Below are 56,004 nucleotides of genomic sequence, written 5' to 3'. Positions count from 1 at the left end.
CGGCGGCCAACGCGAGCGAGGGGGCCGCCGGCCTGATCGCCGCACTCACCCTTCGTACTCCGGCTGGCGAACGGAGCATCGTCACCGACGACTCCTGGAAGTCGACGGACACCGAGCCGGCGGACAACTGGCGTGGCCCAGACTTCGACGACAGCGGCTGGCCGGCTGCGAAGGAGGCGGCCGCATGGGGCGCCGCGCCTTGGGGCGAGGTCGTGCCGGCGCTGTTCGCCGCCAACCAGTTGCGCCACGCGTTCACGCTGCCGCGCAAGAAGATCGCACGGGCACGGCTGTACGCCACTGCCCTCGGCCTGTACGAGGCGCATCTCAACGGCCGCCGGGTGGGCCGCGATCAGCTGGCTCCCGGCTGGACCGACTACCGCGAGCGCGTCCAGTACCAGACGTACGACGTCACCTCGCTTCTGCGGCCCGGCGCGAATGCCATCGGCGCCTATCTGGCGCCGGGGTGGTACGCGGGCAACGTCGGCATGTTCGGACCCCATCAGTACGGCGAACACCCGTCTCTGCTCGCCCAGTTGGAGGTCGAGTTCACAGACGGGACGAGTCGGCGCGTCACGTCGGGCACGGATTGGCGGGCCGCCGCCGGGCCCATCGTCTCCGCCGATCTGCTCAGCGGGGAGACGTACGACGCACGCAAGGAGACCCCCGGCTGGACCTCGGCCGGCTTCGACGACCGGACGTGGGCCGAGGTCCGTGGCGCGGACGGTGACGCCCCTGGTCTGATCGTCGCGCAGGTGGACGGCCCGGTCCGGGTGGCGAAGGAGCTTCCCGCCAGGAAGGTGACCGAGCCCGCGCCGGGCGTCTTCGTCTTCGACCTGGGCCAGAACATGGTGGGCTCGGTGCGGCTGCGCGTCTCGGGCGAGGCGGGAACGAGCGTGCGTCTGCGGCATGCCGAGGTCCTCAACCCGGACGGCACCCTCTACACCGCGAATCTGCGCACCGCCGCTGCCACCGACACCTACGTGCTGAAGGGCGGTGGCACCGAGACGTACGAGCCGCGCTTCACCTTCCACGGCTTCCGCTACGTCGAGGTGACCGGCCTCCCCTCCGCTCCCCCGGCCGGCGCACTGACCGGCCGCGTCATGCACACGTCCGCCCCGTTCACCTTCGACTTCGAGACCGACGTCCCGATGCTCAACAAGCTGCACAGCAACATCACGTGGGGCCAGCGCGGCAACTTCGTCTCCGTCCCGACGGACACCCCCGCACGCGACGAACGTCTGGGGTGGACGGGCGACATCAACGTCTTCGCGCCGACCGCCGCGTACACGATGGAGTCGGCCCGCTTCCTCACCAAGTGGCTCGTCGACCTCCGGGACGCCCAGACCGCCGAAGGCGCCTTCACGGACGTGGCACCCATCGTCGGCAACGTGGGCAACGGCGCGGCCGGCTGGGGCGACGCCGGCGTCACCGTTCCCTGGTCGCTGTACCAGGCGTACGGGGACCGGCAGGTCCTCGAGGACGCCTGGCCGTCCATCCGGGCCTGGCTGACGTTCCTCGAGAAGAACAGCGACGGCCTGCTGCGGCCGGACGGCGGGTACGGCGACTGGCTGAACGTCTCCGACGAGACACCGAAGGACGTCATCGCCACCGCGTACTTCGCGCACAGTGCCGATCTCGCGGCCCGGACGGCCACGGAGCTGGGCGATGACCCAGCCCCCTACCTCGACCTCTTCACACGCGTGACCGAGGCGTTCCGGGCCGCGTACGTCACCGACGAGGGAAGGGTGAAGGGCGACACACAGACGGCGTACGTCCTCGCCCTGTCGATGGACCTGCTGCCGGAGGCGCTGCGGAAGGCGGCGGCCGACCGGCTCGTCGCGCTCATCGAGGCGAAGGACTGGCATCTCTCGACCGGCTTCCTCGGGACGCCCAGGCTGCTGCCGGTTCTCACCGCGACCGGGCACACCGATGTCGCCTACCGTCTGCTTCAGCAGCGCTCCTTCCCCAGCTGGGGATATCAGATCGACAAGGGCTCCACCACCATGTGGGAGCGCTGGGATTCCATCCGTCCGGACGGCAGCTTCCAGACCCCGGACATGAACTCCTTCAACCACTACGCCTACGGATCGGTCGGTGAGTGGATGTACACGAACATCGCCGGTATCTCGGCGGGCCGGCCCGGATTCCGTGAGATCGTCATCCGCCCCCGCCCCGGCGGCGACGTCACGTCGGCCCGTGCCACGTTCGCATCGGTCTACGGTCCCGTCTCCACGCGGTGGAAGGTGCGGTCCGGCGGAATCGATCTGACGTGCACCGTGCCGCCCAACACGACCGCCGAGGTGTGGGTGCCCGCGGACACCCCGGACGCGGTCACCCACACGTCCGCCACGTTCCTGCGCGAGGAGGAGGGCTGTGCGGTCTACCGGGTCGGGTCCGGGAGTCACCGCTTCACCGCGTAGGACGCCCACTCACATATGAGCCGTCATAGGGTAGTTGCCCCATACAGCGCACAGAGGGAGTCAGACGTATGCCCATCCCACTCGGTCTCGGCCTTCCGCAGATGAAGCAGTACGACCTCGGCCGCGATGTGGCCGATGTGGCGCGGGCCGCGGAGGGAGCCGGGTACGGGAGTCTGTGGGTGTTCGAGCGAGTGCTGTTTCCCGAGCCGGCGACCCAGGGGCTGTACGGGATTCCCGGGCTGGCCTGGCCCGATCAGTACCGCAGCGTGGCCGACCCGTTGGTCACCCTGACGCTCGCCGCTGCAGCCACCGACCGTGCCCGGCTCGGGACCAGTGTGCTCGTCGCACCGCTGCACGTTCCCTTCCAGCTGGCCCGTTCGCTCGCCTCGCTCGACGCGGCCAGCGGTGGACGGGTGATCGCGGGGCTGGGAACGGGCTGGTCCCTGGACGAGTACGCGGCCGCTTCCGTCGCACCCTTCGAGAAGCGCGGCGCAGTCCTGGACGAGCTGCTCGACGTGTGCGCGGCCGTCTGGGGGGCCGACCCGGTCTCGTACGAGGGAGATCTGACCACGATCACCCCGTCCGAGGTGGGGCCCAAGCCGGCCCGCCCCATCCCGGTCTTCCTGCCGGCGAACAGCCCCCGGGCCACACGCCGGCTGGTCGACCGGGCGGATGGCTGGATGCCCGTCGCCATGGGCGCGTCGCAGCTGTCCGAGCAGTGGCAGCGCGTGCAGGACGTCGCCGCCGAGCGCGGGCGTGAACGGCCGGTCGGTGTCTGTGCCCGCGCCAACGCGCGGTACAGCGCCAAGCCGGTCGAGGGCCGGGAGCGACAGCCGTTCCACGGCAGCGTGGCGCAGATCGTCGAGGACCTGGTGGCACATGCCGCAACCGGCGTTCCCGAGATCATGCTGGATCTTCAGAGCACCACGCGTGATGCCACCGAACTCATCGATGTGGCGAGCGAGGTGTACGAGGCCGCGCGGGCTGCCGGCGTCTGAGCGGATTCCGCCCGGGGTGGGGATCGCCGTCCCGGGCGGAGCCGCGGCGTGGCCGGTGTGCGGTGCCGGAGACTCCGGGAACGTGTGCGGCCGCTGTCACACCCGCGGGCTCTCCGGTGTCAGACTCGTGACACCCGCCGACGGAGGACTGTGACCGATGGACGACCGCACATCGCTGGCCGAACGGTTCGAGCGGGACCGGCACCATCTGAAGGCCGTGGCCTACCGGATGCTGGGTTCGGCGAGCGAGGCCGACGACGCTCTCCAGGAAGCCTGGCTGCGTGCCGCCCGGGCCGACACCGGCGATGTGGAGAACCTCACCGGGTGGCTGACCACCGTGGTGGGCCGGGTCTGTCTCAATATGCTCCGCACCCGTCACACGCGTCGTGAGGACCCGCTCGACGCGTACGACCGGGCCGGTGGGGGCGAGGAGGGCGACGATCCCGAGCAGGAGGCGTTGGTCGCCGACTCGGTGGGGCTGGCGCTGCTGGTGGTCCTCGACTCCCTGTCGCCCGCGGAGCGCCTGGCCTTCGTGCTGCACGACATGTTCGCCGTGCCCTTCGACGAGATCGCTCCGATGCTCGACCGTTCACCGACCGCGGCCCGGCAGCTGGCGAGCCGGGCCCGCCGCCGGGTCAGGGGGCGCACGGCCCTGCGGGAAGCGGATCCGGCGCGACACCGGCAGGTTGTCGAAGCCTTCCTTGCCGCTTCCCGCGGTGGGAACTTCGACGCTCTGGTGGCTCTTCTCCATCCGGATGTGGTGCTTCACGCCGATCCGTCGGTCGTGCCCACCCCCGAACCCGTCGTCGTCCGTGGCGCCCACACCGTGGCGAAGGGTGCGATGGCGGCCACGGGACGGGCGCTGTTCACCGGGGTCGCGCTGGTCGACGGTGCCGTGGCGCTCGTGATGGCGCCGCAGGGCCGCCTGCGGCTGGTGCTCGGATTCACGGTCCTCGACGGACTGATCACAAAGATCGACGTCGTGGCCGACCCGGACCGGATCCGGGAGCTCGAAGTGGCTGTCCTGGACGGCTGATACGGGCGTACGGCGGGAGGACTGGTGGAGAACGAGGCTCCGGAGGCGTCGGAAACACACCCGTAGCGCCCTGCCGCCGCCCGTTGGGGCGCCGTTCACCCTGGGCGCGGTACAGCTGCTCACTGCTCGCCTCGCAGCCCCTCAGACACTCGCACCGGGACACCTCAAACCCTGCCTGACCTGGCCTTTCACACTGTTCAACTCTATCGTTCCGGTATCGGGAAAGGAGGTCCGGATGGACCGGAGCATACGGAGTGTGGACGACGTACTGAGGCTGCTCGACGGCCTGTTCGCGCCTGAGGCCGACCGCTGGACGTCGGGCGGGGCATCGTGGTGGGACGACTTCTACGCCGACCGTTCGAAGCCAGTGCCGTTCTTCGTGCCGAAGCCCGACGAGAACCTCGACTCGCTGCTCGAACGGGGTCTGATCGAGCCGGGCCGTGCGCTCGATCTGGGCTGCGGCCCGGGTCGCAACGCCATCCATCTGGCGTCCAGGGGATTCGAGGTGGACGCCGTGGATCTGTCCCCCGCCGCTGTCCACTGGGCCGAGAGCCGGGCGGCGGAGGCAGGCGTGCAGGTCCGCTTCCGCTGTGGGGACGCCTTCGACCTCCTCGCCGGCGAGCCGGAACAGCCGTACGACCTGATCTACGATTCGGGCTGCTTCCACCATCTGCCGCCGCACCGGCGCGTCAGCTACCTCGCCCTGGTGGAGCGCGCGTTGGCACCGGGCGGGCAGCTCGCCCTCACCTGCTTCGCCGCGGGCGGTACCGGTTCGGAGCTGAGCGACGCGGACTTCTACACCCGGCCCGCCGGACTGCACGGCGGGCTCGCCTACACGCCGGAGTCCTTGCGGTGGATCTTCTGCGACCTCACCGAGATCGAACTGCGCCGCATGCGGGACGAACCGTCCGACTCGCCGCTCTTCGGCGAGTCCTTCCTGTGGACGGCTCTCTTCCGCCGGAAGGTGGCCGAGCAGCCGCCGGTGTCCGGGTTCCCCGGGTGAGGATGCCCCGTGCGGACGGCACGCGGCCGGCTCGAACCAGCCACTGATGCGGCGCTCCGCGGTGGTCGCAGAGCGCCGGCCGTCAGCTCTGGAGCGCGGCGAGTTCGCGGACTGTCGCCATGTCGCTGAACGGGATCAGCTGTTCGCCGACGATCTGGTACGGCTCGCTGCCCTTGCCCGCCACCAGCACGATGTCGTCCGGTCCGGCGGCCTCCAGTGCGAAGGCGATGGCGGAGCGCCTGTCCGCGTGGCGTTCGAACCTGGTCCCGGTGCTCTCCAGACCGGGGGCCACCTGGTCCATGATCGCTTCGGGGTCCTCGTTCCTGGGGTTGTCCGACGTCAGGACGCACAGGTCGGAGTGGGTCCCGGCGATCTCGCCCATCTGGGCGCGCTTGGTGACATCCCGGTCTCCTCCGCAGCCGAAGACGGTGACGACCCGTCCCCGCGAGAAGTCCCGCACGGCGCTGAGGACCTTGTCGAGGGAGTCCGGGGAGTGGGCGTAGTCCACGATGACCGCGGTGCCGCGCGGCGTCTCGAATCGCTCGAGCCGGCCCGGGACCGGGGGCATCCGCTCGAGCGCCGCCACCAGTCCCGCGAGTTCGTGGCCCAGGAGGTGGCAGGCCGCCACGGAGGCGAGCGCGTTGGACACGGAGAACCGTCCGGGCACCGGGATCGCCGCGGGGTACTTGCTCCCCTTGTGGTGGAGGGTGAAGCGGGTGCCGAAGGCGTTCATGCTCAGGTCCGTGGCCCGGTAGTCGGCCTCGGTATCGATGCCGTACGTGGTGACCATGCCCGGCATCGTCGGGGCGATGGCGGCGCCCACGGGGTCGTCCGCGTTGACGACGGCGCTCCGGCACAGCCCCTGGAAGAGGCGGAGCTTGGCGTCGCGGTAGTTCTCCATGGTGCCGTGGTCGTCCAGGTGGTCCTGGGTGAGGTTGGTGAAGATGCCCACGTCGAGGAAGGCGCAGTCCACGCGGTGGTTCAGCAGACCCATGGAGGTGGCTTCCAGGACCACGGTGCCGACCTCGTGGTCGCGCATGTGGCCCAGGAGGTACTGGAAGTCCGGCGACTCCGGTGTGGTCAGGACGGAGCGCGGCATCGGGATGAGTTCGTCACCGATGCGGCTGCCGGCGGTGCCGATCACTCCGACTCTCGCACCCTCGGCGATCCTGAGCACGGACTCGACCATGTACGAGACCGATGTCTTCCCGTTGGTGCCGGTGACGGCCACCATGTCCATGCTCCGGCCGGGTTCGCCGTGGTAACGGGAGGTGACGACCGCGGCCGCCGTGCGGGTGTCCGCAACGCGCACCACGCACGCACCGGCGGCCGATGCCCGCACCGCCGCGAGGATGTCCGGTGCCGCGCTGTCCACCAGCACGGCCACGGCACCCCGCGCCAGGGCGGGGCCGACGGCCTCCGGGCCGCCCTCGCAGTGGCCGGGCACGGCGATGTACAGCGAACCCGGTGTCACGCGATGGGCGTCGAAGCAGGCTCCGGCGGTGATCGGGGTCTCCGGATCACCGAGGAGGACCTCGTGATCGTGCCCGGCCAGCAACTCCCTCAGTTTCATGCAGGGTCCTCTCGAAGGTGCGGCTCGCCCGCCGCCGGCCGTCGCCGTGGGATTGCCTACGGCGCGCCGCGGGAGCTGCGCATGGTGGGTGCTGCCGTGTGCGCAGCGAAGGCGGTGGAAGAGCTCCGGTGCCGGAGCGGAGAGCACGGCCGGAAGCGGAATGACGTCGCGGTACGGCCGGCTGCGGTGGGTCCTGGTCAGCCGTGACCGTGCAGGGCGCGGCAGCGCGCCTGGGGGGCGGCGGGGCCAAGCAGTTGAGGCGCCTGTCGCAGGCACTCCCTCACCGCTTCTGTGTGACCCATAAGTGGAGTGTACGTCCCGGGGAGCGCCGTGGATCCCGTTCGTCGTCCCGGCCGGGAGCGGGGTGGTGCCGGTGGGGGTGCGAGGGTGCGGGGCCCGGGCCGTGCGGGGTCGCGCGCCGGCTGCGGGGCCACCGGGCGGCGGACGGCATGCGAAGGGCCTGCCGCGCGGAGGCAATGCTGCCCTCCGCGCGACAGGCCCTCGGGACCGGCCGGAGTGATCAGGCCGTGTGGAGCGTGAGCCCGAAGCGGTTCAGGATCTCGTTGATCGGCTGGTGCCAGGTCTCGCCACCCGAGGTGCAGTCGCCCCAGCCGCCCGAGGTGACGCCCTGCGCCTGGTCGCCGCTGATGAACGAGCCGCCCGAGTCGCCCGGCTCCGCGCACACGCTGGTCTTGGTCATCTCGTAGACGGCGCCCTGGCTGTAGTTCACCGTCTCGTTGGTGGCCAGTACGTTGCCGCAGTGCCAGTGCGAGGTGGATCCGGAGCGGCATATCGAGGCGCCGATGGGAGCCGCGGCGGAGCCGCGTACGAGCTGGTCGGAGACGGTGCCCCAGCCGAGGACCACGGGCTCGGTCCACCAGCCGTTGCCCACGCTGACCCAGGCGTAGTCGTCGCCGGGGAAGGACGAGCCCTGGAAGTTGCCGATGGCGGAGCCGTCCCAGCCGCTGACGGCCGCGCCCGCCTGTCCGCAGTGTCCGGCGGTGACGAAGCCGCCGTTCACGGAGAAGCCGATGGAGCACCGTACGTTCCCCGTGTAGTACGGGTCGCCGCCCACGGTGCCTGCGGCGAAGGTCTGCGGCGCCTGGGCGGTCTGCTCGACGACGACCGGCCCGGCCGCGCGGGCCCGCTCGACGAACTTCTGGACATCGTTGTCAGACCGTGCGGAGGAGACGACGTTCACGACGACCTTGTTCGCCTTCGGGTCGACGTGCCAGCTGCTGACCCCGGCCGGTGCGTCGAACGTGTCGAGGCGTGCCTTGACCGCGTCGAGCCGCTGCGCGGTGTTGCTCACCAGGCGGACGTCCGCGCCGGTGGCCCGTACGGCCGCTTCCTGCTTCTCGCTGGTGACGGCCACGGTGAGACCGCCGGTCGACGGGTCGAACCAGGAGCCGCCGTACGCCGCTCCGGCGGCGGTCCTCGCCTTTCCCTGTATCGCGGTCGCCGTCTTCTCCGCTGACAGCCTCGCCCTGGCCTGGCTCTCCGTCAGCCCGAAGTCCTTCTGCATGGCGGACATCAGTCCGGCGGACGCCGGGGGTGTGTCGCTGACGGTGCGGGTGCCGGTGGCGGGGGTGTCGGCGGCGGAGGCGGAGGGGAATCCTGCGCCCGCCCATGCTCCGACGAGGAGCACGGCGGACAGAGCGGTCCGCAAAGCTGTGATGCGTCTCAAGGCATTGGCCCTTCTGGTGTTCCGGCGAAGTGGGGGAGGAACAGCAGGCGTCCGAGACGTCTCGTCTGAGAGCGCTCTCAGAGTGTGCCGTTCCGGACTGTAGCCCAGAGTTGTTTGCAGGTCCATGCCAATGCATGGGTGACCCGACAGCTCTCCGCTGAGTAGCCGTACTCATCCCGTCGATCCGAACTCGCCCTACTGTCGGCCGGGATGAACAGCGGTTGGCGGCGGCGGGCACCACCCGCGCCGGCGGGGGGCGAGGAGAGCGGACATGGACGGATCGTCGGGAAGACGCGGACTCGGAGCCGGCCTGACCGGCATGCTCATGTGCACGGTCGCGCTCATGCTCGGCGGCTGCGGGGTGTTGAGCACGAAGGAGGACCGCGGCTTCGCCGAGAAGCTTGCCGACGAGCACTACCCCGGCGTCCTCGAAGTGATCGAGGTGCACAAACTGTTCCCGCAGGCAGGTGGCTCGGAGGTCGTCTACTCGGTGGCCGGCGACGCCGATGCGGTGGTCCGGATCCGGGTCGACGCCAAAGCCGGAACGTGCAATACGCACCCCTGCCGGAAGGTTCTCGACGACGCCGTGGCGCGGGGGCGCACCGAGGCGGACCGGCTGCGGCTCCTGATCCGTACTTTCGAGAGCTGCGGCCACGAGGTGATCGGGGTGGAGCCCTCGACCGGGGCACCGTGGGTCGTGGCCTCACCGACCAACGCCACGGTGACCCGCGTGCTCCAGGACCTGGGCTCCTGCGTCCGGCGCTGGGCGGACGCGGACGCACGCTACGGAGGGACAGCGAACGCTCGCGGGGCCTCGGTGAACATCGCCTCCCCCGCGGTCGCCGAACACCGCCCGGCAGGCAGGAACTCGCACCCGACAGCGATGCGGCTGAGCGAGCGGAGTCTGCTGGCCGCCCTGCAGTCACGGCCTTACTACGCCGCGGGCTACCCGGCATCGCGGGGGCGCGTCGACACCACGGGCAGCGCCCGGATCGTGCAGCCCTTCGAAACGCGGCAGAGGTTCGCGGCGACCGTCCAGCGCGCGGTGAAGGAGCAGCTCAGCGCCACGTACCCGAACGTCCAGGTGAGTGGGTACGACGGGGTGTGGCGGCTGGAACCGGGGACCGTCGACCGGCTCACCGGGTACGTGCTCTACTGCGAGCGGTCGGACGGGGAGAAGAGATGCCTGGGTGACCGGGCCGTGCTGGTGACGACGGATGTACGGGGCAGGCCGGTGGGCGAGTTCCGGCCGGTGGGCAAGGTGCGCGAGGGACGGGGGCCTCTGCGGCTGCCGCCCCTCTGAGGAGCGCCGGCCCTTACGGGGACGGCGACCCGAGTTGGGGCAGCCCCCGGCGTGTGGCGTCAGGGCCGCAGGGGCCGGTATTCGAAGCTGCGCCACAGCTCCCGGATCTCCGCGCTGTCCGCCCAGTGGCCGGGGGCCGGGGCCCTGGTGGATTCCGCCGTTTCCCAGGTACGGACAGGGCCACCGGAGGGGCCGAGTGCCTCCCACCCCGGGTCGCCGGTGGCCGCGAATCCGGCCCAGGCCGCGGTCATCCGACCGGACAGCTGATGGTCCGGGGCTGTCGGCGCGCCGCCGATCAGGAACCGGACGCTCTCCTCGTCGAGGTTCCCGAAGGCGAACGGGACGTCCGCGCAGTGCCAGGCGTAGGCCACCGGCCGCGGCGCGCCCCGCTGCCGGGCGAAGCGTGACAGGAAGGTGCGGCCGCCGGCCCGTGCGTGGGCTTCGGCGAGCCGGCTGCTGTACTCGCCGAACATCAGGTCCCCGTACAGGGCGAGGTGGACGTCGCCGACGGGGGCGTCGGGCAGAAGCCCCCGGTAGCCCCTGGTCAGTGCGTCCGGGAGTTGGAAGTCCCTTGCGAAACAGTCGAGTTGTTCCTGCGTGGTGACCTTCGCGCAGCTGCCGACGGCATCCAGCAACCAGTACTCCTGGGTGGTGTGGCAGACGAGGAGGTCGATGGCGGACGCGTTGCCGTCGGCCGGTCCGGAGAGCGGGTCGGCGCGCAGCCACGCGCCGTCGGCCACCGGGCCGTAGATGACCGGATCCCAGTGGTGACGTCCGGATTCGGGGTTCTGCCGGTACTGGGCCACTACCGCGTCGGACGCCCGCACGAGGGCCTGTGGCGAGGCGCGCTCCAGTCCGGTGCGCGTCGCGGGGACAGCCGCCTCCTTGGCCACCTTCTCCATGAGGTGCCCGGCGAGCTCCGGCGAGTAGCAGGGTCCGACCGCACTGTGCGCGATCGCCCGCCGGAACAGTCCCCGCGCGCCGTCCATCGTCATCAGACAGGCCACCGATGTGGCCCCGGACGACTGCCCGGCCAAGGTGACGTTCCCCGGGTCGCCACCGAAGGCGGCGATGTTCTCGCGCACCCACCTCAGGGCGGCGATCTGGTCGAGCAGCCCCCGGTTGGGCGGGCAGGGGTCCTCTCCGTCAGCCGGGATGTGACCGAAGCCCTCGAATCCGAGACGGTAGTTGAGGGTGACCACGACCAGGCCCGCGTGGGCGAGCGCGGTGCCGTCGAAGTCCGGCTGAGCGCCCGATCCGAAGGTGTAGGCGCCGCCGTGGATCCATACGAACACCGGCAGCGGGGCACCGGGGGCCGGGGCGGGGGTCCAGACGTTGAGGCTGAGGACGTCCTCGTCGCCGGGCGACCAGCTCGGTGCGCCGGGCAGCTGCGCGGACTGCGGCGCCACAGGGCCGAAGTCCACGCAGTCGCGGATGCCCGCCCAGGGCACGCGGACGCGTGGTGCCCGGAACCGGTCCGCGCCGAACGGCGGCTCGGCATAGGGGATTCCGAGGACGGCGGCGACACCTCGCTGCGGGGCGCGTCCCCGCACCCGCCCGCACGTCGTGTCGAAGACACTCGTCATCATCGCTCTGCCGTCCTTCGCGCCCCGCCCCGGCCGGGCGTGGTGATCACCATGGCAGAGGCCACTGCCGCGGGGCGAACGAAATAGCCGTCGCTCCGAGGACGACGGACCCCCAGGGGCAGTGCGGGTTACGAGCCCACCTTGCGTTTGTTGTAGACGTCGAAGCCGACGGCGGCGAGCAGCACGAATCCCTTGATGACCTGCTGGTAGTCGGTGCCGATACCCACGAGTGACATGCCGTTGTTCAGGACGCCGAGCACGAGGCCTCCGATGACGGCGCCGAAGACCGTACCGACACCGCCGCTCATGGAGGCTCCGCCGATGAACGCGGCGGCGATGGCCTCCAGTTCGAAGTTGGTGCCGGCCTGGGGCACGCCGGCACCGAGGCGGGCCGCGTAGACGGCGCCGGCGAGCGCGGCGAGTACGCCCATGTTCACGAACACGAAGAACGTGACGCGCTGGTCCTTCACCCCGGACAGTTTCGCCGCGGCGCGGTTGCCGCCCAGCGCGTACACATGGCGGCCGATCACCGCGTTGCGCATCACGTAGCCGAACCCGATCAGCAGCACGGCGAGCAGCAGGAGCACGACGGGGACACCGCGGTAGCTGGCAAGGGTCATGGTGAACGCGAGTACGGCCGCCGCCATGGCACCGCACTTGACGAGGAAGAGGTTCCGGGGCAGGACATCCAGCTCGTAGCGCTTCTGGCGGCGCCGGTCGCGGACCTCCTGGAGCAGGGCGAACGCCAGCAGGGCGAGCCCGAGGAGCAGGGTGAGGTTGTGGTAGTTGGTGTGCGGTCCGACCTCGGGGAGGTATCCGGTGGAGATCTTCTGGAAACCGTCGGGGATCGGGCCGAGCGAGCGGCTCCCCAGCAGGATCTGCGTACCGCCGCGGAAGAGGAGCATTCCGGCCAGGGTCACGATGAACGAGGGAATGCCGACGTAAGCGATCCAGAAGCCCTGCCAGGCACCCGCGACCGCGCCGAGGAGGAGTCCGAGGACGAGGGCGAGTACCCAGGGCACATCGTGCTCGACCATCATGACGGCGCAGGCGGCGGAGACGAAGGCGGCCAATGAGCCGACCGACAGGTCGATGTGCCCGGCGATGATGACGATCATCATGCCGATGGCGAGGACCAGGATGTAGCTGTTCTGGAGGACGAGGTTGGTGACGTTGTTCGGCTTGAGCAGGACGCCGTCGGTCCATATCCCGAAGAGCACGACGATCAGCCCGAGGGCGATGAGCATCCCGTACTGGCGCATGTTGCGGCGGGCCGCGTCCAGGAGGACCGTGCCGGTCGTCGTGACGGCGGCGGGGGCCGCCTTGCCGGTGCGCGGCGGGGTGCTGGTGGGGGTCTGGGCCATTTCCTGCTACCTCTTGTCGCTGGTCATATGGCGCATGAGGGCCTCCTGGGTGGCCTGCGCGCGCGGGAGTTCGCCGGTGAGCCGGCCGGCCGACATGGTGTAGATCCGGTCGCACATGCCGAGGAGTTCGGGGAGCTCGGAGGAGATGAGGACGACGGCCCGGCCCTGGGCGGCGAGCCGGTCGATCACGGTGTAGATCTCGTACTTCGCACCGACGTCGATCCCCCGGGTCGGTTCGTCGAGGATGAGGACGTCCGGACCGGCGAAGATCCATTTGCTTAGGACGACCTTCTGCTGGTTGCCGCCGGAGAGCCGGCCGGCCTGCTCGAAGACGGTGGGGGCCTTGATGTTCATGGAGGTGCGGTACGACTCGGCTACACGGGTCTCCTCGTGCTCGTCGACGATTCCCCGCCGCGAGACGTTGCCCAGGGCGGCGAGGCTGATGTTGCGGCCGATGGTGTCGATGAGGTTGAGGCCGTACTGCTTGCGGTCCTCGGTGACGTAGGCGATCTTGTGACGGACCGCTTCGGAGACGGTGCGGGTCCGGATCTCCTGGCCGTCCTTGAGGACCGTGCCGCTGATGTTGGTGCCGTAGCTGCGGCCGAAGACGCTCATGGCGAGCTCGGTGCGGCCGGCTCCCATCAGTCCGGCGATGCCGACGATCTCGCCCCGCCGGGCTTGTACGGAGACGCGGTCGACGACCTTGCGGTGCTGGTCGATCGAGTGATGGACCGTCCAGTCGCGGATCTCCAGGGCGGGGTGGGCTCCCGGGTCCCCCTCGTACGGGGTGCGCTCGGGGAAGCGGTTGTCCAGCTCACGGCCGACCATGCCCCGGATGATGCGGGACTCCGTGGTGGATTCGGCGTGCACGTCGAGCGTTTCGACGGTCCGGCCGTCGCGCAGGACGGTGACGGAGTCGGCGACCGCGGCGATCTCGCCGAGCTTGTGCGAGATGATGATCGACGAGATGCCCTGGCTCTTCAGTTGTCTGATGAGGGCGATGAGCTGGGCGCTGTCCTCGTCGTTCAGGGCCGCGGTCGGCTCGTCGAGGATGAGCAGCTCGACCTTCTTGGACAGCGCCTTGGCTATTTCGACGAGCTGCTGCTTTCCGACTCCGATGTCCGCGACCCTGGTCTGCGGGTTCTCGCGCAGACCTACCCGGTCGAGCAGGGCGGCGGCGTGGCGCAGGGTCTCGTTCCAGCTGATGAAGCCACGCGGTGCGTGTTCGTTGCCGAGGAAGATGTTCTCCGCGATGGAGAGGTACGGCACCAGGGCGAGTTCCTGGTGGATGATCACGATGCCGCGCGCCTCGCTGGCCCGGATGTCCTTGAACGCGCAGTCCTCGCCCCGGAACCGGATCTCGCCCGCGTAGCTGCCGTGCGGATGCACCCCGCTGAGTACCTTCATCAGGGTGGACTTCCCGGCGCCGTTCTCGCCGCAGACGGCGTGTACCTCGCCCTGGGCGACGGTCAGGGAGACGTCGGAGAGCGCTTTGACGCCGGGGAACGTCTTGACGATGGACCGCATCTCCAGGATCGGTGCGGGTACGGTCGCCTGTTCCGCCGTCGGGACCGTCATCGGAGGTCGCTCTCCTTGATGTAGCCGGAGTCGACCAGCTTCGCGCGGTAGTTGGTCTTGTCGACGCTCACCGGGTCGAGCAGGAAGGACGGCACGACCTTCTTCTCGTTGTTGTACGTCGTGGTGTCGTTGACCTCAGGCTTCTTGTCGTTGAGGACGGCGTCGGCCATCTGGACCGCCTGCTTGGCCAGCGCACGGGTGTCCTTGTAGACGGTCTGCGTCTGCTGCCCCGCGATGATCGATTTCACCGACGCGACCTCGGCGTCCTGGCCGGTGACGACGGGGTACGGCTTGGCGCCGGTCCCGTATCCGTCCGACTTGAGGGACGAGATGACACCGATCGAGATGCCGTCATAGGGGGAGAGCACCGCGTCGACCTTCGCGGAGGAGTAGGCGCTGGTCAGCAGGTCGTCCATGCGCTTCTGGGCGGTCCCGCCGTCCCAGCGCAGCGTGGTGATCTGGTCGAGCTTCGTCTGCTTGCTTCGGACGACCAGCTGCTTCTTGTCGATGTACGGCTCGAGCGCCTTCCACGCGCCCTGGAAGAAGTAGCGCGTGTTGTTGTCGTCGGGGGACCCGGCGAAGAGCTCGATGTTGAACGGGCCCTTCTTGTCGCCGGACTTCAGCCCGAGCTTGTCGAGGATGTAGCCGGCCTGGAGCTCGCCGACCTTCTCGTTGTCGAAGGAGGCGTAGTAGTCGACGTCAGGGGTGCCGAGTATGAGCCGGTCGTACGAGATGACCTTGATGCCCTGCTCCCCCGCCTGGTGAAGTACGTCGCTGAGCGCGCGGCCGTCGATGGCGGCGACGACGAGGACGTCCACACCCTTGGTGATCATGTTCTCGATCTGGGAGACCTGCTGGTCGACGTCGTCCTCGCCGTACTGCAGATTCGTCTTGTAGCCGAGCTTCTTGAATTCGGCGGCCATGTTCTTGCCGTCGGCTATCCACCGTTCGGACGATTTGGTCGGCATGGCGATCCCGATGGTGGAGCCCTTGCCCCCTGTCTTCTTCTCCTTGCTGCCGCCGTCACCGCTCTGTCCGCAGGCGGCGAGGGTGACCGAAAGGGCCAGCGCGGTGAGGACCGTGACGGTCCGTGCGGCACGCGGGACGGTCGTGGTGGGTGAGGTGCGCATGTCGATCCTCCGGGTGCGAGGGAGACGGCTGGGCGGGCCGGGCCCCTCATGCTTGTTCGGTATATCGGACGCGGTTCGGATAACGGAGCATTCGAACGCGCTCAGGAGGCACCCACCCGCGGCCATCTCCTCGTACCGCCAAGGTGGTTGCGTCCAGCGCGCCCGACAGAGCGTTGTTCGATATTTCGTCGGTCGTTCGAAATGCTGGCGTGACCGTAGTGAGAGGTCGGGACGGGTGTCAATGGTTCGGACAGGCGTGGTCGCCGCGGGCCCGGCCGGGGGGCGACTTTCGGCCGCCCGGCAGGCCCCCGGAGGAGGGCCGTCCGGGACCGATCGGGCGGGTCACCGGGGTGCCCCGCGGGGTCTCGGTCAGCGGGCCTGGCTGATCGCGGTGCGGAGCATCGCCACGGTGGTGGCGGCAGCCGCGCGTTCGGCGTCGTCGTTCGTCGCGCGCACTCGCTCCTCCAGCAGAACCACCGCGGCCTGGAGCACACCCACGCGTACCGGAACACTCTGCATCGCCGTCAGGACCGCCGCTGCCTGCTCGGCCGGCGTCGCGGTGGCGGCCTGCGGAATGAGGGTGGAGATTCCGCGCCCGAGCGCGCGGTCACGAGGCGGCTGAGCCGCGGCTGTGGTCACCGCAGAAGTCTGCCGCACCGGACGGGCGGAATGGGTCAGCGACCTGGCCGCTGCGCCGCGCCGTCGTCCCGGACATGGTCGTACACGCGCCTCAACAGGTCGGTCAGCTGCGTGCGTTCCGCGCCGGTCAGGGGCGCGAGCAGATCGTCCTGGACGGTGAGCACCTCGGCGTGGAGCCGGTCCAGGAGCGCGCGGCCGGCAGGGCTGACGGTCACGGTGACCCGTCGCCGGTCGGCGGTGTCACGCGCCCGCTCCGCAAGCCTCGCCCCGGCCAGGTCGTCCACGATCTTCACGATGTCACTGCGGTCGACCGAGAGCCGGTCCGCCAGCTCCCGTTGCGCGTGGGGGCCGAAGTCGACGAGTGCCGCCAGCACGCCCATGTGCCAGAGCCGCAGTCCGCGCGCGGTCAGCTGCTCGGCGAGCCGGCCGCGGGCCACCTTGCCGGTCCTGGACATCAGGTAGGTCGTGAGTTCCAGGAGGCTGGGCGGGGTCTCGTTCCTGTTCATCACGAATATCGTAGGGCTGGACCAATGATGGGTGCGCACCTACTGGTGGAGCCGCTACGGACGCACCGGACCCGGTCCGCCGGATGAGTCCTCATCCCGGCGTGCTGCCGAGGTCGAAGACGAGGCGTCCCGACACCTCTCCCTTCAGGACCTCGCCGATCGCGGCATTGATGTCCGCCAGGTCCCGGCTCTCGCGGACCACCCTGGTGCGGCCGAGCCCGTGCAGCCGGAAGACCTCGGCCAGGTCCTCGCGGGTCCCGACGATCGAGCCGATGACCTTGGTGCCGTTCAGCACCGTGTCGAAGACGGGTAGTTCCAGCTTCCCCTCCGCCGGAAGTGCCACAAGGACGAGCGTGCCGCCCCGGCGCAGCGCGCCGTAGGCCGCGCCGAACGACTCGTTGCTCACCGCGAGCGAGATCGCCGCGTCGGCGCCGCCCAGGCGCCGGGTCTCCTCGGCCACGTCCTGGACGCGGGCGTCGATGACGTGGTCGGCGCCCAGCTCCCGGGCGAGAGCCAGCTTCTCGTCGGTGATGTCCACGGCGATGGTCTCGGCCCCGAAGATCCGCGCGTACTGGAGGGCGAGATGCCCCAGGCCGCCGATGCCGGAGACGAGGGCACGGGTGCCCGGACGCGCGCCGGAGAGTTTCACCGCCTTGTACGTGGTGACCCCCGCGCAGGTCAGGGGCGCCGCGTCCAGCGGGTGGATGCCGTCGGGTACCGGGACCACGTAGGTGCCGTGGGCGAGGGCGTACTCGGCATGGCTGCCGTCGGCCGAGTAGCCGCTGTTCCGCTGCCCGAGACAGAGCGTCTCCCAGCCGGAGACGCAGTGGTCGCAGTGGCCGCAGGCCTCCCCGAGCCAGGGGATGGCGACCCGGTCCCCCAGGGCGAGATGGGTGACCTGGTCGCCCACCGCCTCGACGATTCCGATGCCCTCGTGGCCGGGGACGAAGGGCGGACTCGGTTTGACCGGCCAGTCCCCCCGGGCCGCGTGGATGTCGGTGTGGCACAGCCCCGAGGCCTCCATGCGTACCAGGACCTGGTGCCCGGCCGGGGTGGGTACCGGCCTGTCCTCCACGACGAGAGGTTCGGTGAAGCTGCGGACGACGGCGGCTCTCATGGGTGCTCCTCCGCTTCGGTGCGGTGTGCCCGGCCCGCCGCGCGAAACGCGCCCGTCGGCCACACAAGCCTCGAAACAGAGTATTTCGGATGGCTGGTTCTCGCTTCTCCTCACCCGGGGCGGGCTGCCGCCCCCCGCGTGCTCGCTATCCCCGTGCCCAGGTGTGCATCGCGGACCGTGAGGCGAAGTTCGCGACGTCCTTGTCGAGGGGATGGTCGGTGTGCTGGTGAATGCGCCAGGACGCCTGGATCCGGGGTTTGCCGGCGGTGACGTAGTCCGCGATCCACAGGCCGTCCCCGGCGTACGACGTGGTGTCGTGATTCAGCCAGAAGTAACGGTTGCAGTAGAGCAGGACCCTGTGGTGCGGCCGCAGCCGTTTGACCTCGCGGATGAACCGGTCCTTCTCGGCGTTGCTCGCCCGGGTGCCCTCACCGTTCTGCTCCCAGTCGACGGCGAGCAGCTCCCCCGCCTTCTCCGGCGCCTTGCTCAGGAAGTACTCCGCTTGCGCCGTGATGTTCCCGGGCCACAGGAAATGGTAGAAGCCGACCACGCATTCCGCGTCCCTGGCACGTTTCGTCTGTTCGGCCAGATGCGGATTGACGTACGAGCGGCCCTCGGTGGCCTTGATGAGGACGAAGTCCAGTCCGTCCGTGTCGAAGGACGACTGATGGGAGCTGACATCGACGCCATGGAGCATGGGCACCGCCTTCAAATGGTCTGCGTGATTCCACTTTCTCCCCGTTAAGTGCCCCCGCCGTGCGGGTCCCATCCGTCGAAGTGGCAGAGGAATCGTTTCGCCGTCACCCGGAATAGGTCCGGGCAGGGACGAGTTGGTGAACCGGCAGGACCCATTCACGTACCGCAGGCACCATCGGAAGGTCGGATCCATGAAGATCGGCATCATCGGGGCAGGGAACATCGGCGGTAATCTCACCCGGCGCCTGGCCGCACTGGGCCATGAGGTCTCCGTCGCCAACTCTCGCGGTCCCGAGACGCTCGCCGCACTGGCCGAGGAGACCGGCGCCACCGCCGTCACCGCGGCGGAGGCCGCCCGGGACGCCAGTGTCGTGGTCGTCACCGTCCCGCTGAAGGCCGTTCCGGCACTGCCCGCCGGCTTCCTCGACGCCGCCGCGCAGGACGTCGCGGTGATCGACACCGGAAACTACTACCCGCAGCGTGACGGCCGCATCGCCGCCATCGAGGACGGTCTGCCCGAGAGCCGCTGGACGGAGCAGCAGATCGGCCATCCCGTCATCAAGGCCTTCAACGGTACGTACGCGCAGGACATCATCACCCACGGCAGCCCCAGTGGGACCGCGGACCGCCAGGCTCTCCCGGTGGCCGGTGACGACGCGGCCGCCAAGCGGACGGTCCGGGAACTGATCGACGAGCTGGGATTCGACACCGTCGACGCAGGCGGGCTCGACACCTCGTGGCGCCAGCAGCCGGGGACGCCGGTCTACGGCAACCGGGGTGACGCGGCCGCCATCGAGAAGGCGCTGGAGTCGGCGTCCCCCGAGCGGACCTCGGAGTGGCGGGCCTGAGGCCCCGAGCGGTGACGTCCCGGCCCGGCGCCCGGGCCGGGACATCCGGCGCCTCACTCGTCGAAAGCCGTGCTGCGGCTGAGCTTCTCCCAGGTCAGCACCTCGGTGCGGGAGGCGTCGAGACTGGCGACGACCGCATCCGTCGCGTCGTTGCCGAGCGGCAGCCGCAGTGGGGTGTCGTCAGCGGCGAGTGCGGTCAGGATCGCCGCCGCCGCCTTGTCCGGGTCGCCCTCCTGCTTGCCGTCCGAGCCGGGAAGATTGGCGCGCACCGGGCCGACGGTCTCCTCGTAGGCGGGGAGCGGAGCGGACTGGTGCAGGGCGCCGCTCCCGGCGAACCCGGTGCGGAACGATCCGGGCTCGACGATCAGCACCTTGATCCCGTGCGGGGCCACCTCGGCGGCGAGCGCCTCGGACAGTCCCTCCAGGGCGAACTTCGTCGCCGAGTAGGCGCCGACGCCGGGGAAGGTGAAGCGGCCGCCCATGCTGCTCATCTGTACCACGGCGCCTGAGCCGTTGCGGCGCATGTGCGGCAGCACGGCGCGCACCAGCGCCGCGGGCCCGAAGAAGTGCAGGTCCATCAGATCGCGCAGCTCGCGGTCGCTGGTCTCCTCGACGGCACCGATCAGTCCCATGCCGGCGTTGTTGACCACCACATCGATCCGTCCGTGCCAGAGCACGGTGTCCGCGACGACGTCCGCGATGCGCGCGGAGTCGGTGACGTCCAACTGGACCGCGAAGGCACGGTCGGGGTGTGCGGCGACGAGATCGCCGAGCGCCTCCGGCCTGCGGGCCGTGGCGACGACCGTGTCTCCCGCGGCGAGCGCGGCCGTGGCGATGGCACGGCCGAATCCGGAGGAGGCCCCGGTGATCAGCCAGACGCGGCCCGCCGTCCCGTCCTGGGCCGCGGTGCGGTGTCCGGCGCTCGCGCCGTGCTCGGCATTCATGGGTAACTCCGGCCTATCGATGGGCTGTTGTGATGACTCCGTTATGCCATCCGACTCCGTGCACGGTCCAAGACAAAGGCTCTTCCGATCGATAAAGGCGCCTTATGATCGCTGGATGGAGCTGCGCCAGCTGCACTACCTGACCGTGATAGCCGAGGAAGAGAACCTGGGACGGGCCGCCCGTCGGCTGTTCGTCAGCCAGCCGGCCCTCTCCTACGCACTCAAGAGTCTGGAGACGGAGCTCGGGGTACGGCTCTTCGACCGCCATGCCGGTGGTGTGTCGGCCACGGCGGCGGGACGTGACGTGATCGCCGAGGCGGTGCTGACGGTGCGCCAGTCCGAGCGGGTCCCGGCGGCGGCCGCGCGGCACACGCGCGGCGAGACGGGTGTGCTGAGGGTGGGTTTCGAGGCGAGCGGCGCCGGTGAACTCACCACGCGCGCCCGCGCGGAATTCGCCCGGCGCCACCCGGGGGTACGGGTGACGCCCAAGCGGTACGACTGGGGCCAGGAGGCCGGGGCGCTGCGCGACGGCCTGGCCGATGTGGCCTTCGTCTGGCTGCCGAACGACCTGGGCGGCCTGCGCAGCGAGCTGGTGCACACCGAGCCGCGTGTCGTGGGGCTGCCCTGCGGGCACGCGTTGGCGGGCCGTTCGGGCATCTCGGTGCTCGAAGTGGGCGACGAGCCGCTGCTGTGGACGCGCAGCGCGCCTCGCGAGTGGGTGGACTGGTGGGCGGTCAACCCCAGGCCGGACGGTTCGAGTCCGAACTGGGGCCCGACCAACGACAACGTCGAGGAGATGCTGGAGCAGGTGGCGGAGGGCTCCTCCGTCTGCTTCGCCCCCCTGAGCATGGCCCGGTACTACGCGCGGCCGGACCTCTCCTGGGTCCCGCTGACCGATGTGGAACCGTTGCGGGTGGTGCTCGCCTGGGCGGAGGGCATGGACACCGCGCTGGTGCGGGGGTTCGTGGAGGTCGTACGGGAACTCGCCGCGGCGGCGGAGCCGCCTACCGGCTGACCGGCTGCCGCTCCTCGCCGTCGGGACGGGCCGGCAGGCTGTCCATGAAGGAGCTGACCGAGAACACCGCCCGCCCCGGTCCCGGCGGACCGTAGCCGGGGGGCGAACTGAGCCCGTACTCCTCCATGGTCGCGCGGTAGGCGTCCAGCAGCCGGATGTGGTACTCCAGCGGCGCGCCGTCCGGGTTGGTCTTCCCCAGCGGGGTGGTGGGTTCGGGGCACCAGGTGGTGAACCGGGGCGTGATGCCGTGCGACATGAAGAACCGCAGGCCCTCGGTGGTGGAGTCGATGGCTTCCTTCACCGTGGTGAAGCCGAAGGGCTCGGCCATCTCCACCCCGGCCACGAAGTTCGGGATCACGTTGCGGGCGCCGAAGACGTCGGCGGAGTCCAGGATGCGGCGGTGCCATTCGTCGCGGCCCACGTAGCGCTCCTTGCCGGGGCAGTACAGCTCGAACAGCCTGGGGTCCCACACCTCGTAGTTGGGGTGGTAGATCTGGACACCGTAGTCGTGGAAGCGCTGCACGTCGGCCTTGGGCAGGGCCTGGGCGACGACCTTGCCGATCCAGCGGCCGGGGAAGCGCTCCTCGATGGCCTTCGCGTACTGGCCGTAGAAGTCGGCCTCGTCCCGTCCGCCGATGTGCGAGGTGATGGCGCCGCCGGTGAGGGTGTAGGCCGTGGACGTCTTCGCGGTGTCGTAGCGGTCGATGATGGCCAGCGCCTCAAGGACCTCCTCGACCGGCTTCACCCCGGTGTACGGGCGGCCCGCCGCCTTGTGCTGGCGCCAGTTGTGGTTGATGTCGCAGTACTGGCACTCCTCCTTCGCGCCGAAGTACTGGCAGACGCGGAAGACCGTCAGGTAGACGAGGTAGCCCCACTGGATGGTGGGCGCGACCTCCATCACCGACTTGCCGTTGTCCAGGGTGTGCCGGTAGTAGTCCGGCATCGGGGGAAGTCCGACGTCGGAGATCCGCCTGCCGTCGAGGTACAGCCCGAGCACACCGTCGGCGTCGGCCGCGACCCGGTAGGGGGACGACGGGTTCACCCGCACGGAGACGACGGTGCGCCGCAGCTCGTACGGTCCGCCGGTGAGCACGATCTCCTCCGGCGGACGGCGCAGGGCGGCCGCTCCCAGCTCGGGGAGGGTGCCGTGGTCGAAGGAGAAGATGAAGTACGACTTCGGCTTGACGTCACCGTCCTCGTTGTCGCTGAGCGCGGATTCGTCGAAGGCGAGTCCGCCGCGCAGCAGGTCCTCCTTGATGACCGCTTCCCGCGGGACGTGCGGGAACTGCTCCATGAGCCGTTCGATCAGGCGGGTGCGGCTCGCGTCGGTGCTGCCGGGCTCGGTACGGCTGGGGTCTGTGCGGCTGGGCATGTGCGGGGCTCCTCGGTCCGGTTGTCGTAGGTGTTCCGGATGCCAACCTGTGCAACGAACCACGGACGCTAAGCGTTCTCGATCCCGCACGCCGGATGCCGGGGCGCGGCTTCGGGCCGGCGGGCGCCCCACGCCGCGGGCTATGTGACCGGTGAGTAGGGTATGGGCCCGGGGTCCCGTCGGCCGTGCGGTCGGTCCGACGTCCCGTTGCCTTTCGAAGCCGGCCGCGGATCGGAGTGCTCATGCCCCGCACCATGTCCGTGTCGGACAGCGTTGTGGTTCCCGCTGAACCGTCGGCCGTGTACGCGCAGGTCAGCGACGTGACGGCGATGGGCCGGTGGAGTCCGGAGAACCGCGGCGCGAGGGTCGTCGGAGAGCGCGGGGACGCCCACGTCGGCATGGTCTTCGAGGGCCGCAACAAGCGCGGGAGGATGCGCTGGACGACCCGGTGCACGGTGATCGCCGCCGACCCGGGCGAACGGTTCGCCTTCCGGGTGCACGCGATCGGTGCCAAGAGGCCACGGCTGCCCGGCGCGATCGCCACGTGGGAGTACCGCTTCGAGGCCGCGGAGGGTGGCACGAAGGTCACCGAGACCTGGACCGACGACCGCCGCGCCTGGCCGGATTTCCTGGCCAACGCCTTCGACCGGGCGGCCACCCGGGGGCACACCTTCGCCGACTTCCAGCGCGGCAACATCCGCACCACGCTCCAGCGGCTCAAGGCGGCTCTGGGAACTCCGCCGGACAAGGGCGGGGACGAGCCCGGGGCGTGAGCGTGCGCCGGCCTCAACCCGCCCAGTGCGCCGGGCGGCTGAGGGACGGAGGAATCCGGGTGGCACCGTTCCCGCGGGCGGCGTTCAGCTGTGACTGCGTCAGGAAGAGCGCTCCGGTCAGATCCGCGCCGGACAGCTCCGCGTCCCGGAAGTCGGCGCCGATGACGTCGGCGAGCCGGAGATCGGCGCCGCCGAGGTCCGCCGCGATGAGGTAGGAGCCCCGCAGATCGGCTCCGCGCAGATCCGCTCCCTTGAGGCGCGCCCCGATGAGGTCGGCGCCGCGGTGGCTGCGCTTCTTCCTGCGGGGCGCCGCGGCGCGTACGAGTTCGCTGGTGCGCGACAGCAGGGCGGCGACCTCGTCCCTGTGTGCCGCGACGTCCAGGTGCGCCAGGGCGTCCGCGTCGAGGTGGGTGAGGCGTTCGGTCGCGTCGAGGGTGCGGCCGATCTCGCCGTGCAGGGGCCGGGCCTGTTCCAGCGCGGCCGCCTCCGTCAGGTACCAGAGCAGCTCGTGGAGCCGGCGCATGACCGGGAAGACCTCGAACATCTGCTGAGCGCTCTCGGGGGCGCCGCGCCAGTCCTGACCGCCGAAGGTCTCCCCGGAGACCTTCTGTCCGGCACCGAAGCAGTCGTACACGGTGCAGCCCGGAAAGCCCTCGGTACGCAGCCGGGTGTGGATGCCGCAGCGGAAGTCGTCCTGGAGGTTGCGGCAGGGTTTGCCGGCGTCCTTGTTGATCGCGAAGTCCGCGGACCGGGTCAGGGTCAGCGCGACACAGCACAGCCCGAAACAGTTCCCGCAGTCGGCGCGCAGGGCGGCACGGCCGGTGCTGTCCGCGCGGTCGGTGCCTGGGGCTCGGTCGTTTTCGGGCACAGTGCCTGGATCCTCCGGTGTGCGGGGTTCATGAACGGTCGAGCCTACCGAGCTTCGCGACGCGCCCGGTCCACGCGGCATCCGCGCGAAGGGGCACATCCGGGCCGGACGCGGTGAACGCCGACCCCTCCCCCTCGGGGCATCCGCTCCGCGCGCGACAATGGTGCGTACTACATCTTTATGGGAGGTGGCCACCATCGTGGCGAACGCACCAGTGGACGGCATCCCGGCCCGCCGGGTACTGACCGATCCGGCGGGCCTGGCCCGCTACCAGCACGACGAGGCCGAGTGGGCTCCGTACGGGATGCCGCTGGCCGTGGTGCGCCCGCAGAGCACCGACGAGGTGCGGGACGTGGTGCGCCACTGTCTGGCCCACCGCGTTCCGCTGGTGCCGCGCGGCGCGGGGACCGGTCTGTCCGGCGGCGCGAATGCCGTGGACGGGGCGATCGTCCTGTCCTTCGAGGACATGGACCGGATCGTCGCCATCGACGCCGCCGAGCGGCTGGCCGTGGTCCAGCCCGGTGTGGTCAACGACGACCTCCGGGCCGCCTGTGCGGAGCAGGGACTCTGGTATCCGCCGGATCCGGCCAGTTCACCGTGGTCCACCATCGGCGGGAACGTCGCGACCAACGCGGGGGGCATGTGCTGCGTCAAGTACGGCGTGACCCGCGACTACGTACTGGGCCTGGAAGTGGTCAACGGGCTCGGCGAGGTCGTTTCGCTGGGCCGCCGTACCGCAAAGGGCGTGGCCGGGTACGACCTGGCCGGGCTGATGGTGGGCTCGGAGGGCACCCTCGGGGTGATCACGGAGATCACCGTCCGGCTGCGTCCGGCACGTCTCCAGGAGCGCACGGTGGCCGGCTACTTCTCGTCGGTGGTCTCGGCCGGTGAGGCGGTGAGTGCCGTGACCGCCTCCGGTGTCATCCCGTCCGCGCTCGAACTGGTCGACCGCCACTGCCTCGCCGCTGTCGACGCCTGGAAGAAGATGGGACTGTCCGCGGACGCGGACGTGGTGCTGCTGGGGCGGGTCGACACCCCGGGGGCCGAGGGCGACGCCGAGGCCGAGCTGATCCGGGACTGCTTCGAACAGGCCGGCGCGACCTGGGCCGCGGTCTCCACGGACCAGCAGGAGGCCGATGCCCTGTTCCAGGCCCGGCGGCTGGCCTATCCGGCGCTGGAACGGCTCGGCCCGGTCCTGACCGAGGACGTCTGCGTGCCACGGACCGCGGTACCGGAGATGCTGGCCCGCATCGAGCGGACGGCGGCCCGGCACGACATCCTGGTCGCCAACATCGCCCACGCGGGGGACGGCAACCTGCACCCCCTGATCATCACGCCGCCCGGCGACGAGGCGGCGCGCGCCCGCGCCCAGTCGGCCTTCGAGGACATCCTGGACGACGCGATCGCGCTCGGCGGAACGGTCACGGGCGAGCACGGGGTCGGGCTGCTGAAGATGCGCGGTATGGACAAGGAGCTGGGAACCGCCGTGCTCGGTATGCACCACGCGGTGAAGGCGGCGCTCGATCCGCACGGCATCCTGAACCCGGGCAAGGTGCTCGGGGCCGGCGCCTGACCGGGCCCCGGTCTCCCGGGCCCGGTTGTCAGTGGGACGGCGCACACTGACGGTCGGGGCGTACGGGCGAGAGGGGACGCGGATGTTCGCCGAGGAGGAGACCGGCTTCGAACCGGCAACCGGGGACGGACCGTCACCCCCCGGTCCGGCGGAGAGCCGTGCGGCGGCGGTGCGGACCGCGTTCGCCGGGATGCTGCAGATTCGACGGCTCGCCAACACCGGGCGCCCCGCGCCGGAGGCAGTACCGGCCGCGTGGGAAGTGCACAGGCCGGTACGGGCCGTCGCGCTCGCGCTGGAGGCATCGGGGCTCTCCGCCTCCGCCGTCGACGCGTCGGGGCGGCGTACGGCGACGGGATACCGGGTGGAGCCCGCCACACCGCCGGGAAACGTACGCGTCGAATGGCTGGGGCCGCCCGGCAGCGGGGCAGCACACGAGGAGGACGGCGAACTGGCCCGGTGCGCGGCGGTGCTCGAAAAGGCGGGCTGGACCGCGCTGCTGTATCGCGGGCCACGCCGGCGCCGGTTCCTTGAGGTCGAACCGCCGGCCGGTTCCCCTCGGCCGGACGGCCGACAGTGACCGCGTTCCGAGCCGTCACCGAAGGGCGCTGTCAGACCCATGAGGGATGCTTGTGGGTCCGACACCTCTGACCTGGAGATGCTGAGATGCGCGATGACGAACTCGCCGCGGCGCAGGCGTACGTCCGTTTACTGGAGGCCACCCGGGCCGCTCTCTCCGATCCGGACGACGCTCCTGTCTACATGCCGTTGCTCGCGGCACCGATCGAGGAGGCCGACGGCGCGCTGCGTCGGGCCGGGCTCTCGGGCAACGAGTCCCGCTTCTTCGACCTCGTCCGCTCGCTCCAGCCGAGCATGTCGGGCAGCGGGCGCTGAGCCGTGCCACTTCGGCAGGGTGCGCGGCCGGTCCGCGCATACCTCGGGTCCGGGGCCGCCGGGTGTGGCTCCGGGCCGGTGCGACTCCGGCCCTTGACGGGTTCCACCCGTGCCGGGGATCATGTCCGAGGCGTGGCCTACGCCTCACCTCCCCCGGCCGTCCCCAGCTCGGCCTGCCACGGAGGCAAAGGGACTTCCTGTCTCAGGTCGCTGTCGTGGTCCGATCGTCTCGGGTGTGGTCGCTGGGGGGCTCGCGCCCGTGGCGTGGAAGGCCAGATGACAGCCCACAGGAATCTCAAGCGCCGGGTGCGCGCCCGTGCCGCCAAGACCGGCCAGTCCTATTCGACTGCCCTCCGGCATTTCCGTTCGACTCGTCGAGGAGACGTCATGCCGGAAGACGACTACGTACGTTTGGCCGTGGCTCAGACCACGGTCCGTGAGAACCCCCGCAGCAGTGCCGAGCTGAGGGACAGCGGTGCCGAGGTGCGAGGTCTGATGCGCGAGGCCGCGGCGGCCGGCGCGAGGGTGGTGCAGTTCCCCGAGGGCGCCACCTGCTCCCCGCACAAGCGGCTGCTGTCCGTCGACGGTCCGGACGAGGTCGGCCCCGCCGACTGGAGCAGGTTCCGGTGGGACGTGCTCCAGGAGGAGCTGAACCTAACGGCCCGTCTGGCCCGGGAGCTGCGGCTGTGGACCGTGCTCGGTTCGGTCCACCGGCTCACCGCCCCCAACCGCCCGCACAACAGCCTGTACGTGATCTCCGACCGCGGCGAGGCGGCGACCCGCTACGACGAGCGCATGCTGTCGCACACGAAGATCTCGTACCTGTACGCACCGGGTTCCGCGCCGGTCACCTTCGAGGTCGACGGCATCCGGTTCGGCTGCGCACTCGGCATGGAGGCGCACTTCCCGGAACTGTTCGGCGCCTACGAACGGCTCGACGTCGACTGCGTGTTGTTCTCGACCACCGGAGGGGCCTCGGGAGGCGGTACGGGCTTCGCCACGGAGATGCGGGCGCACGCGGCGACGAACCGGTACTGGGCCGGTTTCGCCGTGCCCGCCCAGGCCGGTGGCGAGGCACCGGCCGGAGTCATCGGCCCGGACGGCGAATGGGCGGCCCGCTGCCCGGGCGACGGAAGGCCTTCGCTGACCTTCGCCGACGTCGGCCCGCAGGACCCCACGAGCGCCCTGGCCAGGCCATGGCGGCGCAAGGCACGGGCCGGCCTCTACGACGGGCACCTGGTCGAGGACGCCCGCAGCGACAACCGCACCGCCTTCTGAGCGGCCGGACCGCGGCCGTCGCGGCCGCCTGACCCGGCCCGGCCTGTCCGAGGAGCCATCGGACAGGCCGGGTCCGTCTTCGGCCGGGTCGCCCCGATCCGTGGTGAATTGATTCAAACCTTGAAGTAGAGAAGCCAGCTGCTTGACTAGTCGTTGCCGCCAAACCTAGCGTACGTTCCAGATGAAACGATTCACATCGTCCTGACGGCCACGGTCGCCGGTGACTCTGCTTACGAGGTGTTCATGTCTGATGTGTCGGCCGTCAAGGCAGCTCTCAAGTCTCAGGTGATCGAGACTCCTTCGTGGGGTTACGGAAATTCCGGGACGCGTTTCAAGGTGTTCGCCCAGCCGGGGGTGCCGCGCGACCCGTTCGAGAAGATGCAGGACGCCGCGCAGGTCCACACCTTCACCGGGGTCGCACCGAAGGTGTCGCTGCACATTCCCTGGGACAAGGTGGCCGACTACGCCGCCCTGACCCGGCACGCCGAGGGCCTCGGGCTGCGGATCGGCGCGATCAACTCCAATGTCTTCCAGGACGACGACTTCAAACTGGGATCGGTCACCCACCCCGACGCGTCGGTTCGGCGCAAGGCCATCGATCATCTGCTGGAGTGCGTCGACGTGATGGACGAGACCGGTTCGCCCGATCTCAAGCTGTGGTTCTCCGACGGCACGAACTACCCCGGGCAGGACGACATCGTCGCCCGTCAGGACCGGCTGGCCGAAGCACTGGCGGAGGTGTACGGGCGGCTGGGCGACGACCAGCGGATGCTGCTGGAGTACAAGCTCTTCGAGCCGGCGTTCTACACCACGGACGTGCCCGACTGGGGGACGGCGTACGCGCACTGCCTGAAGCTCGGCCCGAAGGCCCAGGTGGTCGTGGACACCGGTCACCACGCTCCCGGCACGAACATCGAGTTCATCGTGGCGCTCCTGCTGCGGGAGGGAAAGCTCGGCGCGTTCGACTTCAACTCCCGCTTCTACGCCGACGACGACCTGATGGCCGGCGCCGCCGATCCCTTCCAGCTGTTCCGGATCATGCACGAGGTGGTCAGGAACGGCGGCCTCAGGTCCGAGACCAACGTCAACTTCATGCTCGACCAGTGCCACAACATCGAGGCGAAGATCCCCGCCGTCATCCGCTCGGTCGCCAATGTCCAGGAAGCGACCGCCAAGGCGCTGCTGGTGGACGGCGACGCGCTGGGCGACGCGCAGAGGTCCGGCGACGTGCTCGCCTCGAACGCCGTCCTGATGGACGCGTACAACACCGATGTACGGCCGCTGCTCGCCGAGGTGCGTGAGGAACAGGGGCTCGCCCGCGACCCGTTCGCCGCCTACCTCGCATCCGGCAACCAGGAACGCATCGCCGCCTCCCGGGTCGGTGGCACGCAGGCCGGCTGGGGCGCCTGACCCGTCCGGTCCGCATCGTCAACGCCCGTCCGTCCCCACGTCGTCAACGCACCTCTCACCCCGAAGGAACCCTTATGACGTCCGCGACGCACGCCGAAGTCGCTGCGCTCCTGGAGCGCGCACACCGGCTCGGCTCCGATCCCCGCAACACCAACTACGCCGGTGGCAATACGTCGGTGAAGGCCGTCGGAACCGATCCGGTGACCGGTGGCGGGACCGAGCTGCTCTGGGTCAAGGGCTCCGGGGGCGACCTCGGGACGCTGACGGAGGCGGGGCTCGCGGTGCTCCGGCTGGACCGCGTCCGCGCCCTCAAGGAGGTGTACCCGGGCGTCGAACGCGAGGACGAGATGGTGGCGGCCTTCGACTTCTGCCTGCACGGCAAGGGCGGCGCCGCACCCTCCATCGACACCGCCATGCACGCCCTGGTCGAGGCGGCGCACGTCGACCATCTGCATCCCGATTCGGGAATCGCCCTGGCGTGCGCGGCCGACGGCGAGAAGCTGACCGCCGAGTGCTTCGGCGACAAGGTGGCGTGGGTGGGCTGGCGCCGGCCGGGGTTCCAGCTCGGCTTGGACATCGCGGCGGTGAAGGAGGCCAACCCGGGGGCGGTCGGCGTGATCCTGGGCGGTCACGGGATCACCGCCTGGGGCGAGACGTCCGAGGAGTGCGAACGGAACGCACTGTGGATGATCCGGACCGCGGAGACCTTCCTCCAGGAGCACGGCAGGGCCGAGCCCTTCGGTCCTGTCCTGCCCGACCGGGTGGCGCTGCCCGCGGAACAGCGCCGCGAACGGGCCGCGGAGCTCGCCCCGCTGATCCGCGCCCTGGCCTCCACGGACCGGCCCCAGGTGGGGCACTTCACCGACTCCGGGCCGGTGCTCGACTTCCTGTCCCGCGCCGAGCATCCGCGCCTGGCCGCGCTGGGCACCTCGTGCCCGGACCACTTCCTCCGGACGAAGGTGAGCCCGCTGGTCCTCGACCTTCCCGCGGACGCGCCGGTGGCCGAGGCGGGGGCCCGGCTGAAGGAGTTGCACGAGGAGTACCGCGAGTCGTACCGCGCCTACTACGAACGGCACGCGGCTCCCGGCTCCCCCGCCATGCGTGGCGCGGATCCGGCGATCGTGCTGGTGCCCGGGGTCGGCATGTTCTCCTTCGGGAAGGACAAGCAGACCGCCCGCGTCGCCGGGGAGTTCTATCTGAACGCCATCAACGTCATGCGGGGCGCGGAGGCCGTCTCGTCCTACGCGCCGATCGAGGAGTCCGAGAAGTTCCGGATCGAGTACTGGGAACTGGAGGAGGCCAAGCTGCGCCGGATGCCGAAGGCGAAGCCACTGGCCACCCGGGTGGCGCTGGTGACTGGTGCGGGCTCGGGCATCGGAAAGGCCATCGCGCACCGGCTGGCCGCCGAGGGCGCGTGCGTGGTCGTCGCGGACCTGAACGCGGAGAACGCCGCAGCGGTCGCCGAGGACCTCGGCGGCCCCGACCGTGCGGTCGCGGTGACGGTCGACGTGACCAGCGAGGAACAGATCGTCGAGGCGTTCAGGGCCGCGGTGCTCGCCTTCGGCGGGGTGGACCTCGTCGTCAACAACGCGGGGATCTCCATCTCCAAGCCCCTGCTGGAGACGACGGCCCGCGACTGGGACCTGCAGCACGACATCATGGCGCGCGGTTCGTTCCTCGTGTCGCGGGAGGCCGCCCGGGTCATGCGGGCGCAGGGAATCGGCGGCGACATCATCTACATCGCCTCCAAGAACGCCGTGTTCGCGGGTCCGAACAACATCGCGTACTCGGCGACCAAGGCCGACCAGGCCCATCAGGTGCGGTTGCTTGCGGCGGAGCTCGGTGAGCACGGGATCCGGGTCAACGGCATCAACCCGGACGGCGTGGTGCGGGGTTCGGGGATCTTCGCGGCGGGCTGGGGCGCCCAGCGGGCGGCGACGTACGGCATCGAGGAGGAGAAGCTCGGCGAGTTCTACGCCCAGCGAACCCTGCTCAAGCGCGAGGTGCTGCCCGAGCACGTCGCCAACGCGGTGTTCGCACTGACGGGTGGCGAACTCACGCACACCACCGGCCTGCACATTCCCGTCGACGCCGGTGTGGCAGCGGCCTTCCTGCGATGAACCGGACACGATCGCCATGGCAGTGAACCCATACGACAACGCGGCGGGCGACGCCGTCTTCGCCGCCGTGGACCTCGGTGCCACCAGCGGCCGGGTGATGACGGGCAGGGTCGGCCCCGGCACGCTGGTGCTGACCGAGGCACACCGCTTCGCGAACAGACCGGTGCGACTGCCGGACGGTCTCCACTGGGACGTGCCGGCCCTGTACCTGGGGGTGCTGGACGGGCTCCGGGCGGCCGGACGCAGTGGCCCGGTCACCTCGATCGGCATCGACACCTGGGCGGTGGACTACGGTCTGCTGGATGCCGACGGTTCGCTGCTCGGGGTGCCGTTCCACTACCGGGACGGGCGCAACAACGGGATGTCGGAACGGCTTCCGGACGGCTGCGGCGCCGCGGAGCTGTACGCGGTCACCGGCTTGCAGCACCTGCCGTTCAACACGGTGTTCCAGTTGCTCGCGCACCGTGCCACAGCCCAGTGGGAGATGGCTCGGACGCTGTTGCTGATGCCCGATCTGCTGGTGCACTGGCTGACGGGGTCGGTGGGCGCGGAGGTCACGAACGCGTCGACGACCGGTCTGTTCGACGCGCGCGGCGGTGACTGGTCGGACGACCTGATCGGGCGGCTGGGGCTGGCGCGTTCCCTGTTCCCTCCGCTGCGTGAGCCGGGCGATCCGGCGGGCACTCTGCTGGCGCACGTCGCCGGTGCAACCGGTCTGCCGGCCGGGACCCCGGTGACGACCGTCGCCTCGCACGACACCGCTTCGGCGGTCGTGGCGGTGCCGGCGACCGAGCCGGACTTCGCCTACGTCTCCTGTGGCACCTGGTCGCTGGCCGGTCTGGAGCTGGACGCACCGGTGCTGTCCGAGGAGTCCCGGGCGGCGAACTTCACCAACGAGCGCGGGGTCGACGGCACGGTCCGGTACCTCCGCAACATCATGGGCATGTGGCTGTTGGAGGAGTGCCGCCGGGTGTGGGACCGCGAGGGCCCGGCGGTGGGTCTGGATCAACTGCTGGCCGACGCCGCCGCGGCCGAACCGTTCGCCGCCGTCATCGACCCCGACGACGAGGCGTTCCTCGCGCCGGACGACATGCCGGCCCGGATCGACGCGTACCTGCTGCGTACCGGTCAGACGCCGCCGGGGACGCGCGGAGGGTATGTGCGGTGCGTGCTGGAGAGCCTTGCGCTGGCCCATCGCAGGACGCTGCGGCGGGCCGCGGAGCTGGCGGGCCGCTCGCCGACACGGATCCACCTGGTGGGCGGCGGCTCGCGCAACGAACTGCTGTGCCGGTGGACGGCCGACGCGAGTGGACTGCCGGTGACGGCCGGACCTGCCGAGGCCACGGCCCTCGGGAACATCCTGCTGCAGGCCCGCGCCCACGGCCTGGTGGGTGACCTCGCCGGACTGCGCCGGCTGGTCGCCCGTACGCAGGAGTTGCGGCACTACGAACCGCGGGGAGACGGGCGGGACTGGGACCGGGCGGAGGCCCGGATCAGCCCGAGGCCGGCCCCGGCGGATGTCTGACCGGGATCCGGGCCGAACGGGTACGGGGACGGGGCCGGTATCGGACCCGTCCCGTACCGGCGGGCCGGACCGGAAATCCATTGCGAGGAAAGGAAATCCTGATGTCTGACGACCGCGCGGCCCAACCCGGCAGTCCTCTTGTGCGGACACCGCGCCGCCGTACCCGGATCGGTCTGGTCTCGGGCGGGCTCGGCGCGTACTGGCCGCAGTTCCCCGGGCTTCTCGAACAGTTGCAGGAGTCCGCGCGGTTCGTGACAGCACGGTTCGAGGAGATGGGCTGCGAGGTGGTCGATGCGGGTTTCGTCTCCGATCCGCAGGAGTCGGCCAGGGCGGCGGAGCGGTTGCGCCGGGCCGACTGCGATCTGGTGGTGACGTTCCTGACGACGTATCTCACCGCCTCGATGGTGCTGCCGGTCGCCCAGCGCACCCACACACCGGTGCTGGTGATCGACCTCCAGCCGACCGAGGCGATGGACCACCCGAACACCGGCACGGGCGACTGGCTGGCGTACTGCGGTCAGTGCCCGCTGCCGGAGGTCGCCAACGTGTTCCGGCGCAGCGGCATCCCGTTCCGCTCGGTCTCCGGCCATCTGCGTGACGAGAACGCCTGGGCGCGGATCGGGCGCTGGATCTCGGCCGCCGGGGTGCGCGGAGCCCTGCGTCACGGCCGGCACGGGCTGATGGGGCACCTGTACCCGGGCATGCTCGACGTCTCCACCGACATGACGCTGGTCTCCACCCAGCTCGGCGGTCACGTCGAGGTGCTGGAGTTCGACGACCTGCGGGTCAGGGTCGCGGACGTGACGGACGGCGAGACGGCCGAACGGGTCGCGCTGGCCCGCGAGGTCTTCACGCTGGACGGCTCCGTCGACGAGGACGACCTCGCCTGGGCGGCGCGTGTCTCGGTCGGTCTCGACCGGCTGGTGACGGATTTCGAACTGGACAGCCTGGCCTACTACCACCGCGGGCTGGAGGGCGAGATCCACGAGCGGCTCGGCGCCGGAATGATCCTCGGCGCCTCGCTGCTGACGGCCCGTGGCGTGCCGATGGCCGGTGAGTACGAGCTGCGCACCAGCCTCGCGATGCTGATCGCCGACACCATGGGGGCAGGGGGTTCGTTCACCGAGTTGCAGGCGCTCAACTTCCGCGACCGGGTCGTGGAGATGGGCCACGACGGTCCCGCGCACCTGGCGATCAGCGCGAAGGACCCGCTGCTGCGCGGTCTGGGTGTGTACCACGGCAAGCGCGGCTGGGGAGTCAGCGTCGAGTTCGACGTCACCCACGGGCCCGTCACCACTTTCGGTGTCGGTCAGGAGGCCGACGGCTCGTTCGTCCTCATCGCGTCCGAGGGCGAGGTCGTGCCGGGCCCCCTGCTGGAGATCGGGAACACCACCTCCCGGGTCGACTTCGGCTTCGATCCCGGCGAGTGGACCGATGCCTGGTCCGCCACGGGCATCGGCCACCACTGGACGCTGTGCACCGGTCACCGCGCCAAGGACTTCCGGGCCGCGGCGGACCTTCTGGGTCTGCCGTTCCGCACGGTGACCGGGCCCGGCGCGCTCTGACGCGAGCGGCGTCTCAGGGAGCCGCCGGGGTGCCGGGGGCGAGGCCGAGTTCGCTGTCGCCGAGGGGTACGAAGAACCGCTCCACCTCGGCGGCCGTGACCTCGGCGAGCCCGGCCGGGTTCCACCGCGGATTCCGGTCCTTGTCGATGATCTGGGCGCGTACGCCCTCGACCAGGTCGGGCCGGGTGAAGGCGGTGGACGAGACTCGGTACTCCTGGTCGAGCACGGCTTCCAGGCCGTCGAGGCGGCGGGCCCTGCGGACGGATTCGAGCGTGACCTTGAGCGAGGTGGGCGACTTCGCCAGGATCGTCGCCGCGGCCTCCTTCGCCGCGGGCACACCGCAGCCGATCAGGCGTTCGATGATCTCCTCGACGGTGGCGGCGCTGTAGCAGGAGTCGATCCAGTCGCGGTGCTCTGCCAGCTCGCCGCCGGGGGCCGCGGTGGCGTACCGCTCGACCGTGGCGCCGACTTCCTCGGGCGTTGCGCCGGCCCCCAGGTCGGCGGTCAGGCCGGAGAGTTCCCGCGCCGGCACGAAGTAGTCGGCGAGAGCGCACAGCAGCGCGTCCGCGGCGCCGACCGCCTGCCCGGTGAGCGCCAGGTGTGTGCCGAGCTCACCGGGGGCCCTGCTCAGCAGGTAGGTGCCGCCCACGTCCGGGACGAACCCGATGCCTGTCTCGGGCATCGCGATGCGCGAGCGCTCGGTGACGATCCGGACGGAGCCGTGGGCGGAGACGCCGACACCGCCGCCCATCACGATGCCGTCCATGATCGCGACGTACGGCTTGGGGAACCGGGCGATCCGGGCGTTGAGCCGGTACTCGTCCCGCCAGAAGTCCAGCGCGGCCGGGCTGCCGGCCAGGGCGTCGTCACGGACGGCGCGGATGTCGCCGCCCGCGCACAGTCCCCGCTCCCCCGCCCCGGTGAGCAGCACGGCGACGACGGAGTCGTCGTGTTCCGCCGCGTCGAGCGCCTCGCCCACGCGCAGCACCATGGTGTGGTTCAGGGCGTTCAGGGCCCGGGGCCGGTTGAGGGTGATGTGACGGACGCGTCCCTCGGTGTGCAGCAGGACGGGATCCTCGTGGTTCATGCGTGCGCTCCGGTCAGCCCTGTGCCGTGCCGCCCGCCGGTCACGGACGGCCTTCCGGTGCCATTGTGCGCGGCGGGCCCGTGGCCCGGGCATCAGGGGTGTCCCGCACGCCCCACGGGGACGGGAGCACCGTGCGGGACGGTTTCCGCTGTGGCAGCCTCACCGAACCGGCCAGACAATTGGGTCACGCTATACGGCAGCCCCGCCGGACGATCTTCGGAGCAGGAATGACCGATCACGACCGGCCACCGATCATCCCCTCCCGGCCCAGTCCGCCGGCCGGGAAGGCCGGCGGCGGCGAGACCGGGACCGCGGAACGGCTCGCCATGAACCGGACCGGCAGTTTCGAGTGGGATCTCGATGCCCGGACACTGGACATCGACGAGGCCGGCCTGCTGGTCTTCGGCCTGGACCCGGCCGATTTCGACTCACGGCCGGAGTCCCTGGCGGAGCGGCTGGAGCCCTCGGAGCGGATCCGTCTCAATGAGGCGATCGACGAGGCGGTCAAGGGCGGGCGCAGCTCGTACAACGTCCATATCCGGGTCCCGCTCGACAAGGGCGGTGATCAGTGGACCCATATCCAGGCGCGCATCCTGCGCAGTGCGGACGGACGGGCGCACCGGGTGATCGGGGTGGTGCGGGACGCGACGGCGGAAGTCACCCATTCGGCCTTCGTGCTGGAACTGGAAAAGCGGCGGCAGCGCCAGACCGACATAGTTGAACGCACAACGAGCGCCCTGTCGCGGGCGGTGACCGTGGACGACGTGACGGCCGCGCTGACGGGGCCGGGCGGACTGGCTCGGCTGGGCGCCGACGGACTCGCGCTCGGGCTGCTGGACAACTCCACCCTCAACGTCATCGCGCTGAGCGGCGAGTCCCTGGAGGTCATCGACGAGCTGGGACAGGGACGGCTCGACCGGAGCTTCCCGCTGGCCGACACCGTGCTCAGCGGCCGGCCCCGCTTCGTGAGCTCGCTCGGCGCGCTCACCCGGCGCTACCCGGTGCTGGAACCGTATGTGGGACAGCTGAAGTTCCAGGCCGCGGCCTATCTCCCGCTGGTCGCCCAGGCGCGGTCGCTGGGCGGGCTGGCGCTCTTCTACCGCGAGCGGACCGCCTTCAACCCCGACGAGCGCAATCTGTGCCTGGGGCTGGCGGCCATCGTCGCCCAGTCCCTCCAGCGGGCCACGCTCTTCGACGAGGAGCGGGAATTCGCCACCGGGCTCCAGTCCACGATGCTGCCCCGCCGGATCCATGACATCGAGGGCGGGGAGATCGCCGTCCGCTACCACGCGGCCTGGAGTGGCCGTCAGGTCGGCGGGGACTGGTACGACGTGATCGCACTGCCCAAGGACCGTTTCGGCATCGTGGTGGGCGACGTACAGGGCCACGACACGCACGCGGCGGCGATCATGGGTCAGCTGCGGATCGCGCTGCGCGCGTACGCCGGTGAGGGGCATCCGCCGTCGACGGTACTGGCCCGGGCGTCGCGGTTCCTCGCCGAACTCGACACGGACCGGTTCGCCACCTGCACGTACGCCCAGGTCGATCTCGGCACCGGAACCGTGCGGGTGGTGCGGGCCGGACACTTCGGGCCGCTGATCCGCCACATGGACGGCCGGGTCGGCAGCCCGCGGGTACGCGGAGGCATGCCGTTGGGAATCTCCACCGCCTTCGGTGACGAGGAGTTCCCCGAGACCCGGCTCGACCTCGTTCCGGGCGAGACGCTGGTCCTGTACACCGACGGGCTGGTCGAGGAGCCGGGCACCGACATCGACGCGGGGATACGCACGCTCATCCATGAGGTGAGCGCGGGCCCGGCCGGGGCCGAGGCGCTCGCCGATCATCTGTCGGACCGGCTGTGGGAGCGCTGGGGTTCGGGTGACGACGTCGCGTTGCTCGTGCTGCGCCGCAGCCCCGACCCCGGCTCGCCCCGCGCGCCCCGGCTCCATCAGTACATCCACCAGGCCGACCCCGAAGGGCTCTCCGAAGCGCGGACGATCGTCCGGCAGGCCCTCACGGACTGGGACATGGCCGAACTCGCGGACGACGCCGAGCTGGTGACCGGGGAGCTCCTGGTGAACGTGCTGCTGCACACGGAGGGCGGAGCGGTGCTCACGCTGGAGGTGCTGCCCGAGCCGGTGCGGCGGGTGCGGTTGTCGGTCCAGGACCGGTCGAGCGCATGGCCCAGGCGCCGGACACCGGGCGAGACGGCCACCTCGGGACGGGGACTGCTGCTCCTGGACGCCGTCGCCACCCGGTGGGGCATCGAGCCGCGCGGAGAGGGAAAGGCCGTCTGGTGCGAGATCGGCCCGGCCGCGCCGCCCACTTCCGCGCCGGTGCGCAGGGGCGCCAGGGATGAAGTGGGCCCCCCGGACGGGACGATCGGACCCGGTGGGCCGGGCGACGTCTCCGGACAGCGTTGAGGGGCGTGCCACCTCGCCGTACGCGACGCGACACGCCCCTCTGCCGGACTCCCGGCGCTCAACGCGCCCGGACCGCCGGACTACGTCAGTGCTGAGCGGTGCGACGCTTGCGCACGGACCACATGATGCCGCCGCCGGCCAGCAGCACGGCAACAGCCGCGCCACCGATGACGGGGGTGGCGGACGACGAACCGGTCTCGGCCAGATCCGGCGAGCTGGGGCTCGGCGTGACTGCGGCGGGCGCAGACGACGAAGCGGTCTCGCTCGGCGTGTCGGTCGGGGCCGGGGTCGGCGCCTCTGTGGACGGCGTCTCCGACGGCTTCGTCTCGGACGGCGTGGGGGTGGGCGTGGGCGTGTTGCCCTCGCACACCGGAGCCTGCTTGGTGTCGTCCTTCGAGTACTGGTCGCCGTCGCCGGCCTTGACGATCAGATGCACCGTCAGAGGCTTGTCGTGCTCGGGCAGGTCGATCTTCTTGTCGAGCCCCGTGCCGAAGGTCTCCGTCGGCAGCAGGTCCTTGCCGTCAACGGTGACGGTCACCTGGTTGGTGACCTTGCCGTTGTACGCGGACAGGTGAAGGCTGACTTCGGTACAGGTCACGTCCCAGGTGGGGGTGTGAGCTGCGGCCGGGCCGGCGGTGAGGACCGCGCCGGTCAGACCGACGACCGCAGCGGCAGCGAGGGTCCCCGCGGCGCGCAGCGATCTCCTGGGTATGGTCATGGATTGTTCCTCCGCAAATGTTTCATCGCCCGAATGGCGGTGGGGCGCACAGTACTGCCCCCGCCCCCCGCATGTGCACCCGCCCCACACACCATTCGACGTCACAACTGGCAGCACATCGTCGCTGCTTGGGACATGCCGGACACCATCGGCCGGTGCGGGGCGGCCCGGTTGTGGCGTGAAGTGAGCGCACGGCGCCGCACCGTATCGGTCACCCCCCGCCCGGCAGGAGGGGCCGGTACATGATGTGCAGTCCGACGAAGCCCTGCTCGGGGTGGTCGAATCCCTCGGGCACCGTTCCCAGGACTTCGAAGCCGAGTGAGCGGTAGAGACCCACCGCGGCCTTGTTCGTCTCCACGACCGCGTTGAACTGCATGGCCCGGAACCCGGCCGCGCGGGCCCAGTCGATCGTGTGCGCGCACAGAGCCCGTCCCACGCCACGTCCGGAATGCCGGGGGTCGACCATGTAGCTCGCACTCGCGATGTGCGAACCGTTACCCATCTGGTTGCTGTTCATCTTCGCCGTACCGAGAACCGTCCCGTCGTCGGCGACCGCGACGACCGTGCGATTCGGCGCCTTCAGCAGCCACCACTCCTGGGCCTCGTCCTTCCCCAGGCCGGTGGGGTAGGTGAAGGTCTCACCTGCGGCGACGATTTCGTGGAAGAACGGCCATATGGCCGCCCAGTCCCCTGTGGTCGCTTCCCTGATCATCATGGTGCGAAGACTGCCCCTTCCGACCGCCGGTCGCGAAATCCTCATGTCCTGCCCGTGGCACGTCCCCGAGGCCGCCGGCTCCCGCCGCTCCCCCTGCGCAGCCGAAGCCGGGTCAGCAGACCGGCGGCGCCTCCCCGCACAACTGGTTCGGCCGGCCCGGCCGCCTCGGCCACCTCGGCGGGCTCCGCCCATTCGGTCCGCCCCGCCGGCTCGGCCGGGACAGGCGGTCGGCCAACTGCCGCGCGTTCAGGCCATCGTTCATCCCCCGGGCGGGGCGCCTGACGGAGCTCCCGGGCGCTGTCCAGCTCCATGATGAGGTTGACCCGTCGCCAGAGGATCTCGTCCGGATCATCTGCCAGCATCAGGCGCCCCATCTCCTCCCGCGCGGCCGACGACCCCCTCTGCCCGAAGACCGGTTCGGGCCTGACTCTGGCGAAGTGGGCGCGCTCGTACGGATCGTCGACCACCTCCGCCAGTTGGGCCGCGTCGAGCGCCTCGGCCGCGATCGCCGCCCGCGCCCACGGATCCCCGGCGAGGCTCAGCAGCCTTTCGATCCTCCGCGAGCGCCAGTTGCGCGGGCGGCAGTCCGTGCCGGAGTCCAGCCTCTCGCGCATCCAGGCCGGGCTCCTCCCGACCAGCAGTTCGGGCGAGCGGGCGGCGAGCGCGCACACCTCCTGAGCGAGATAGAGCCACACCACGGCCCGGTAGCGATTGAGATAGAACGCGACCGGTGTGACGCACCCCGCCCTGGCCAGCCGTGTGAAGCGGACCGGACTGATTCCGAGCAGCCGCGCACCCTCCGCCGTCCCTACCGTGCGCACTCGCTCGCGCAAGGTCTGCGGAAAACCGTCCTCCGACCGGAGCCGGTCGATCTCCTCCTGGCGGACCCTGGGCCGCCCTCCGCCGCGCTGCGCCACCACCCGGACGATTCCCAGGTGCACCGCCAGCTCGAACTCCCCTCTTTTCAAGACAAGTTCCGCGGCTGCCCGGCCCACCGCGACCGTGTGAGTGCCGTCGTTGCTTACCGCATCCGTCACCGGCATGACGATTCTCCCCCGTGAGACCCGAATACTCTCCGTGACCACGGTAGCCCGGGCGGCACGGCCGCGGCCCGGCCTGTGGATAACTCCCGGGCCGGGCCGCAGTGCTGGGCGACGTGCTTCTCAGATCCGGTTGACTCCGGGGCTCCCGTCCTGACGCGCCGCCACCCCAAGGTGTTCGCCGACCTTGTTGACCAGCAGCGTCATCTCGTACGCCACCTGCCCCACGTCCGCCTCGGCCTCGCTGAGCACACACAGGCAGCTGCCATCCCCGGCGGCCGTCACGAAGAGCAGCGCCTCGTCGAACTCGACCATGGTCTGGCGGGCTTTTCCGGCACGGAAGTGCCGTCCCGAGCCACGGGCGAGGCTGTGCAGCCCGGAGGAGACCGCCGCCAGGTGTTCGGCGTCCTCGCGCGCCAGTCCGGTGCTCGCTCCGGTCACCAGACCGTCGTTCGACAGCACCAGGGCGTGCCGTATGTGCTCCACCCGACTGGTGAGATCGTCGAGCAGCCAGTCCAGTCCCCTGTCCAGCGCCATTCTGTTCCTCCCCGCTCATGCGTTCCCCGTGCCCCACTTACGCGTAAGCCTTGCGCACCGGTCACCTACGGGCAAGCGCCCCTCCACGGTTCGGACAGGGCTCGATCAGTACATGGGCGCTCAGCCCATCGAGTCGAGCAGCCGGGCCGTGTGCATCCGGCCCGCGTACTCGACCATGCGGATCAGGACTTCCTTGCCGGAATCCCGGTCGCGGGCGTCGCAGAGGACCACGGGCGTTCCCGGGTCGAGATCGAGGGCGTCCGCGACCTCGATCTCGCCGTGCGATCGCGCTCCGGCGAAGCAGTTGACCGCGACGACGAAGGGAATCCGCCGGTCCTCGAAGTAGTCGACGGCCGGGAAACAGTCCTCCAGGCGCCGGGTGTCGGCCAGGACGACTGCCCCGAGGGCGCCTTGGGACAGCTCGTCCCAGAGGAACCAGAACCGGTCCTGTCCCGGCGTTCCGAACAGGTACAGCGAGAGCCCCGACCTGATGGTGATGCGGCCGAAGTCCATCGCGACGGTCGTCGCGGTCTTCCGGGCGACGCCGTCGGTGTCGTCGACGGACCGGCCGGCCTCGCTGAGGACCTCCTCCGTCCGCAGCGGCCGGATCTCGCTCACCGCGCCGACCAGCGTGGTCTTGCCGACCCCGAATCCGCCGGCGACCAAGATCTTGAGGGCCATGGCATCGCTCCGCGGGTCCGCACCTCTGGTCTGTGCGGTGTCCTCGTGGGTGCTGTCGGCTTGCTCGGACGGCATCGGCAGCTTCTCTCACCAGTGAGCCCGAAGATGTCGAACCAGCAGGTCAGAGCCATCTTGCGGGTCTCGGGTCGATTGAGACATCGGCAGGAGTACCGCGACAGCATGGCAAACAGCGGCTCCACCCGCGGGCCGGGATCACTATCGTGAGCATGTGACCGTTTCAGGCCGTTCATTGCCCGGAAGAGCCCATATTCCGATGTGATTGTCAGTTCTACGATGGATCCTGGCCGGTGAGGGCTCGACCCCGGAAGCTCCGACTCCGGCGCCTACACTGGTCCCCTCGGGTGCGAGGAGTCGGCCCACGCGGACGGGAGTACAAGAGTGTCGACAGGTGCCGGCGGCGGATTCCAGGACCCGCCCGCGGAGGTGCTGGCCCAGGCGGCTGCCGCCTTCGGTCTGCTGGCGACGCCCGCGCGGCTGCACATCGTGTGGGCGCTGGCCCAGGGCGAGAGCGATGTGACGGGCCTCGCGGAGCGGGTGGGAGGCACACTGCCGTCGGTGAGCCAGCATCTGACGAAGCTGAAGCTGGCCGGTCTCGTCCGCTCCCGGCGCGAGGGCCGCCGTCAGGTGTACCTGGTGGATGATCCCGATGTGGTGACGGTCGTCCGCCTCATGGTCGGCCAGCTCGCGGAGCGTGCCGGGTATCCGCCCGCGCAACCTGTACGGCTCCATGAGCTCGGCGCCTGAGAACGCCGCAGCGGCGGGAACCGGTGACCGGTCGGCTGCCGTCGTACCGCTGCCCGGCGCCACGGCGGGCCCCGCGGCCACCGGGCGGCCGCCCACCGCACCGACCTCGCTCCAGGTCCTGCGTTCGCTGGACAGCGGACCCCGGGGGCTGCTGGAGACGGACGCGGAGGACCGGCTCGCCCGGTTCGGCGAGAACGTCATTCCAGCCTGGCGCCCGGTCCCCTGGCCGCTGCGCTTCCTGCGTACCTTGCGGGACCCCTTCACTTCCGTACTGCTCTGCCTCGGCCTGGTCTCCGCGGCTGTGAACGCGTGGGGCACGGCGTCCGTGACGCTGGTGCTCGTGGTGGTCAGCTGTCTGCTGCGCTCCGCGGAGGAGCACCGGGCCGACCGGGCGACGGCCGCGCTGCGCGAGCTGGTCGCGACGACCGCGACGGTGCTGCGCCGCAGCGGCACCGACGCGGCACCGCAGGCCCGCGACCTCCCGGTCGGCGAGTTGGTGCCCGGCGACGTGATCAGACTCGGCCCGGGTGACCTCGTGCCCGCGGACGTGCAACTGCTGCGCGCGAGCGGCCTCACCGTGCACCAGTCCGCCCTCACCGGGGAGTCCGCACCCGTCGTGAAGCATCCTGCCGACGCCGGACAGCCCCAGGGCGGCACCGCCGTGCTGCGCAGCGTGCCCGACGGCGGGGCGGGCGTGTTCGCGCAGCGTCAGCTGTGTTTCCAGGGCAGCAGTGTGGCGTCCGGCAGCGGTACGGCGGTGGTGGTGGCGACCGGTGGGGACACCCGGTTCGCCGCCGCATACGACAGGTCGGCGCACCACCGCGGCCCGAGTGCGTTCGACCGGTCGGTACAGGGGATCTCCTGGACGCTGATCCGGTTCATGCTGCTCACGCCACCGCTGGTCCTGATGGCCAATGCGGCGCTGCGCGGGAGGGGACTGGAGACGCTGCCGTTCGCCGTCGCGGTGGCGGTGGGGCTGACGCCCGAGATGCTGCCGGTCATCGTCACGACGGCGCTGGCCCGGGGGGCCTCCCAGCTCGCGCGGGGCAGCGGGGTGATCGTCAAACGGCTGCCCGCGCTGCACGATCTGGGCGCGATCGATGTGCTCTGCCTGGACAAGACGGGCACCCTCACCCAGGACCTGCCCGTCGTCGACCGCTCGCTCGACCCGGCCGGGGAACCCGATCCCCAGGTGCTGCACTGGGCCGCGGTCAACGCGCTGTGGACGCTTCAGCTCGCCGACCTGCCGGCGCCCGACGCCCTGGACGAGGCGGTACTGGACGGCTGGGAGCAGCAGGACATCGCGCTGTCCGGCGCCGGGGAGGCTCGCACCGCTGTCGGGTCGTACGACGCGGTGGCGGCCCTGCCCTTCGATCCGGTGCGCCGCATTTCCACCGCGGTCGTCCGGCTTCCCGGTGGGTTCGGTACCCATGTGCTGGTGACCAAAGGGGCCGTGGAGGCCGTTCTGGAACGGTGCGATCTGGCCCCGGAGGAGCGGGAGCGGCTGGCGGGCGTGGCTGCGCGCGAGGCCGCGGGAGGTTTGCGGCTGCTCGCCGTCGCCCGCACCGAGCGGCCCGCCCGGCTCGGCACGTACACCCCGGCGGACGAACACGGGCTGACCCTTCTCGGCTTCGTGGCGCTGCGGGACGCGCTGACGCCGAGCGCCGCCGACGCGCTGGACGTGCTGGCACGCCGGGGTGTCGCCGTCAAGGTCCTCACCGGGGACCACCCGGGCACGGCGGCCCGCGCCTGCCGGGATCTCGGGCTGGAGCCGGGGCAGGTCGTCTCCGCCGAGGAGGTCGATGCGCTGTCCGAGTCGGAGCTGGCCCGCGTGGCCGCCCGGACGACGGTCTTCGCTCGCTGCACCCCCGGGCACAAGGCCCGGATCGTCGCCGCGCTGCGTACCTCGGGACACACCACGGGGTTCCTCGGTGACGGAGTCAACGACCTGCCGGCCCTGCACGCCGCCGACGTGGGCATCTGTCCGCGCAACGCGGTCGACGTGGCGCGGGAGACCGCGGACGTCGTCCTCGCCGAGAAGGATCTCGGTGCCATCGACCACGCCATCACCGCGGGCCGTCGCAGCAGCGGCAACATCGCCACGTACCTGCGCATCACGCTCTCGTCGAATCTCGGAAACGTGATCGCGATGCTCGCCGCGGGTCTGCTGCTGCCCTTCCTGCCGATGCTTCCGGCACAGGTCCTGGTGCAGAACCTGTGTTTCGACGCGGCGCAGCTGGCGTTCGCCTTCGACCGTCCCGCGCCCTCGGTCCTGCGACGGCCGACGGTGCTGCGGCCGCGGGACTTCCTCCGCTTCATCACGCGGTTCGGGCTGCTGAACGCCGCCGCCGACCTGGCGACCTTCGCCGTGCTCGCCCTTGCTCTGCATGATTCCCGGGCGGAGGGCCAGGCGGCCTTCCACTCCGGATGGTTCACCGAGAACCTCCTCACCCAGGCCCTGGTGATGCTCCTCCTGCGCACCGGCCGGCGGGCCGCTGAGGGGGGCCGGCCCGGCGGGCCGCTGAGGGCGGCGGCGGCCGGACTGGCGGTCGTCGGCGTCCTTCTGCCGCTCACGCCGCTCGGCCCGATGCTCGGCATGAGCGCGCTGCCGCCGCTCTACTACCTGTTGCTGGCGAGCGTCCTCGCGCTGTACGCGGGCGGTCTCGCGGCGGCGCGCAACCGCTATGAACGGAAACGGGGGCTCTCATGACCACGGCGGGCACCGACCGCTCGCGGACGGTTCACGTCCGGCCCGTACAGGTGCGCCGTGCCACCGCTGACGATGTTTCGGCCCTGCTGCGGTTGCGTGCGCTGATGCTGTCGGAGATGGGCATGGACACAGGCGACGGCCACGCGCCTTGGCGGGAGGTCTCGGCGCGGTGGTTCACCGAGCGGATACCCAGGCGGGACGAGTTCGCCGCGTTCCTGGTCGACGATCCGGAGCTGGGCGTGGTGGCGTGCGCGGTCGGGGCGTGCGACGCACATGCTCCGAGCCCGGCCAACCCGAGCGGGCTCATCGGGCACGTGTCCAACGTGAGCACGGATCCGGCGCGCCGTCGGCTGGGACATGCCCACGCCTGCCTGGACGCGCTGCTGACCTGGTTCGAGCGGGAGACGCCAGTGACGGTGGTGAACCTCAACGCCACCGGGGACGGGGCGGGTCTCTACGCGTCGTTCGGTTTCGCGCCGCCCCGGCACCCCTCCCTGCAGCTGCGGACGGCCGGGCCGTCGGCCTGAGCCGTCCGCAGCGCCGGCTCAGCCGTACGAGAGGTCGCTGCAGGGGTCGTCGTCGGCCGAGCGGGCTTCGTCGGCGACGTCGGACGGCACGGCGTCCGGCGTCGGTGACGCGGGGTCCGCAGCGGGGTTGTCGGCGTAGTCGCTGCCGACGATCACCTGGATTCCGGCTTCGGCGGACTGCGTGGTACGTGCGCCTGGGAAGAGCCGGGCCGTGGTCTCCGCCTTCTCCCGGAGGCCGGGACCGTAGGTGACGAGGGTCCCGGTCCGGTCCTGGGAGTTCGCGGTGGCGGTGCCGGTGACGGTGAAGCCGTGCGAGCGCAGCAGTTGTGCCCCCTCCGCAGCGAGTCCCGTCACCGTGGTGCCGTTGTAGACGGCCACGCTTATGCCTGCGCCGGACACGGGAGCGGTCGGTGACGCCGCGCCGGACGGTTTCGAGCCGGTGCCCCCCTTGCCGGCCGCGTTCTGCCCGTCGAGTGTGCGGTCGGCCTTGAGGGACGCCCACAGCGCGTCGGCGTCCGGTTCCACGATCGCGACGCGGGCTCCCTGGTAGCGCCAGGGAACGGTGATGAACTTCGTGTTGTGGAGGTCGATGTTCTTCATCGACAGGGCGAACGACAGCAGCCGGTCGGCCGATCCGAGTCCAGGGTCCACCGTCATCGCGTCGGTCGCCGCGTTGGCGAGGGGCAGCAGGGTCGTGGGATTCAGACCGCGGGCCTTGACCTTCTTCACGAGGGAGCCGACGAAGGCCTGCTGCCGTTTGATGCGCCCTATGTCGGAGCCGTCACCGATGCCGTGCCGGATCCGTACGTAGTCGAGCGCCCGCTGTCCGGAGACCGACTGCGGGCCCTTGGCGAAGACCCGGGAACCCTGGGTGGCCCGCTTGGGGTTCAGATCGCGCTGGTAGATGTCCTGTGGCAGGCAGACGGGCACGCCACCGACGGCCGAGGTCAGTGCGGAGAAGCCGGCGAAGTCCACCACGATGGTGTGGTCGACGCGCAGACCGGTGAGGTGCTCGACGGTGTTCTGGGTGCAGGCGGGGTTCCCCTCGGCCGTCTCCCCCACCGAGAACGCCCCGTTGAAGATGACGTTGTGCTGTGGGGTCGTCCATTTGCCGTCGGGTTCCTTGCAGGCCGGTATGTCGACCAGCGTGTCGCGGGGGATGGAGACGGCGACGGCGTGCTCGTGGTCGGCGTAGACGTGGAGCAGGAAGGCGGTGTCCGAGCGCCCGACCTCGCCCGTGCCACCGCCGAGCCCGCTGTTGGCGCCCGATCGCGAGTCCGATCCGATGACGAGGACGTTCTGTCCTTCTGACGTGTCGGGCGGCCGGTCCCCGGAGATTCCGTCGGCGCTGAACGTGTCGATGCTGCCGGTGAGTTTGAGGTACCCCCAGCCGACTCCGGCGACCAGCAGAACGAGGAAGGAGACCCCGAAGAGGGCCGTCCGCCGCAGACGGCTCCTCCGCCCTCCTGCCCCTGCCGCCTTGTGACTGCCTTGCATCGGCCCCCCGTTCGTCCGGCTTCCATGGAGGCGGAGCCGTATCGCGCCCATGGTTGTACAGTTGCGCAATGTAGCAAGTGTTGGTGTCCGGATGGATCACCGGGCCCGTCCATCGTCGGTCCGAACCACTGTCCACGAACACCTGCCGCAAACATTGACCGGAAGACACCCGAAGAAAGGGCGTGAAGCGCATGCTGCGCAACGGCCTCGAACCCTGGCACCTGCTGATCGTCGCGATCGTCGTGCTGGTGCTGTTCGGCTCGAAGAAATTGCCCGACACCGCCCGCGCCCTGGGCAAATCCATGCGGATCCTGAAGAGTGAGACGAAGGCCATGAAGGAGGAGTCGCCCCCTCAGTGAGAGTGGGTGAAGCGGCCGCGGGTTCCGTGCCACCGCACCACTTCATGGCTTGCGCAATCAGGGAACCACGAGGGAAGGGCCGTCGTTCAACACAGTGACGGCCGAAGAATCACTGATCAGCGGATCACTGGATCATTGGAGGAAGTACATGGGTGTGACCCTGGCCAAGGGCGGCAACGTCTCCTTGTCGAAGGAGGCGCCCGGCCTGACCGCGGTGACGGTCGGCCTGGGCTGGGACGTACGGACGACGACGGGCGCCGATCACGACCTCGACGCCAGCGCGCTGCTCTGCTCGGACGCCGGCAAGGTCCTCTCCGACCTGCACTTCGTCTTCTACAACAACCTCAACAGCCCGGACGGCTCCGTCCAGCACACCGGCGACAACCTGACGGGCGAGGGCGAGGGCGACGACGAGTCCATCAACGTGGACCTGTCGGGCGTCCCGGCGGATGTCGCGAAGATCGTCTTCCCGGTCTCCATCCATGACGCCCAGAGCCGGGGGCAGAGTTTCGGCCAGGTGCGCAACGCGTTCATCCGCGTCGTGAACCAGGCCAACGGGGTTGAGCTCGCCCGCTACGACCTGAGCGAGGACGCCTCGACGGAGACGGCGATGGTGTTCGGCGAGCTCTACCGCAACGGGGCGGAGTGGAAGTTCCGCGCGGTCGGCCAGGGGTACGCCTCCGGCCTGGCGGGCATCGCGTCCGACTACGGCGTCAACGTCTGACCGACCGGTCCGGTGAACCGCGGATCCACGGGTCCCGGTCCGCACCCCTGCGAGGTGTGCGGACCGGGACCCGTCCGGGTCTACTCGCCCCCGGCGGCTCCCCGCCGCTTCACCCCGCGGCGGCTGATCGCACCGGGCCACCATGCCCTCGGGCCGATGTCCACCACCAGGGCCGGAGCGAGCAGCGAACGCACCACCAAGGTGTCCAGGAGAACCCCGAAGGCCACGATGAAGGCGATCTGGGCGAGGAACGCCAGCGGGATGACGATCAGCGCGGCGAACGTGGCGGCCAGCACCACTCCGGCCGAGGTGATCACGCCACCCGTGCTCACCAGCCCCCTCAGAACACCCTGCCTCGCCCCGTGCACCAGGGCTTCCTCCCGGACGCGTGACATCAGGAAGATGTTGTAGTCGACCCCCAGGGCCACCAGGAAGACGAATCCGTACAACGGCACGGAGGCATCCGTACCGCTGAAGCCGAACACGTGCTTGAAGACGATCGCCGAGACACCGACGGTCGCGAGGAAGTTGAGGCCCACGGTGGCCACGAGCAGGACCGGGATCAGTACGGATCGCAGCAGCCCCATCAGGATCACCAGAATGATCACGAGCACCACCGGCACGATGATGGCGCGGTCGCGCTCGGCCGTCTGCTGGGTGTCGTACTGCTGCGCCGTGTAGCCGCCGACGAGCGCGTCGGCGCCCGGGATCGCGTGCACGGCGGTACGCAGGCGCCGCACCGTGGCCTTGGCCGCGTCGCTGTCCGCGGCATCCTTGAGTGTCACGTCGATGCGCACGCGACCGTCCACCACGACGGGCGCGCCCGCGCCCGGCCGTCCGGAAGCCGTGACGGGCGCCGCGGAGGAGACACCGCGCGTCCCCCCGGCCGCGGCTGTCACCTCTTCGGTGTGCGCGGCGTCCGCGATGACGACGGCGGGGTTGCCCGACCCGCCGGGGAAGTGCCTGCCCAGGGTGGCCTGCGCGGAGACGGACGGGGCGTCGTTCACGAAGATCTCGTCCAGCGGTACGCCCTGCGATTTCAGCGTGGGCGCGAACGAGGCGCAGGCGACCAGGGCGAGGAGGGTGGAGATCCAGACCTTGCGCGGGGTGCGGTCGATGCGCGCCGCGACCCGGCGCCAGAGGCCGTGGCCGCCTGACGCCTCGTCGGCCGGACGCGGCTTCGCCGGCCAGTAGGCGGCCCGGCCGCACAGGACGAGCACCGCCGGCAGGAAGGTCAGTGTGCTCAGCACCGCGCAGACGATGCCGATGGCCCCCACCGGGCCGAGCGCCCGGTTGTTCGTCAGATCGCTCAGCAGCAGGGCCAGCAGACCGAGGGCGACGGTCGCCGCGCTCGCGGTGACGGCACCCAGGGAGCGGCGCAGCGCTGCGACGGCCGCGGTCGCGCGCTCACCGTATCTGGCGAGCTCCTCGCGGAATCGTGCGGTGAGCAGCAGCGCGTAGTCGGTCGCGGCACCGATCACCAGAATGGACAGAATGCCCTGCACCTGGCCGTCCACGCGTACGACGCCGTGGTCCGCGAGGACGTAGACGATCGCGCAGGCGAGGGCGAGCGCGAGGACGGAACTGATGATGATCAGGAAGGGCAGCAGCAGACTGCGGTAGACGAGGAGCAGGATCACCAGCACGGCGGCGAGCGCGACGCCCAGCAGCAGGCCGTCGATTCCCGCGAAGGCGTCCTTCAGATCTGCCTGGCTGGCCGCGGGTCCGGCGATCCCGGCCGTGGTGCCCGCCACCGAAGCCGCTGCCGCACGCACCCGGTCGAGCGTGTCCGGGAGCGCGTCACCCAGATCGGAGCGCAGTTGTACGACGCCGGAGAGCGCCTTGCCGTCCTCGGACGGCAGGGCGGGCGACGGTGTTCCGACGATTCCCGGCTTCCCGGCGAGGGTGGCGAGCGCCCGGGTGGAGGCGGCCCGCGCGTCGGCCGGAAGCGGGCCCCGGCTGCTGGTCCAGACGACGATCGCGGGCACCGTCCCCGACCGCTGGAAAGCCTTCTGGGCGTCGGCGACCTTCGTCGACTCGGCGCTGCGCGGCAGGAACGCGGCCTGGTCGTTCGTGGACACCTCGCCGAGCTTCCCGGCGTACGGGCCCAGGGTCCCGCCGATGCCGAGCCAGACGACGAGCAGGGCTACGGGCACCAGCCAGCGGACGATGCGGTGCCGCGGTGCGGGCTTCATTGCTTCCCCAGAGGTCGGCGCACGATCATTTTCTCTCGATCATTCATTATCTCAACGATTGAGAGATATTACTCTGGAGGCATGCGCACCGCAGACGGAGGCCCGGACAGAGGCATGGACGACGGGCCCACCGGGCTCCAGTCCTTCGCTGTGCTGCTGCGCCGTATGAACAGCGAGTTCAATCGGGTCACCCACGAGTTCGCACAGTCCCAGGGGCTGCATCCCACGGATGTGCAGGCGCTCATCGCGATACTCGACGCCGAGCGCACCGGTGCGGGGACGGCCATGACGCCGGGGAGGCTGCGGGAGCAGCTGGACCTCACCTCCGGGGCGGTCACGGCGTGTCTGGACCGCCTGGAGCGTGCGGGACACATCCGGCGCGTCCGGGACAACGGCGACCGCCGGGTGGTGCATCTGCACTACGCCGCCCCGGCGAAAGCGGTGGCCCGCGAGTTCTTCATGCCGCTGGCGGAGAGCACGGAGACGGCCCGGCGCCAGTTCGACGAAGCCGAACTCGCCGTGGTGGTCCGCTTCCTGGACGCCATGAACGACGAGCTGGCGCAGTTGCGCGGAATCGGGCGGAAGTCCTGAGCGAGCCGGGCCCCGGGGACGGACCGCGCCGGGCTGGGGATACCTTGCGCGATCATGTGCGTATGGCCGATGACCACGCACATGTCCGGGACTTCTTCGCCGCGCGTGCCGCGGACTGGGACACCCGTTTCCCCGACGACGCTCCGGCCTTCGCCGATGCGGTCTCCGCGCTCGGGCTCCGCGCGAACGACGCCGTGCTCGACGCGGGTTGCGGTACGGGAAGGGCGCTGCCCTTCCTGCGGGCGGCGGTCGGCCCCGGGGGTACGGTGCTGGGCGCCGACCTCACCGCCGCCATGCTGCAGGCCGCGGTGCGCGCGGGCCGCGACCGCTGCGGGCCGCTGATCCAGGCCGACGCGGCCCGGCTCCCCCTGCGGTCGCGGACCCTCGACGCCGTGTTCGCGGCCGGGCTGATCTCGCACCTGTCGCGACCGGGGCCGGACCTGGCGGAACTTGCCAGGGTGGTCCGGCCGGGCGGGCGGCTGGCGTTGTTCCATCCGATCGGCCGGGCGGCGCTGGCCGCACGGCACGGTCGCGCGCTCACCGACGACGACCTACGGGCGGAGAGCAACCTCCGCCCGCTGCTGGCTGATTCGGGATGGCGGCTGTACTCGTACGCCGACGAGGAGGCCCGCTTCCTCGCCCTGGCCGAACGCATGGCCTGACCCCCGCCGGCTCCTCACCCCGCGCCCCGGCCGGCCCCCTCGCCTCACTCGGCGGGAGCGTCCGGGCGGCTGAGGTGGCGAACGGGGCAGCCGCCCGTGCCGGGCGTGGGATACGTACCGAGCGCGGCCACCTCGTAGCCACCCGGGTACCCCTTGATCTCGGGGTTCTGGCGGGCGTAGTGCGGGGTACCGCGCGGTGGCAGCAGACGCACCGCGCGCGCCCGCAGCCGCAGGGCGCCCCGGGTGAGCCCCCGCGCCACGGAACCCGGCCGCTCGTACCGGAAGGCCCGCAGCAGCGAGTCGTCCAGGAGCGCCAGGCTCGCGCCGCGTGCCACGCGTGCCAGGGGCCCCGGGTACCACGAGGCCATCAGCGCCAGCGTGGCATCCGATACGGCGCGCGCTCCCTCGTCCCAGCCGAAGTGCTCGCTCTCGTAGTCGTCGAGGGTGCGCTCGAAGTCCTCGTACGTGCGGGGCAGGTCCTTGATACCCATGTGCGCGCCCAGGGTCCGGTAGTAGGCGGCACAGGCCCGCAGTTCGTGCGGGGAGAGCCGGCGCCACCCGTAGGCGTCGAGCCACCGCTTCGGGGTGATGACGAAGGTGCACAGCACGTAGCGCATGTCGTCGTTGCTGATGTCGTAGCTGCTGTGCATCCGGTTGATCCGGCGGATCGCCGCACGCCCCGGGTCGCTGTCGAAGCCGTGCTCCACGACGGCGTCCAGAAGCAGCGCGGTGTCGTCGTACCGCTTCTGCGAACGGGTCGTCAGTTCGGCTGTCTCGGCAAGGAGCCGGCCGATGGACGGCACGGCATAGGTCCGGTACAGGGCGAGTTCGAGGGCGCGGGTCATGTCCCAGGGGAACTCGTACGTGGCGGTGATCCGGTAGATCTCCAGGAAGTCCCGCTCCGGATCGAGGCGTTGGATTTCCTTCAGCCGGTCGTAACGCTTCACCGATCCGCCCCTCTTGTCCAGGTCGAGTGTCCAACCCTACGTGGACGGGCAGGACCGTGAGTACGTATGACCGGCAGGGACGGTACGTGTCCTCACGTGCTCACGACACCCGTGCCGCACGCACACATCGGAAGGGCGGTTCCCATGACCGACATGCTCGGCATACTCCGCAGAGCCGTGACCCCCGGCCGCAAGGGCAGCCGGTCCGGCGCTCCCGCGACGCCGCCGGAACGCCGGCAGCACAACCTGTTCGACGCGGCAGCCACCTTCATCGCGGCATCGGTGGAGGACGACCAGGAACGGATGGAGGAGGCCGGCGGATGGGTGTCGCCGGAGGCGCTCTCCTTCGGTGTCGGAGAACTGGCCCAGCGCGCGGTCCTTACGCTCGCCCGTGAGCGCGGTGAGTCACCCGAAGTGGTGGCGCGCACGCTCCTCGGCCTCGCCGAGCGGTGAGCGGACCGTCCTGCGGCGCACCGGATCCAGGAGTTCTGCCTTGTCAGGGCCTCGACGAGCGGGTTACCCACTGGTTAGGGTGCGCCGACGGACAACCATGACGGATGAGGAGGGCGCAGTGACCGGGACGGACAACACAGTCGCCGACGAAGACGCACTGTATGTGCTGACCGCGGTCCTGCTGACCCCCGCGCAGTTCCCGAGCGTTCTCGGAGACGACTACCCGGCGGCGTGCGTGGCGCTCGGCCTCGAACCGTACGCCGACGGATACGGGCTCGTCATGGGCCAGGACAGCGACGGTGCCAGGTGGACCGTCGTCGTCGACGACGTGTCCCTGGTGGCCGTCGCTGTCGCGTCCTGGGACTGCGGTATGGAGTACGACCTGTCGCCCGACGACCGCACGGTGGTCTGCGCGCTGCCGGGCTGGCCGCTCGACGTGGCGGTCTGCGCCCCGGGCGTGCCCGCCCCGCACGACCCGGCGCCGGACCCGGAGGCGGACGGCGACGATCCACGGCCGCTGGCACCGCCCGACCCCGATGCGTGGGGACCGCCCCAGCGGCGCCTCGGCGCGGACGCGATAGCCCAGCAGTGGACGGCCTGGCGCGAACAGATCGACGACGAGAGCGCCTTCGCGCCGACGGACGAAGCCGGTGCGGACTCCGCCGCCGAGGACGATCCGAAGCAGGAGCCGGGGCCGGAGCGAGTGGAGGAGGAGACCACCGCGACGGAGGACAGCGGCGACGCCGCGCAGGACAGTGGAGACACGGAGGACACCGACGCCTCCTCCGGTACGCATCCCGGTGTCCGGAGGGCCCTCGCCGAGGCGCACGCCTACGTCGGTACCCCGCCGCCGCCCGGCCGGGTGCGTTCCTCCTTCGCCTCCGGGGACGCCCGGATGATCCGAGCCGACGGCCCGGGCTGGTCCATGGTGGCCAGGACCGACGACATCGCCTTCATGCTGCTGGACGAGATACCGGGCGAGATACTCCCGGTGGGGCGCGGCACTGAACTGCCCGCTCTGCTCACGGCCCTGGACGCACTCGCCGTACGGCCCTCCTGAGCAGCGGAGCCTTCCGTCCGGCTCCCGGCCCGCCGCCCTCAGGCCCCGTCGGGGCGCATGCTGAGGGCGCGCAGCGCCAGTTGCATCTCGAACTGCGCCGCCGGGTCATGGAGGCGGTCGCCGAACACCTCGTCCAGCTGGCGCAGGCGGTAGCGGACGGTCTGGGGGTGGACTGCCAGCCGGCCCGCGACCTCGCTGGCGTTGTGACCGCACTGGAGCCAGCAGAGCAGCGTCTCGGCGAGGCGTTCGCGCTGCGGGGACCGGATGGCCTCGAGCGGACGCAGATGGCGCCGGGCTATCGCGTCCACCAGTGCCTCGTCCCGGAAGAGCAGCAGCGTGGCGAGGTGGTCCACGCACCGCACCACCCCGCCCGAGGGCAGGATTCCGCGCCGCGCCAGCTCCAGGGCGTCCAGCGCCCATCGCAGCGAGCGGGCTCCCTCGTCCAGGGCGACGGTCGGGCCGACCGCGGCACGCAGTCCGCTCAGGGCCCCGGCGATGGCCCGGCCGCGGCCGGGGCCCTCCGGGTCGGGAACGACCATGACGCCGGGCTGCGCGTCGAAACAGGCCAGGAACTCCGGCGGGACGATGGGGCGCGCCGCCTCCGGCACCCTCGCGTGGTCGACGACTACGACAGCGAGTTCGCGTGGGACGGGCCACTGGGCGATATGGGCGAGGTCCGTGATGGCGTCGGTGGAGGCGGCGGGGTCGGCCGTCAGCAGGTCGATGAGGCGGGTGCGGCGCAGTTGGAGTTCACCGGCCGCGTGCAGCCGTGCCTCGGTGTAGCCGATGGTGGTCGCGGCGGCCATTTCGTCCAGGTGCAGGAAGAGTGCCTCACCGAAGGCGGCGAGCACGTGCCGGGGCAGTCGCTCGGCGTCGACGAGGGCGTTGACCTTGCGCCAGGTGACGCGGGCGCCCAGGCGGAGCGCGGCCTGGAAGGCGTCGAGGCTGCGTCCCTCGTCGGCCTCGCCCCGGCCGATGCGCTGGTAGGTCGCCTTCACGGCTTCCCAGTCGGTGTCCTGCTCCGCCATCCGCGCGAGGAACCCGCCCAGGGCCTGTTCGACGCCCCGGTGCACGACATGCGTGTAGGTGTTGTCGCGAGGGCGGTCGTACTCGTGTATCTCCGCCTTGATCGCTCGCACGACCTCTTCGGTGATGTCCGAGAAATAGGGTCTGAGATGGTCGTGGAGTCCGGCGGGGAACGCACGGAACGCGGCCTGTGTCTCGTCCTTGCTGCCGCCTTCCGTGACGCCGCCGGTGGCGGGTGGGGAGCCGTTCACCATGGATGCATCCTCTGCGCGTGGGGACAAAGGGGCTCGGTGAAGATACCGCCCGGACGGTCCGGTGGCCCCTCGGGGGCGGACAGACATGCTGTCGCGGCGGGGGGGTTTTGGTTGTAATAGTGGCCCCCCTCACACCGGCCCGCCGCCCCCCCCACCCCGAGCGGCGGGTCGGGGGGGGCGCGGGGGGGGGGGGGGGGGGTGACGCGAGGAAGCGC

Annotated in this window: 49 protein-coding genes (1 of these 49 cut by a window edge); 26 read left to right on the top strand and 23 right to left on the bottom strand. The window is 70.7% G+C overall.

Annotated features, from left to right (window positions below; all coding sequences use genetic code 11):
• The 4 genes from ACFVJX_RS02015 to ACFVJX_RS02000 all read left to right on the top strand — a co-directional run.
• Positions 1-2,420: the 3' portion of an alpha-L-rhamnosidase gene (locus tag ACFVJX_RS02015; protein WP_384125067.1), read on the top strand. It extends 790 nt beyond the left edge of the window; the window shows 2,420 of its 3,210 coding nt (coding positions 791-3,210); the start codon falls outside the window, past its left edge; the stop codon is at positions 2,418-2,420.
• A 68-nt stretch (positions 2,421-2,488) separates the two neighbouring features.
• Complete coding sequence (locus ACFVJX_RS02010; protein ID WP_384125069.1) at positions 2,489-3,418, top strand: LLM class F420-dependent oxidoreductase; 930 nt, start codon at positions 2,489-2,491, stop codon at positions 3,416-3,418.
• A gap of 157 nt (positions 3,419-3,575) precedes the next feature.
• Positions 3,576-4,454 (top strand): sigma-70 family RNA polymerase sigma factor, encoded by an 879-nt coding sequence (locus ACFVJX_RS02005; protein ID WP_384125071.1) that lies wholly within the window; start codon positions 3,576-3,578, stop codon positions 4,452-4,454.
• 235 nt (positions 4,455-4,689) lie between these two features.
• A complete protein-coding gene (locus ACFVJX_RS02000; RefSeq protein WP_384125073.1) occupies positions 4,690-5,457 on the top strand; it encodes a class I SAM-dependent methyltransferase in 768 nt (255 codons plus the stop codon).
• A gap of 82 nt (positions 5,458-5,539) precedes the next feature.
• Here ACFVJX_RS02000 and ACFVJX_RS01995 read toward each other — a convergent pair whose 3' ends face one another.
• Together ACFVJX_RS01995 and ACFVJX_RS01990 are read right to left on the bottom strand one after the other, a co-directional pair.
• Positions 5,540-7,030 (bottom strand): UDP-N-acetylmuramoyl-L-alanyl-D-glutamate--2,6-diaminopimelate ligase, encoded by a 1,491-nt coding sequence (locus ACFVJX_RS01995; protein ID WP_384125075.1) that lies wholly within the window; start codon positions 7,028-7,030, stop codon positions 5,540-5,542.
• 520 nt (positions 7,031-7,550) lie between these two features.
• Positions 7,551-8,717, bottom strand: a complete 1,167-nt coding sequence (locus ACFVJX_RS01990) for a S1 family peptidase (protein WP_384125077.1) — start codon at positions 8,715-8,717, stop codon at positions 7,551-7,553.
• 271 nt (positions 8,718-8,988) lie between these two features.
• Between ACFVJX_RS01990 and ACFVJX_RS01985 the strand changes: the two genes are divergently transcribed.
• On the top strand, positions 8,989-10,020 hold the full coding sequence (locus ACFVJX_RS01985) for an SCO7460 family lipoprotein (protein ID WP_384125079.1): 1,032 nt from the start codon (positions 8,989-8,991) through the stop codon (positions 10,018-10,020).
• Positions 10,021-10,079: 59 nt separating this feature from the next.
• Here the strand turns inward: ACFVJX_RS01985 and ACFVJX_RS01980 are convergent, their stop codons facing one another.
• The 8 genes from ACFVJX_RS01980 to ACFVJX_RS01945 form a co-directional block, all read right to left on the bottom strand.
• Positions 10,080-11,609, bottom strand: a complete 1,530-nt coding sequence (locus ACFVJX_RS01980) for a carboxylesterase/lipase family protein (RefSeq protein ID WP_384125081.1) — start codon at positions 11,607-11,609, stop codon at positions 10,080-10,082.
• Between the two features lie 125 nt (positions 11,610-11,734).
• Entirely contained in the window at positions 11,735-12,970 is a 1,236-nt protein-coding gene (gene mmsB / locus ACFVJX_RS01975; protein WP_384125083.1) for a multiple monosaccharide ABC transporter permease, read from the bottom strand.
• Between the two features lie 6 nt (positions 12,971-12,976).
• Entirely contained in the window at positions 12,977-14,548 is a 1,572-nt protein-coding gene (gene mmsA / locus ACFVJX_RS01970) for a multiple monosaccharide ABC transporter ATP-binding protein (protein WP_384125085.1), read from the bottom strand.
• Positions 14,545-15,678, bottom strand: a complete 1,134-nt coding sequence (gene chvE / locus ACFVJX_RS01965; RefSeq protein WP_384125087.1) for a multiple monosaccharide ABC transporter substrate-binding protein — start codon at positions 15,676-15,678, stop codon at positions 14,545-14,547. The genes mmsA and chvE overlap by 4 nt, the downstream gene beginning before the upstream one ends.
• 369 nt (positions 15,679-16,047) lie before the next feature.
• Positions 16,048-16,317 (bottom strand): hypothetical protein, encoded by a 270-nt coding sequence (locus tag ACFVJX_RS01960; RefSeq protein WP_024489358.1) that lies wholly within the window; start codon positions 16,315-16,317, stop codon positions 16,048-16,050.
• A gap of 35 nt (positions 16,318-16,352) precedes the next feature.
• On the bottom strand, positions 16,353-16,823 hold the full coding sequence (locus ACFVJX_RS01955; RefSeq protein WP_384125089.1) for a MarR family winged helix-turn-helix transcriptional regulator: 471 nt from the start codon (positions 16,821-16,823) through the stop codon (positions 16,353-16,355).
• Between the two features lie 91 nt (positions 16,824-16,914).
• The gene (locus ACFVJX_RS01950) at positions 16,915-17,940 is read right to left on the bottom strand and encodes a zinc-dependent alcohol dehydrogenase (RefSeq protein WP_384125090.1); all 1,026 of its coding nucleotides are present in this window, start codon (positions 17,938-17,940) and stop codon (positions 16,915-16,917) included.
• Between the two features lie 145 nt (positions 17,941-18,085).
• Positions 18,086-18,637: a glycoside hydrolase family 25 protein gene (locus ACFVJX_RS01945; protein WP_384125092.1), complete on the bottom strand. Its 552-nt coding sequence runs from the start codon at positions 18,635-18,637 to the stop codon at positions 18,086-18,088.
• 136 nt (positions 18,638-18,773) lie between these two features.
• Here ACFVJX_RS01945 and ACFVJX_RS01940 point away from each other — a divergent pair, with 136 nt between their 5' ends.
• Positions 18,774-19,484, top strand: a complete 711-nt coding sequence (locus ACFVJX_RS01940; protein WP_384125094.1) for an NADPH-dependent F420 reductase — start codon at positions 18,774-18,776, stop codon at positions 19,482-19,484.
• 53 nt (positions 19,485-19,537) lie between these two features.
• On the opposite strand, the gene ACFVJX_RS01935 is transcribed toward ACFVJX_RS01940, so the two are convergent.
• A complete protein-coding gene (locus ACFVJX_RS01935) occupies positions 19,538-20,428 on the bottom strand; it encodes an oxidoreductase (RefSeq protein ID WP_384125096.1) in 891 nt (296 codons plus the stop codon).
• 115 nt (positions 20,429-20,543) lie between these two features.
• Between ACFVJX_RS01935 and ACFVJX_RS01930 the strand changes: the two genes are divergently transcribed.
• Positions 20,544-21,443 carry a LysR family transcriptional regulator gene (locus ACFVJX_RS01930; protein WP_384125098.1) on the top strand — a complete coding sequence of 300 codons (900 nt, stop codon included), beginning with the start codon at positions 20,544-20,546 and terminating at the stop codon, positions 21,441-21,443.
• Here ACFVJX_RS01930 and ACFVJX_RS01925 read toward each other — a convergent pair.
• Positions 21,433-22,815, bottom strand: coding sequence for a radical SAM protein (locus ACFVJX_RS01925; RefSeq protein WP_384125100.1), 1,383 nt, complete (start codon positions 22,813-22,815; stop codon positions 21,433-21,435). The genes ACFVJX_RS01930 and ACFVJX_RS01925 overlap by 11 nt on opposite strands.
• 242 nt (positions 22,816-23,057) lie before the next feature.
• On the opposite strand from ACFVJX_RS01925, the gene ACFVJX_RS01920 reads away from it, so the two are divergent.
• Positions 23,058-23,588: an SRPBCC family protein gene (locus ACFVJX_RS01920; protein ID WP_384125102.1), complete on the top strand. Its 531-nt coding sequence runs from the start codon at positions 23,058-23,060 to the stop codon at positions 23,586-23,588.
• Positions 23,589-23,601: 13 nt separating this feature from the next.
• Here the strand turns inward: ACFVJX_RS01920 and ACFVJX_RS01915 are convergent, their stop codons facing one another.
• Complete coding sequence (locus ACFVJX_RS01915; RefSeq protein WP_384125104.1) at positions 23,602-24,456, bottom strand: pentapeptide repeat-containing protein; 855 nt, start codon at positions 24,454-24,456, stop codon at positions 23,602-23,604.
• A gap of 199 nt (positions 24,457-24,655) precedes the next feature.
• Here ACFVJX_RS01915 and ACFVJX_RS01910 point away from each other — a divergent pair, with 199 nt between their 5' ends.
• The 8 genes from ACFVJX_RS01910 to ACFVJX_RS01875 all read left to right on the top strand — a co-directional run bounded on the left by ACFVJX_RS01910 (position 24,656) and on the right by ACFVJX_RS01875 (position 34,818).
• Entirely contained in the window at positions 24,656-26,029 is a 1,374-nt protein-coding gene (locus ACFVJX_RS01910; RefSeq protein ID WP_384125106.1) for an FAD-binding oxidoreductase, read from the top strand.
• 82 nt (positions 26,030-26,111) lie between these two features.
• The gene (locus ACFVJX_RS01905) at positions 26,112-26,606 is read left to right on the top strand and encodes a hypothetical protein (protein WP_384125108.1); all 495 of its coding nucleotides are present in this window, start codon (positions 26,112-26,114) and stop codon (positions 26,604-26,606) included.
• Between the two features lie 86 nt (positions 26,607-26,692).
• Complete coding sequence (locus ACFVJX_RS01900; protein WP_384125110.1) at positions 26,693-26,920, top strand: hypothetical protein; 228 nt, start codon at positions 26,693-26,695, stop codon at positions 26,918-26,920.
• A gap of 387 nt (positions 26,921-27,307) precedes the next feature.
• Positions 27,308-28,198 (top strand): carbon-nitrogen hydrolase family protein, encoded by an 891-nt coding sequence (locus ACFVJX_RS01895; protein ID WP_384125112.1) that lies wholly within the window; start codon positions 27,308-27,310, stop codon positions 28,196-28,198.
• Positions 28,199-28,441: 243 nt separating this feature from the next.
• The gene (gene rhaI / locus ACFVJX_RS01890; RefSeq protein WP_384125114.1) at positions 28,442-29,608 is read left to right on the top strand and encodes an L-rhamnose isomerase; all 1,167 of its coding nucleotides are present in this window, start codon (positions 28,442-28,444) and stop codon (positions 29,606-29,608) included.
• Between the two features lie 74 nt (positions 29,609-29,682).
• A complete protein-coding gene (locus tag ACFVJX_RS01885; RefSeq protein ID WP_384125116.1) occupies positions 29,683-31,728 on the top strand; it encodes a bifunctional aldolase/short-chain dehydrogenase in 2,046 nt (681 codons plus the stop codon).
• Positions 31,729-31,744: 16 nt separating this feature from the next.
• Positions 31,745-33,253, top strand: a complete 1,509-nt coding sequence (locus ACFVJX_RS01880; protein ID WP_384125118.1) for a rhamnulokinase family protein — start codon at positions 31,745-31,747, stop codon at positions 33,251-33,253.
• A 101-nt stretch (positions 33,254-33,354) separates the two neighbouring features.
• Positions 33,355-34,818, top strand: coding sequence for an arabinose isomerase (locus tag ACFVJX_RS01875; protein ID WP_384125119.1), 1,464 nt, complete (start codon positions 33,355-33,357; stop codon positions 34,816-34,818).
• Between the two features lie 13 nt (positions 34,819-34,831).
• Here ACFVJX_RS01875 and ACFVJX_RS01870 read toward each other — a convergent pair whose 3' ends face one another.
• Positions 34,832-35,905, bottom strand: coding sequence for an enoyl-CoA hydratase/isomerase family protein (locus ACFVJX_RS01870; protein WP_384125121.1), 1,074 nt, complete (start codon positions 35,903-35,905; stop codon positions 34,832-34,834).
• A 227-nt stretch (positions 35,906-36,132) separates the two neighbouring features.
• Here ACFVJX_RS01870 and ACFVJX_RS01865 point away from each other — a divergent pair, with 227 nt between their 5' ends.
• On the top strand, positions 36,133-38,328 hold the full coding sequence (locus ACFVJX_RS01865) for a SpoIIE family protein phosphatase (protein WP_384125123.1): 2,196 nt from the start codon (positions 36,133-36,135) through the stop codon (positions 38,326-38,328).
• Positions 38,329-38,413: 85 nt separating this feature from the next.
• Here the strand turns inward: ACFVJX_RS01865 and ACFVJX_RS01860 are convergent, their stop codons facing one another.
• The 5 genes from ACFVJX_RS01860 to ACFVJX_RS01840 form a co-directional block, all read right to left on the bottom strand.
• A complete protein-coding gene (locus ACFVJX_RS01860; RefSeq protein WP_384125124.1) occupies positions 38,414-39,046 on the bottom strand; it encodes an LAETG motif-containing sortase-dependent surface protein in 633 nt (210 codons plus the stop codon).
• Positions 39,047-39,257: 211 nt separating this feature from the next.
• Entirely contained in the window at positions 39,258-39,761 is a 504-nt protein-coding gene (locus tag ACFVJX_RS01855) for a GNAT family N-acetyltransferase (protein ID WP_384125126.1), read from the bottom strand.
• Between the two features lie 41 nt (positions 39,762-39,802).
• Positions 39,803-40,804, bottom strand: coding sequence for a DUF6397 family protein (locus ACFVJX_RS01850; protein WP_384125128.1), 1,002 nt, complete (start codon positions 40,802-40,804; stop codon positions 39,803-39,805).
• A 120-nt stretch (positions 40,805-40,924) separates the two neighbouring features.
• On the bottom strand, positions 40,925-41,338 hold the full coding sequence (locus ACFVJX_RS01845) for a roadblock/LC7 domain-containing protein (RefSeq protein WP_384125130.1): 414 nt from the start codon (positions 41,336-41,338) through the stop codon (positions 40,925-40,927).
• A gap of 120 nt (positions 41,339-41,458) precedes the next feature.
• On the bottom strand, positions 41,459-42,094 hold the full coding sequence (locus ACFVJX_RS01840; protein WP_384125132.1) for an ATP/GTP-binding protein: 636 nt from the start codon (positions 42,092-42,094) through the stop codon (positions 41,459-41,461).
• A 324-nt stretch (positions 42,095-42,418) separates the two neighbouring features.
• On the opposite strand from ACFVJX_RS01840, the gene ACFVJX_RS01835 reads away from it, so the two are divergent.
• The 3 genes from ACFVJX_RS01835 to ACFVJX_RS01825 are packed head-to-tail and all read left to right on the top strand — an operon-like array spanning position 42,419 to position 46,021.
• Positions 42,419-42,784: an ArsR/SmtB family transcription factor gene (locus ACFVJX_RS01835; RefSeq protein ID WP_384125133.1), complete on the top strand. Its 366-nt coding sequence runs from the start codon at positions 42,419-42,421 to the stop codon at positions 42,782-42,784.
• Positions 42,768-45,494: a magnesium-translocating P-type ATPase gene (gene mgtA / locus ACFVJX_RS01830; RefSeq protein WP_384125135.1), complete on the top strand. Its 2,727-nt coding sequence runs from the start codon at positions 42,768-42,770 to the stop codon at positions 45,492-45,494. Before ACFVJX_RS01835 ends, mgtA begins: the two co-directional genes overlap by 17 nt.
• Positions 45,491-46,021 carry a GNAT family N-acetyltransferase gene (locus ACFVJX_RS01825; protein WP_384125137.1) on the top strand — a complete coding sequence of 177 codons (531 nt, stop codon included), beginning with the start codon at positions 45,491-45,493 and terminating at the stop codon, positions 46,019-46,021. The genes mgtA and ACFVJX_RS01825 overlap by 4 nt, the downstream gene beginning before the upstream one ends.
• Positions 46,022-46,039: 18 nt before the next feature.
• On the opposite strand, the gene ACFVJX_RS01820 is transcribed toward ACFVJX_RS01825, so the two are convergent.
• Positions 46,040-47,518 carry an LCP family protein gene (locus ACFVJX_RS01820; protein WP_384125138.1) on the bottom strand — a complete coding sequence of 493 codons (1,479 nt, stop codon included), beginning with the start codon at positions 47,516-47,518 and terminating at the stop codon, positions 46,040-46,042.
• 191 nt (positions 47,519-47,709) lie between these two features.
• On the opposite strand from ACFVJX_RS01820, the gene tatA reads away from it, so the two are divergent.
• Together tatA and ACFVJX_RS01810 are read left to right on the top strand one after the other, a co-directional pair.
• Positions 47,710-47,877, top strand: a complete 168-nt coding sequence (tatA, locus tag ACFVJX_RS01815; RefSeq protein WP_384125163.1) for a Sec-independent protein translocase subunit TatA — start codon at positions 47,710-47,712, stop codon at positions 47,875-47,877.
• A 148-nt stretch (positions 47,878-48,025) separates the two neighbouring features.
• Positions 48,026-48,601 carry a TerD family protein gene (locus tag ACFVJX_RS01810; protein ID WP_384125140.1) on the top strand — a complete coding sequence of 192 codons (576 nt, stop codon included), beginning with the start codon at positions 48,026-48,028 and terminating at the stop codon, positions 48,599-48,601.
• A gap of 80 nt (positions 48,602-48,681) precedes the next feature.
• Here ACFVJX_RS01810 and ACFVJX_RS01805 read toward each other — a convergent pair whose 3' ends face one another.
• Positions 48,682-50,796 (bottom strand): MMPL family transporter, encoded by a 2,115-nt coding sequence (locus ACFVJX_RS01805; RefSeq protein ID WP_384125142.1) that lies wholly within the window; start codon positions 50,794-50,796, stop codon positions 48,682-48,684.
• A gap of 81 nt (positions 50,797-50,877) precedes the next feature.
• Here ACFVJX_RS01805 and ACFVJX_RS01800 point away from each other — a divergent pair, with 81 nt between their 5' ends.
• Positions 50,878-51,387 (top strand): MarR family winged helix-turn-helix transcriptional regulator, encoded by a 510-nt coding sequence (locus ACFVJX_RS01800; protein ID WP_384125144.1) that lies wholly within the window; start codon positions 50,878-50,880, stop codon positions 51,385-51,387.
• A 62-nt stretch (positions 51,388-51,449) separates the two neighbouring features.
• Entirely contained in the window at positions 51,450-52,049 is a 600-nt protein-coding gene (locus ACFVJX_RS01795; RefSeq protein ID WP_384125146.1) for a class I SAM-dependent methyltransferase, read from the top strand.
• Positions 52,050-52,093: 44 nt separating this feature from the next.
• On the opposite strand, the gene ACFVJX_RS01790 is transcribed toward ACFVJX_RS01795, so the two are convergent.
• Entirely contained in the window at positions 52,094-52,996 is a 903-nt protein-coding gene (locus tag ACFVJX_RS01790) for an oxygenase MpaB family protein (RefSeq protein WP_384125148.1), read from the bottom strand.
• Positions 52,997-53,140: 144 nt separating this feature from the next.
• Between ACFVJX_RS01790 and ACFVJX_RS01785 the strand changes: the two genes are divergently transcribed.
• Positions 53,141-53,449: a hypothetical protein gene (locus ACFVJX_RS01785; RefSeq protein ID WP_384125150.1), complete on the top strand. Its 309-nt coding sequence runs from the start codon at positions 53,141-53,143 to the stop codon at positions 53,447-53,449.
• A 97-nt stretch (positions 53,450-53,546) separates the two neighbouring features.
• Positions 53,547-54,509 (top strand): hypothetical protein, encoded by a 963-nt coding sequence (locus ACFVJX_RS01780; protein ID WP_384125151.1) that lies wholly within the window; start codon positions 53,547-53,549, stop codon positions 54,507-54,509.
• Positions 54,510-54,547: 38 nt separating this feature from the next.
• Here the strand turns inward: ACFVJX_RS01780 and ACFVJX_RS01775 are convergent, their stop codons facing one another.
• Positions 54,548-55,789: a PucR family transcriptional regulator gene (locus ACFVJX_RS01775; RefSeq protein WP_384125153.1), complete on the bottom strand. Its 1,242-nt coding sequence runs from the start codon at positions 55,787-55,789 to the stop codon at positions 54,548-54,550.
• Positions 55,790-56,004: the final 215 nt, after the last annotated feature.

This window comes from Streptomyces sp. NPDC127177 (genome assembly GCF_042672475.1).
In the GTDB taxonomy this organism is placed as follows: Bacteria; Actinomycetota; Actinomycetes; order Streptomycetales; family Streptomycetaceae; genus Streptomyces.
This window is presented reverse-complemented; position numbering and strand designations above follow the sequence as displayed.

What these genes read in the sequence shown, in the direction of transcription:
- ACFVJX_RS01820 (WP_384125138.1), bottom strand. Translation starts at nt 47,518, where the DNA reads ATGCAAGGCAGTCACAAGGCGGCAGGGGCAGGAGGGCGGAGGAGCCGT.
- ACFVJX_RS01995 (WP_384125075.1), bottom strand. Translation starts at nt 7,030, where the DNA reads ATGAAACTGAGGGAGTTGCTGGCCGGGCACGATCACGAGGTCCTCCTC.
- ACFVJX_RS01785 (WP_384125150.1), top strand. Translation starts at nt 53,141, where the DNA reads ATGACCGACATGCTCGGCATACTCCGCAGAGCCGTGACCCCCGGCCGC.
- ACFVJX_RS01875 (WP_384125119.1), top strand. Translation starts at nt 33,355, where the DNA reads ATGTCTGACGACCGCGCGGCCCAACCCGGCAGTCCTCTTGTGCGGACA.
- ACFVJX_RS01775 (WP_384125153.1), bottom strand. Translation starts at nt 55,789, where the DNA reads ATGGTGAACGGCTCCCCACCCGCCACCGGCGGCGTCACGGAAGGCGGC.
- ACFVJX_RS01880 (WP_384125118.1), top strand. Translation starts at nt 31,745, where the DNA reads ATGGCAGTGAACCCATACGACAACGCGGCGGGCGACGCCGTCTTCGCC.
- ACFVJX_RS01870 (WP_384125121.1), bottom strand. Translation starts at nt 35,905, where the DNA reads ATGAACCACGAGGATCCCGTCCTGCTGCACACCGAGGGACGCGTCCGT.
- rhaI (WP_384125114.1), top strand. Translation starts at nt 28,442, where the DNA reads ATGTCTGATGTGTCGGCCGTCAAGGCAGCTCTCAAGTCTCAGGTGATC.
- ACFVJX_RS01865 (WP_384125123.1), top strand. Translation starts at nt 36,133, where the DNA reads ATGACCGATCACGACCGGCCACCGATCATCCCCTCCCGGCCCAGTCCG.
- ACFVJX_RS01985 (WP_384125079.1), top strand. Translation starts at nt 8,989, where the DNA reads ATGGACGGATCGTCGGGAAGACGCGGACTCGGAGCCGGCCTGACCGGC.
- ACFVJX_RS01935 (WP_384125096.1), bottom strand. Translation starts at nt 20,428, where the DNA reads ATGAATGCCGAGCACGGCGCGAGCGCCGGACACCGCACCGCGGCCCAG.
- ACFVJX_RS01845 (WP_384125130.1), bottom strand. Translation starts at nt 41,338, where the DNA reads ATGGCGCTGGACAGGGGACTGGACTGGCTGCTCGACGATCTCACCAGT.
- ACFVJX_RS01905 (WP_384125108.1), top strand. Translation starts at nt 26,112, where the DNA reads ATGTTCGCCGAGGAGGAGACCGGCTTCGAACCGGCAACCGGGGACGGA.
- mgtA (WP_384125135.1), top strand. Translation starts at nt 42,768, where the DNA reads ATGAGCTCGGCGCCTGAGAACGCCGCAGCGGCGGGAACCGGTGACCGG.
- ACFVJX_RS01950 (WP_384125090.1), bottom strand. Translation starts at nt 17,940, where the DNA reads ATGAGAGCCGCCGTCGTCCGCAGCTTCACCGAACCTCTCGTCGTGGAG.
- ACFVJX_RS01980 (WP_384125081.1), bottom strand. Translation starts at nt 11,609, where the DNA reads ATGATGACGAGTGTCTTCGACACGACGTGCGGGCGGGTGCGGGGACGC.
- chvE (WP_384125087.1), bottom strand. Translation starts at nt 15,678, where the DNA reads ATGCGCACCTCACCCACCACGACCGTCCCGCGTGCCGCACGGACCGTC.
- ACFVJX_RS02010 (WP_384125069.1), top strand. Translation starts at nt 2,489, where the DNA reads ATGCCCATCCCACTCGGTCTCGGCCTTCCGCAGATGAAGCAGTACGAC.
- ACFVJX_RS02000 (WP_384125073.1), top strand. Translation starts at nt 4,690, where the DNA reads ATGGACCGGAGCATACGGAGTGTGGACGACGTACTGAGGCTGCTCGAC.
- mmsB (WP_384125083.1), bottom strand. Translation starts at nt 12,970, where the DNA reads ATGGCCCAGACCCCCACCAGCACCCCGCCGCGCACCGGCAAGGCGGCC.
- ACFVJX_RS01860 (WP_384125124.1), bottom strand. Translation starts at nt 39,046, where the DNA reads ATGACCATACCCAGGAGATCGCTGCGCGCCGCGGGGACCCTCGCTGCC.
- ACFVJX_RS01800 (WP_384125144.1), top strand. Translation starts at nt 50,878, where the DNA reads ATGCGCACCGCAGACGGAGGCCCGGACAGAGGCATGGACGACGGGCCC.
- ACFVJX_RS02005 (WP_384125071.1), top strand. Translation starts at nt 3,576, where the DNA reads ATGGACGACCGCACATCGCTGGCCGAACGGTTCGAGCGGGACCGGCAC.
- ACFVJX_RS01825 (WP_384125137.1), top strand. Translation starts at nt 45,491, where the DNA reads ATGACCACGGCGGGCACCGACCGCTCGCGGACGGTTCACGTCCGGCCC.
- ACFVJX_RS01925 (WP_384125100.1), bottom strand. Translation starts at nt 22,815, where the DNA reads ATGCCCAGCCGCACAGACCCCAGCCGTACCGAGCCCGGCAGCACCGAC.
- ACFVJX_RS01805 (WP_384125142.1), bottom strand. Translation starts at nt 50,796, where the DNA reads ATGAAGCCCGCACCGCGGCACCGCATCGTCCGCTGGCTGGTGCCCGTA.
- ACFVJX_RS01900 (WP_384125110.1), top strand. Translation starts at nt 26,693, where the DNA reads ATGCGCGATGACGAACTCGCCGCGGCGCAGGCGTACGTCCGTTTACTG.
- ACFVJX_RS01945 (WP_384125092.1), bottom strand. Translation starts at nt 18,637, where the DNA reads ATGCTCCATGGCGTCGATGTCAGCTCCCATCAGTCGTCCTTCGACACG.
- ACFVJX_RS01920 (WP_384125102.1), top strand. Translation starts at nt 23,058, where the DNA reads ATGCCCCGCACCATGTCCGTGTCGGACAGCGTTGTGGTTCCCGCTGAA.
- ACFVJX_RS01810 (WP_384125140.1), top strand. Translation starts at nt 48,026, where the DNA reads ATGGGTGTGACCCTGGCCAAGGGCGGCAACGTCTCCTTGTCGAAGGAG.
- ACFVJX_RS01930 (WP_384125098.1), top strand. Translation starts at nt 20,544, where the DNA reads ATGGAGCTGCGCCAGCTGCACTACCTGACCGTGATAGCCGAGGAAGAG.
- ACFVJX_RS01780 (WP_384125151.1), top strand. Translation starts at nt 53,547, where the DNA reads ATGACGGATGAGGAGGGCGCAGTGACCGGGACGGACAACACAGTCGCC.
- tatA (WP_384125163.1), top strand. Translation starts at nt 47,710, where the DNA reads ATGCTGCGCAACGGCCTCGAACCCTGGCACCTGCTGATCGTCGCGATC.
- ACFVJX_RS01850 (WP_384125128.1), bottom strand. Translation starts at nt 40,804, where the DNA reads ATGCCGGTGACGGATGCGGTAAGCAACGACGGCACTCACACGGTCGCG.
- ACFVJX_RS01895 (WP_384125112.1), top strand. Translation starts at nt 27,308, where the DNA reads ATGCCGGAAGACGACTACGTACGTTTGGCCGTGGCTCAGACCACGGTC.
- ACFVJX_RS01955 (WP_384125089.1), bottom strand. Translation starts at nt 16,823, where the DNA reads ATGAACAGGAACGAGACCCCGCCCAGCCTCCTGGAACTCACGACCTAC.
- mmsA (WP_384125085.1), bottom strand. Translation starts at nt 14,548, where the DNA reads ATGACGGTCCCGACGGCGGAACAGGCGACCGTACCCGCACCGATCCTG.
- ACFVJX_RS01855 (WP_384125126.1), bottom strand. Translation starts at nt 39,761, where the DNA reads ATGATGATCAGGGAAGCGACCACAGGGGACTGGGCGGCCATATGGCCG.
- ACFVJX_RS01840 (WP_384125132.1), bottom strand. Translation starts at nt 42,094, where the DNA reads ATGCCGTCCGAGCAAGCCGACAGCACCCACGAGGACACCGCACAGACC.
- ACFVJX_RS01795 (WP_384125146.1), top strand. Translation starts at nt 51,450, where the DNA reads ATGGCCGATGACCACGCACATGTCCGGGACTTCTTCGCCGCGCGTGCC.
- ACFVJX_RS01885 (WP_384125116.1), top strand. Translation starts at nt 29,683, where the DNA reads ATGACGTCCGCGACGCACGCCGAAGTCGCTGCGCTCCTGGAGCGCGCA.